Here is a 40,453-nt window from a genome sequence, read left to right as displayed (position 1 = left end):
GCGCCGCTCGACCGGCGGGCCGAAGCCCGGGATCGACGCGCGCCACCGATCGACGCGGTTCAGCGCCTGCGACACCGCCTCGGGCGCGCGCTGCCACCACTGCGCGGCCGGTTCCGCCAGCAGCGCCACGCTCAGCACGCTGCAGCCCACCACGGTCGTCACCAGCATCGCGGCGCTCACCGATTCCGGCATGCCGTGATGCCGCATCGTCCGCACCGCCGGCGCCAGGACGAAGGTCAGGATCAGGGCCACCAGCACCGGCAGGACGATGGCGCTCGCCTCCTTCAGCAGGAAGACCAGCGCGATCAACAGGAGTCCGCGCGTCGCCCAGCGGCGCATCGTGGTCGGGGGCAGGGTGGCGGCTCGCAAGATGTAAGGATGACGGAGGAACGGGGCTGTCGGACGCTCGAAGCAAGCCCCGGGCCAACTGCCGGGATTCACGCCCCGTGGGACGCGCGGTCGCGTGGGGCGCGGGCACGGTACGGGTGGTTACCCGTCCAAGTCCCGGGCGTCTTCTTCGACGAGCGGGTGCGCGCCCTCCGGCCATCGGTAAACGGTGCCGAAAGCCTTGCTCGATCGGGGCGGTGGAAGGGGCCCCGCGGCTGCGCCAGCAGCGGCGGCCCGGCTCGCGACCGGCGAATCCGCCGTCGCCCTCGCGTCCGGCCAATTCGCCGGCAGGCCCCGTGCCCAGTGGGTTTGCGGCTTTCTGGCAGGCACGCCGGATGACACCGGCTCCGCGATGTGAAACCGCCGCGCCGAGGTGGCATGGTCCTTGCGCTGAGGGACCATCAGGCCGGTTCGCCGGCACTGCGTGCAACCTGTTCCCGTCCTGCGCGGCGGGGACCTCCGGAACCGGTTGCGGGCAGTTTCATCCTCTACCGGACAGGAGTCTCACAAGTGGGAGCAATGGAACTCAGGCACGAGCACAAGCAGTCGCAGACACTGTCGCCTCGCCTCCAGCATGCCGTGCGGCTGCTGCAGATGTCCTCGTTGGATTTCTCCACCATGGTCACCGACATGCTGGGGCGCAATCCCTTCCTCGAAGTCACCGAGGGCTCGGATGAAGCCCTGCCGCTGGACGCCGACGTGCCGGTCGCGCCGTCGCCGGTGATGGCCGAAACGCCGGAGCCGCTGCCCGACGATCGCGAGATCTGGCGCGCGGAGAGCTCCGGCTCGATGCGCCGGGCCGAAGACGGCGAGCTCAGCGCGCTCGAGATGACCGCCGCGCAGACCTGCCTGCGCGAGCACCTGCGCAGCCAGCTCAATGTGCTGCGCCTGTCGCCGCGCGATCTGGTGCTGGCCACCATCGTGGCCGAATCGGTCGACGACGACGGCTATCTGCGCAGCTCGCTGGAGGAACTGGCGGCGGTCGCCCAGATGCAGCCGCCGGTGGCGCTGGAAGAGATGCAGATCGCGCTCAAGCGGGTGCAGGCGCTGGACCCGCTGGGCGTGGGTGCCCGCAGCGTCGCGGAATGCCTGCTGCTGCAGCTGCCCAAGATCGAGGACGCTCGCAGCCGCCGGCTGGCCGAGCGCATCATCACCCAGCACCTGAACCTGCTGGCCTCGCGCGACGTGCCGGCGCTGGCGCAGCTGCTGGACGTCAGCGTTGCCGAGGCGGAGGCCGTCTGCCTGAAGCTGCGCCGCTTCGATCCGCGGCCGGGCTGGCGCTACGAGACGACGCAGGCGGCCTACATCGTGCCGGACGTGCTGACGACCAAGGTGCGCGGCCAGTGGCGCGTGCAACTCAATCCGGCGGTCATCCCGAAGGTGCGGATGAACCAGGTCTATGCGGAGCTGTTCCAGCGCCATCGCCAGCAGGGTCATGCCGAGATGGCCAATCACCTGCAGGAGGCGCGCTGGACGATGCGCAACATCGAGCAGCGCTTCTCGACCATCCTGGACGTGGCCAGCGCGATCGTGCGCCGGCAGCGCCACTTCCTCGAATTCGGCGCGATGGCGATGAAGCCGCTGGGGCTGAAGGAGATCGCCGACGAGGTCGGCATCCATGAATCGACCGTCTCGCGGGTGACCAACAACAAGTACCTCGCGACGCCGACCGGCGTGTACGAGCTCAAGTACTTCTTCTCCCGCGCGATCGTCAGCAGCAACGGCAGCGCGTGCTCCGGCACCGCGATCCGCGGGCTGATCAAGGACATCATCGAGGCCGAGCGGCCCGAGAACCCGCTGTCCGACGCCGAGATCACGCGCCAGCTGGCCCGTCAGGGCCTGGTCGTCGCGCGGCGCACGGTGACCAAGTACCGCCAGATGCTGCGCATCGATGCGGTGGAACGGCGCCGCCAGCACAGCTGACGATCGACGATCATTCGCGAGGCGTGACGGAGACAAGGACAGGGCCCGACTGAGGCCCTGTTTTCATTGGAGCGCTGTCAGGCGGCTCGGCCTCGGCTAACCGCCGCCGCCGCGGCGGGTCGGACCGGCGGGCGGCGCACCGGGGACCATGCGGTCGCGCCGTTCGGCATCGAGGCCGGGCGTGGCGCGCAGGTCGGTGTCGACCTGCCCCTGCTTCAGATCGTCCCCAGCCTGTCCGATGACCTCGCGCTGGCGCTCGCCGGCGGCGCCGGTACCGTGGCTGCCGGTCGAGTCGCCTCGCACGCTCTGGTCGCGCTCGTGAGGCAGCTGCAGGTCCTCCTGGTGTCGCGGCTGCGCGTCGGGCGCCTGCGTGCCCGGCGCGACCGGAGCCTGGTCCAGCAGGCGCCGCGGCTGATCCGCGTCGCCGGGTGACGGTCGGGTCTTGTTGTCGGCCATGTCGGTCTCCTGATCGTGGAATCACCCCCCGTCCGGCAAGCGGCCGGCCCGGCGCCGGAACGGGACTTGCCGGTCCCGGCCGCATGCAAGCCTGGAAGACTCGATTCAACCTCCTCGATGGCGACCTGCTGCTGTGGGGTCAGTTGTTGCTCGGCGCCCTGGCGGTGGTGGCGGGTGCGCTCCTGCTGCACGCGATCCTGCGCCCGATCGCGCTGCGGCTGACCCGCTTCTCGCCGCTGCTGACCGCGGTGGTGAAACGCTGCGACAACCCGGCGCGCTGGGCACTGCCGCTGATCGGCCTGCTGATCGCCGCGCAGGGCGTGCCCGATACCGTCGCCGGCATCGGCGGCGTGCAGCATCTGTTGGGCGTGCTGACCATCCTGTCGCTCGCGGCCGTGGGTGCCGGCGCGATCACCGGCGTCGCGCAGGGCGTGGCGCTGATGCATCCCGCCGATGTCGAGGACAACCTCGCGGCCCGTCGCATCCAGACGCAGACCAAGGTGCTCGCACGGGTGGCCAAAGGCGCGGTGATGCTCACCGCGCTCGCCTTCGTGCTGATGACCTTCCCGCGCGCGAAGCAGGTCGGCGCCAGCCTGCTGGCCTCGGCCGGCATCGCCGGGCTGGTCTTCGGCCTGGCCGCACGCTCCGTGTTCGGGAACCTGCTCGCCGGCCTGCAGATCGCGATGGCCCAGCCGATCCGCCTCGACGACGTGCTCATCATCGAAGGCGAATGGGGCCGGGTCGAGGAGATCACCTCGACCTACGTCGTGCTCAAGGTCTGGGACGAACGCCGGCTGATCATCCCGCTGCAGTGGTTCATCGAACACCCGTTCCAGAACTGGACCCGCACCAGCGCCAGCATCCTCGGCACCGTCATGCTCTGGGTCGACTTCACCCTGCCCGTGCAGGACCTCCGGGAGAAGGCGACGGCGATGTGCAAGGCATCGGCGCACTGGGACGGCCGCGTGTGCGGGGTGCAAGTCGTGGAGACGACCGAGCGCACCATGCAGATCCGGGTGCTGGTCAGTGCGAAGGACTCCGGCAAGGCCTTTGACCTGCGCTGCGAATTGCGGGAGGGTCTCATCGCCTGGCTGCAGAAGACCTATCCGCAGTCGCTGCCGCGAGTTCGGGCGCTGGTGGAGGATGTGCCGGCGCCAGCGGCGCCGGTCATCAAGCCGTCGTTGCCGCCGTCGCCGGCGCCTTGAAGCGCCTCGCGGTATGACCTGCGGGGACCGAGCGCGGCTCAGACCGACCGGGTCCCCTTTTCTCCATGCCTGGGGCCAGAGGCCCCAGGCCTTCGCTAGGCACAAACAGTCCTCAGGACTGTTTGTGTCCGAGCGAAGTCCCTCCGCCGGCGTAGCCGGCAATCCCTCCTTAAGTTCCGAAAAGGGGACCCGGTCGGTCTGATCCCGAGACACCGTGGCTTGCGTGAGTCCGGGGCGCGGCTGCGATCGGGGCCAGACGTGGAGCGTCAGGGGACCGTGCGTGGGGCGTCTAGGTGCGAGAGCATCAGGCGCAGGACGTCGTCGATCTCGGATTGCTCCCGGAGGTAGTAGCGGGCGTGGCTATCGTCCAGACGGGGGCCGACGCGGACCGTCACCCAGTCATCGCCAGCGCGCTCGAAGGCGGGCTCGTCGTTGGTGTCGTCGCCGATGTAGAAGCCGCACTCCGCCCCATAGCGGTGGGCCAGGCGCTGCATCGCGTGGCCCTTGTCCGGCGCGTTCTCGACCAGGATGTTGACCACGCGCTTGCCTTGCTCCGCCTCGATGCCGGGCGGCAACTCGCGCAGCAAGGTGGCGATCGCCTCGCGGGCCAGCACCGGGTCAGGCGCGAGCCGGTAATGGATCGCCATCGAGGCGCCCTTGTCCTCGATCGTCGCGCCAGCCTCGGCCAGCATCGGGGCCAGGCGCCGCGCCTGTTGGCGGAAGGCCTCGAGCGTGGTGACGAGACGCGGCTCAGGACCGTCGAACTCGTCCTCCGCGCCGTGGTTGCCGACGATGTGCGTCGGCTTGAACCCCAGCCGGTGCCGCACGTCCAGCACCTGGCGGCCGCTGACGACCGCGATCGGCACCCGCTCCGCGAGCCGCGCCAGCAGGGCGGCGGTGCGCGCCGGGATGCGCGCCTCGTCCGGATGCATGACGATGGGCGCGAGGGTGCCGTCGAAGTCGAAACCGAGCAGCGGTCGGCGGGTCATCAGGCGGGCGAGGGCGGCGCGGCCCTCCGCGTCGAGCAGGTAGCGCACCGGCCTCATGGCGTGAGAGCCTCCTCGCCGGACTCGCGCGCGCGGCGCTGGACCCGCCGCGTGATGCGCTCGCGCAGGCGCCACTGGCCGGCATCGGTCAGCATGCGGCCGGCCCAGCGGTAGACGTTGAACTCGCGCACCGTCATGCGCAGGCTCGCCATGCGCTCGCGCTGTTCCTGCGGCGGCATGGTGGCGGCACGGTGCAGGGCATCGGTGGTCTCCTCGACGTGATACGGATTGATGACCAGCGCCTCCGGCAGCTCGCGCGCGGCGCCCGCGAAGCGGCTGAGGATCAGCACGCCCTGGTCGTCGTCGCGCGCGGCGATGAACTCCTTGCAGACGAGGTTCATGCCGTCGTGCAGGCTGGTGACGACGCACATGTGGGCCGCGCGGTAGAGCTCCATCAGCGCCGAGTGGTCATGGTGCTCGGCCAGCAGCAGCACCGGCTTGTAGCCCGCGCCGCCGAAGCGCAGGTTGATGCGCTCGGTGACGCGGTGGATGCGGTCCTGGAACTCGCGGTACTCCTCGAGCGCGCTGCGCGTGGGCGCGGCGACCTGCACGAGCACGAAGCGGCCTTGCCACTGCGGGTACTTCTCGAGCAGCCGCTCGACCGCATGCAGCCGCTCCAGGATGCCCTTGGTGTAGTCGAAGCGATCGACGCCGACCGCCATCACCGTGTCGGGCCCGAGCTGCAGGCGCTCGAAGACCGCCGCGCGCGCGTCCGCCGGAGAGGGCCAACCGGCCCGCTCCTCGTCGGTCGGCCAGGCGATGGAGATCGGGTAGCTCTGCACCAGCGTCGGCTCGCCCTGGTAGCTGATGGTCGAGTGCTCGTGCTCGATGCGGGCCTCGAGGTAGCGGTCCACCGTCTCGGTGAAGTTCTTGCAGTGGAAGCGGGTGTGGAAGCCCAGGATGGTGCTGCCGAGCATGCCCTGCAGCAGTTCGCGCCGCCATGGGCAGATGCCGAAGGACTCCGGGTTGGGCCAGGGGATGTGCCAGAAGGTGATGATCGTCGCCTTGGGCAGCTTCTCCCGCACCATGGCCGGCAGCAGCGCGAAGTGGTAGTCCTGCACGAGGACCACCGGGTCGTCGCCGCGCGCCTCGGCGACGACCGCATCGGCGAAGCGCTGGTTGACCGCGCGGTACTGCGCCCAGTCGGATTCGCGGAAGACCGGTCGCACATGCGCGACGTGGCACAGCGGCCACAGGCCCTCGTTGGCAAAGCCCTGGTAGTAGCCGCGCTCCTCGTCGTCGCTGAGCCAGATGCGGCGCAGCACGTACTCCTGGGTGTCGGGCGGCACGGCGACGCGGTCGTTGGCATCGACGACCTCCTGGTCCGCGCTGCCGCTGCCGTGCGCGATCCAGGTGCCGGAGCAGGCCCGCATGACGGGTTCCACCGCGGTGACCAGGCCGCTGGCCGGACGGCTGACCGAGATGCCGTTCGGGCCGCGCTGGTGGATGTAGGGCTCGCGGTTGGAAACGACGATGACCTGGTCGCCGCGCAACTGCGTGCGCAGCAGGCCGCGCAGGCGGTCCGGGTCCCAGGGGGTGAGCGGGCCGTGCTCGCGGTAGAGGTTGTCCTCCAGCTCGCGGATGTGCTGCCGGATCTCGACCTCCAGCGGCTGCAGCTCGGGCGGCGCGGTTTCGGGGCCGCCGCGCAGGCCGGTGGTGTTGAGCAGCGGCCGCACCAGGCCCTCGCCGCGCAGGATCGCGCGCATGCCCGAGACCCAGCCGCGCCAGCTGAGCTGCGCCACGATCATCGTGATGACGGCCACGGCCAGGCCCAGGACCATGATGAAGATGATCATGTAGCGCCGCGTGTCCAGGCTGCGGCGGTCGGGCAGGCTGAGGTCGTGCAGCAGCACCAGCCGCTCGCCGTCCGCCTGCTGCGGATTCACCGGGAAGACGCCGACGTGCACCGCGCCGCTGGACAGCTCCAGCCGCGGGTCCTTCTGCGTGGCTGTGAGCTCGGCCTCCTTGCAGCCCAGGGTGTCGGGGAAGCCCTTGGTGCTCATCACCTGCGTGCCGTCGGGGCCGCACAGGGCGATGCCGACGAGGCGCTCGTCCAGCACGCCGCGCTCGAGCAGGTTGCGCAGGCGGTCGCGCTTGGCGCCCGGCTCGATGTCCGCGATCGCCACCGAGAGGGTCTTGGCCACCATCGCGCCGCGGGCGCTGAGGTCGCGCGAGAACCAGCGCAGGGTCATGCGGTCCAGCAGAGGCAGCGCCAGCAGCGCCGCGACGGTGAGGGTGATCAGCAGCGGGACCAGGAAACGCAGCTGGAGGTGCAGCGACTTCATGCCCGGCCGCCCGCGCGTCGGGGCGCGAGGTCTGCCAGGAAGCCGTGGTCGGCGTCGTCGTCATCCTCGTCGACGTCGAACCCCTCGGTGCGCGGGTCGCGGCGCAGCGCGTGCAAGCCGCCCAGCGCCAGCCCGGCGGCGAAGCCGCCGTAGATCATCAACAGGCTCGCCATCGACGGCGGCCGGGTGCCGGCGGCCGTGGCGCGCTTGTCGGCGCCCGGGGTCAGCACGCTCGGGGTGACGACGCGGTCGATGCCGACGGCGACCGCCGTCAGCAGCAGCGCGTCACCGACCGCATTGGCCCGGGTCGGCCGGGGACGCAACGCGCGGATGCGGTCATAGAGCGCGCCCCACACCAGCCCGGTGGCGGTGTGCAGCGCCAGGTTGGCAGCGGCGGATTGCAAGGGCGGGCGGCCGACGCGGTACTCGGAACGGCCGACCAGATGGGCATGGTCGGACCGGCTGCCGCGCAACAGCGCCAGTCCCGAGAACAGGCTGGCCAACACGCCGTCGGCGCATGCCCGGCGCAGCGCCGGGAGCAGCAATGCATTCAAAGGCGACTCCTGTGACAGAGGGAAACAAGCCCCTGACAACGGCAATCGCCGTGCCGCCCGATCCTGGTGCGGCCTCTCTCCGAACGCGGCGCACGAGGTTCGCCCTCGCCCTGCCTGCGAGGGCCCGCGAGCGGCCCGCGACGCCCCGTCGACCGGCCTCAGTTGATGGCCGTCGGCGGTGGCATGTACGGGGGCTCTCGCACCGGGACCGGGTTCTCGCCCGGAATCGGCGGGTCGATGACATCGGGCGGCTGGTCGTCCGGCTCGGGCGCGGGACCATGCGGCGGCGGTGGCACGAAGGGAACTTCGTTCGGATGGGGCGGGCTGGGCGGCACCGTGTGGGCGTAGAGCGGCGGGGCGAATGGCGTCATGGGCGGTCCTTGTGTCGCCCGACTGTCTGCAAGCGGCGCGCCCGGCATGAGCCGCTCTCGCGCGTGCGGAAGGCGTGCGCGAGAACGAGGCGAGCGCCCATGGCCGCGGATGCGCGGCCCGGTCTGGCGCTTGCCGATTCCCGGCATCGATCACCGTTCCGAAGGAGTACCCCATGACGACGAAGACCGTGAAGGACACCGTGGAGAAGCAGCAGCACGTCCAGCATCAGCAGGACGTCAAGGACCAGGAGAAGCAGGCCCAGGAGGCCGGCAAGAAGTCCTCGAAGGACCAGCCGGTGCAGGCCGGCGCGCGCGAGCAGCCCAGCCGCTTCCCCGCGCAACACCTGGACAAGCCGGGCGAGGAGCGCGACCTGGGCCTCGCGCCCCGCTTCCTGGCGCCGGACTACCGCGGCAGCGGCAAGCTCGACGGCATGACGGCGATCGTCACCGGCGGAGATTCCGGCATCGGACGCGCGGTGGCGGTGCTGTTCGCCCGCGAGGGCGCGGACGTGGCGATCGTCTACCTCGAGGAGGACGAGGATGCGCGCAAGACCCAGCACCATGTCGAGGCCGAAGGCCGCCGCTGCGAGCTGATCCGCGGCGACGTGCAGGACCGGGAGTTCTGTCGGCAAGCGGTGCAGAAGGTCGTGCAGCGCTTCGGGCGGCTGGACGTGCTGGTCAACAACGCGGCGTTCCAGGAGCACGCGGCGACGCTCGAGGACCTGACCGAGGAGCGGCTGGAACTCACCTTCAGGACCAACATCTTCGGCTACTTCCACATGGCGCAGGCGGCGTTGCCCCACCTGAAGCAGGGCGCGAGCATCATCAACACCGGTTCGGTGGTCGGGCTGCGCGGCAGCGCGACGCTGCTGGACTACGCCTCGACCAAGGGGGCGATCCACGCCTTCACCAAGTCGCTCGCGCAGAACCTGCTGCCCAAGGGCATCCGCGTCAACGCGGTCGCGCCGGGGCCGGTCTGGACGCCGCTGAATCCGGCCGACTCGCCCGCCGACAAGGTGCCCGAGTTCGGCGCCACCAGCGACATGAAGCGCGCCGCGCAGCCCGAGGAGCTGTCGCCGGCCTACGTCTACCTGGCGTCGCCGGTGTGCTCGGGCTACGTGACCGGCATCGTGCTGCCGGTGACCGGCAGCGTCGGGGCCATCTGAGGATCGCTCCCGGGGCGTGTCCGAAGGGGGCGGTCCCGAGGGCGCCCCAGGGGCGTTCAAAGGAGCGAATGCGCGGTCGCTGTCCCCGGATCGGGGACGGCACCGCGATTGCCCGGAGCCTCTCGATGGCGGTCCCCCGCCCGCATCCACCGCCCTCCGGAAGTCCAAGGAGACCCGCCTCATGAACGACAAGGCCTTCGAGACGCCCTGGCACCTGGTCTGGTGCGCCGACGTCGCGAGTCAACGGCTGCTGCACGTCAGCGCCTCGGTGGAAGGGCTGCTCGGCCTGACGCCGCAAGCGCTGCTCGACGACCCGATCCAGTGGAACCACGCGGTGCTGCCGGCCGATGCCGGCGAGCTGCCGCGACCGTTCTGCGCCGACGATCTGCCGCATGGCGACGGGCATGTGCGGGAGTACCGGATCATCGGCGCCGACCTGCACCTCTACCGCGTGCGTGACCGGCGCTTCCGCCGCCGCGATCCGCTCAGCGGCGCGCTGCGGACCTTGGGCGTCATCGAGGCGCTCGGCGAGGCGCCGCTCGATGCCCAGGCGCTGGGAGAGTCGTCCTGGCAGCAGCTGTGGGACGGGCCGGAAGGCCGTGACGACGGCGACGACCTCCAGGCCGTGATGCCTGCGGCGCACCGCATCGCGGCAGGCCCCGCGCCCGACGCGCCGAAGCGCTCCGGCGAGGCGCCGCCGGCCGAGCCGCCTGCGCCCGGTCCCGATCAGGCACCGCACGAGCATCCGGACGATCCGGGCGTCCACCCCGACGGCCCGAGGCGCTACCACGACGACCACGCCACGCCGGCGCGCCAACGCCTCGAGCACCATCAGGCGGAGTGCCTCGAGCAGGGAGAACCGGCATGAGAGCCCATGTCCTGCCCAGGAGCGATTTCCGCGCCGACCTGATGGCGCGTGACGAGGTCGTGGCCCTGCTGATCGACGACCACCAGCGCGCGCAGCATGCCTTCCACCAGTTCGACCGTCTCTGGGCGCTGGGGGACCACGAGTCGTGCGAGGCGCTGGTGCGCCGCACCTGCGCGCTGCTGACGGTGCATGCGACCCTGGAGGAAGAGCTGTTCTACCCGGCGGTCCGCAGGTGCCCCGAGATCGGCGCCGTGGAGCGGCGGCTGATCAACGAGGCCGAGATCGAGCATCTGGTCGTGCGGATCCTGATGTCGCAGCTGCGCCGGATGCGCGCCGACGACGCGCAGTTCGCGCCCCTGGTCGGTGTGCTGGGCCGTTACGTCGGCCACCACGCCAAGGACGTGGAGCAGGGCATCCTGCCGCGGCTGACGCATGCCTCGTCGGTGGACTGGCCCTCGCTGTCGAGCGCGCTGCGTCGTCGCCGCGACGAGCTGGAACGCCAGTGGCGCGACGAGCTGATGGTGGAGAGCGCGGAATACGAGCGGCAGCAGGACGCCTGAGCGTCCGCCGGTTTCACCGCGCCGCCGCCTCGCCGTCGGATCGTCCGGTCGCGCGCGCCGCCCGCCGGGCCAGCGAGGCCACCAGCTCGTGTGCCTGGAAATGCGCCAGCAGCCGCTGCTTCTGCTGCGCGGTCAGCGACGAGGCCTCGATCATCTCGGGCCAGTGCGTGAAGGCCGCCTTGACGCAGCGCGAGATCGCCTGCTCCGCCGGCTTGACCGGGATGCGCAGCCGGTCGCAGAAGGCCTGCAGCAGCGCCGGCGAGATCGACTGCGGCGCTGTCGCCGCGTCCCCGGCGGTCCGCGCGCGGCGCGGCAGGTACTCGGGCGGCAGGATCAGCAGCGCGTGGCCGCGCAGGCGGTGATAGACGGCGTAGGCGACCAGGTCGTAAGCCGGCGAGAGCGTCGGCGTGAGCCCGTCGAGGTAGCGCACGCCGATGTTCTTCAAATGCATGTCGGCATTGCCGACCATCTCGTTGACCACCAGCCGGCGCAGCAGCTCGTGCACCGCCGGCTGCCCCATCGAGGGCTCGGCCATCAGCACCGCGGCGATGTCCAGGTAGGTCACCGGCCGCCCGTCCGGACCACCGCCGTACTTGTCCTCCGGCATGCGGCCCAGGATCTGGGCGAAGTCCTCGACATGGAGGCGACCCGCCGGCGAGCGGTCGAAGCGCGTGACCGCGAGGAAGCGGGTCTGCCCGGTCGCGTCGCCGAGGTCGTAGCCATGGGGCAGTCCGAGGCGCTCCAGCGGCTCGAGCGTCGCCTCGCAGGTGTCCACGCCGGCCGCGCGCGCCAGGCGCAGGGTCAGGTCTTCCACCTCCGGCAGCAGCGGCTGTCCGACGACCGGCAGCTTGGCGATGATGTGGGTGTCGTGGTCCTTGGTGCGGCCGACGTAGCGGTCGCCGTCGCGGATGACACCCAGCTTGGGCTGCACGCCCGACAGCGAGACGCCTTCCTCGAGCGGATCCGCGGTGACCGACATCTCCAGCGCGTCCTGGCCCTGGGTGACGTAGCGGGCAAGCTCGTCCCGCGACAGCTCCACCGGCAGCGCGTGGACATTGCCGGGCAGGTCCTTGCCGCAGGCAGCCAGCATCTCGAAGTGGTCGTTGGGGGCGCAGTGGCGCAGCGCGGCGACATGGTCGCGGAACACGCCCTCGGGCAGCAGGTTCTGGAAGAAGGCGGGCAGCAGCCAGCCGTTCTTCGCCGAGTGGCGACCGTTGAAGCTGGCGGACCGGATGTCCCGCCAGACCGCCGCCTGGGCCTGCGGCGTGGCCGCGCGCATCGACAGCGAGAGCGTGGGCATGGCCGCGCCGGCGCGCGCGACCAGGTCCTCGTCGGCGACGAACCGGTTGGTCACCGACGCGCCGGGCAGCGCGTACTGGAACAGCACGCCGAGGCGGAGCTCGCCCAGGTGGATCGCCAGCGCCTTGACGTTCATCGCGAGGCCTTCGAAGCGGTGGCATCAGCCGACGCATGCAGGGCGTCGAGCGCCTCGGTCACGACCGACCGGACCGGCGGACCGAGTTCCTCGCCGGCGCCGAGCGCCCGCGCCGCGCCCTTGGGCACCAGCAGCAGCTCCAGCCCCAATCGGTCGGCCAGCGCCATCAGCGTGGTGAGACGGAAGTCCTCCTCGCCGCTGAGCACGTGGGTCAGCGTCCGCGGCGACACGCCGGACGATTCGGCCAGGCGGGCTTGCGTCCAGCCATTGCGCTTGGCGGCGTCCCGCAGGGTGTCGGCGATTTCCGGGAGGGTGAGCATGGTAATGAATTGCTGATCGACGTGAAAACAGTACTTTATTGCGCTGTCACCGTCAAGAAGATCAGCAATATAGTGCGTAAAAAAATAAAAATGGCACCAAGGTGCCATTCTTCGTCGAGATCTCTCGCCGGGCCAGAAGGCGGCACGGCGGCGCGCGGCGCAGACCCCGGGTCCGCTCGAGCCGCGCCTCAGCGCGAGGCGGGCGTGCTGGCCGCGCCGGCCGCGGCCGGGAAGGCCGCGCGCGGCCCGGCGGCGCCAGCCGCGGTCACCCGCCAGATCGCGTTGCCCACATCGTCCGCCACCAGCAGCGCCCCCTGGCGATCGATCGCGACGCCCACCGGCCGGCCCATCGCCTGGCCCTTGGCATCGAGGAAGCCGGTCAGCACGTCGATCGGCATGCCGCTGGGCTTGGCGCCGACGAAGGGGACGAAGACCACCTTGTAGCCGGCCGGCACCTTGCGATTCCAGGAGCCGTGCTGGCCGATGAACATGCCGTGCGCATAGTCCTGCGTCAGCTGGTTGCCATCCGCCGAGGCCAGCCCCAGCGAGGCGGTGTGCGCGCCGACGGCGTAGTCCGGCACCAGCGCCTGCTCGACCAGCTCCGGCCGCTGCGGCTTGACCCGCTCGTCGACATGTCGGCCGTACCAGCTGTAGGGCCAGCCGTAGAAGCCGCCGTCCCGCACCGAGGTGATGTAGTCGGGCACCAGGTCGTCGCCGAGCTCGTCACGCTCGTTCACCGCGACCCACAGCGCCTTGCTGGTGGGCTCCCAGGCCAGGCCCACCGGGTTGCGCAGCCCCGAGGCGAAGACGCGCGAGGCGCCGCTCTGCAGGTCGATCTCGAGGATCGCGGCGCGACGCTGCTCGTTCTCCAGGCCGTTCTCCGCGATGTTGCTGTTGGAGCCGATGCCCGCGTAGAGCTTGGTGCCCTCGGCATTGGCGATCAGGCTCTTGGTCCAGTGGTGGTTGATCGTGCCGCCCGGCAGGTCCGCCACCTTGACCGGCGCGCCGGCGAGCCGGGTCTGCCCGGTCGCGTAGGGGAAACGGACCACCGCGTCGGTGTTGGCCACGTAGAAGTTGTTGCCGATCAGCGCCATGCCGAAGGGCGAGTTCAGGCCCTCGGCGAAGGCGAAGCGCTGGTCCGCCACCCCGTCGCCGTCGGTATCGCGCAGCAGCGTGATGCGGTTGGCGCTCTTGGGCGTCGCGCCGGCCTTCTTCTGGAACTGCTTGGTGATCCAGGCCTTGGGACCCTTGCCGTCGTCGGGGCGCACCGGCGCATTGGTCTCGGCGATGAGCACGTCGCCATTGGGCAGCACATGCAGCCAGCGCGGATGGTCGAGCTTGTCGGCGAAGCGCGTGACCGCCAGCCCGGGCGCGGCCTGCGGCTTGGCACCCGCGGGCCAGCCGACCGCCTTGGCCACCTTGACCGTCGGCACCAGCGTCTTTTGCGGCTCGGGCAGCGTCGGGTTGGGGCCATAGCCCGGTGGCGTGGTGGTCTGCGCCTCGAGCGCGAGCACGGCCTGGTGGCCGAGCGCCGCGACGGCGGCGAGGGCCGCCAGCGCGAGGCCGGCGGCGGCGGGGCGCGCGAAGCGCCGGGCAGTGTTGTCGTTCATTCGGACTCCAGGCGGGATGGGATCCGGGCGCGGACCCGGGACGCCGCGTCCGGGCGCGGCACCTCGTCCCGGCCAGCAAGCGAGGTGCCCGGGCCCGCGCGCGATCCGCGCCGCTGGCATCCCGATTGCTCCCAGGGGCGCCGGGCCGCGTATCGTCGCGGTCCGTCATTCACCGGGGACTTCATGCGATCGACGAGGGAATGGATCGGCGCCGCGGCGCTGTGGGGATGGGGCCTGGCCGCCGCGCAGGGCCAACCGGCGGCGTTGCCGGCGGTGGTGGTCACCGGCAGCACCTCCGAGCGCGCGCTGCAGGACGCGCCGTATGCGGCATCGGTGGTCGACGCCGACACGCTGCGTGGCGCCGGTCCGGGTATTCATCTGTCCGAGGCCCTGAGTCGCGTGCCGGGACTCACCGCCAACAACCGGCAGAACTATGCGCAGGACCTGCAGCTCTCGTCGCGCGGCTTCGGTGCCCGGGCACCGTTCGGCGTGCGCGGGCTGCGCCTGTACACCGACGGCATCCCCGCCACGATGCCCGACGGCCAGGGCCAGGTGACGCACTTCGACCTGGCCTCCGCCGCGCGGGTGGAGGTGCTGCGCGGGCCGTTCACCGCGCTGTACGGCAACAGCTCGGGCGGGGTGATCGCGCTGGTGAGCGCGCCGGTGCGGGAGCGCTTCGCGGAACTGGACCTGGATGCCGGCAGCGCCGGGCTGCGCCAGACGAGGATCCAGGCCGGCACGCCCTTCCGCGATGGTTGGGAGGCCCGGCTGGGCGCCTCCCACCTGGAGATCGACGGCAGCCGGCCGCACAGCGCGGCGCGGCGGACCCTGGCGAACGGGCGGCTCGCATGGACCGGCGCGCGTGACCAGGTGCTGCTCCTGCTGAGCGACATCGACCAGCGCGCGCAAGATCCGCTGGGGCTGACCGCGGCGCAGCTCGCGGCCGATCCGGACCAGACCGCGGCGCCGGCGACGCAGTTCGACACCCGCAAGAACGCGCGGCAGACGCAACTCGGCATGCGATGGCGCCATCAGTTCGATGCGGCAGGCCCGCTGGCCGAGGGCGTGCTGACCGCCTATGCCGGCCGGCGCGCGGTGACGCAGTGGCAGTCCATTCCGGTCGCCGCGCAGACGCCGCCGGGCAGCGGTGGCGGTGTGGTCGACTTCAGCCGCGACTACGACGGCATCGACGCCCGCGCGCTGTGGCGCATCGGCGCGGCGACGCTGGTCACCGGCGTGAACACGGAGCGCCAGGAGGACGATCGCCAGGGCTACGAGAACTTCGTCGGCACCGGCGCGGCCCAGCGCCTCGGCGTGACCGGCGCGCTGCGGCGCGACGAAGGCAACGAGGCGATCACGCGCGAGGCGTATGCGCAGCTGGAACTGCCGCTGACGGCCACGCTGAACGCCAGCGCTGGCCTGAGAGCCGGTCGGGTGCGCCTGGCCGCCCGCGACCGCTTCCTGACCAACGGCGACGACTCCGGCGCGATGCGCTACCGCTATGCGACGCCGGCCGTCGGGCTCGGATGGCGACTGACGCCGGCGCTGCTGGTGCATGCCGCCATCGGCCGCGGCTTCGAATCGCCGACGCTCAACGAGCTCGCCTACCGGGCGGACGGGCAGGGCGGCTTCAATGCGGGCCTGCGGCCGCAGAAGAGCACCCAGCAGGAGCTGGGCGCCAAGTGGCGCGCGGGGGAGGTCTCGCTCGATGCCACGGTGTTCCATGTCGCGACCCGTGACGAGATCGGCGTGCTGTCCAACAGCGGCGGGCGGTCGAGCTTCCAGAATGTCGGCCGCACGCGGCGCAGCGGCGTGGAACTGGCCGGCAGCTGGGATGCGACGCCGCGCTGGCGGGCGCAGTGGGCGCTCGGCACGCTGAAGGCGCGTTACCGCGATGGCTTCCTGACCTGCGTCGGCACGCCTTGCCCGTCCGCCAACGTGCCGGTGTCGTCCGGCAACCGCATCGCCGGCACGAACGGCGGCAGCGCCTACGCCGAGCTGGCATGGCGGCCGTTCGAGACGGCGCGCGACGGTGAACTGGCCGTCGAGTGGCGCGGCGTCAAGCGCACCGCGGTCAACGACCTCAACAGCGAATGGGCGGCCGGCTACGGCGTGCTCAACCTGCGGGCGCGCCATGGCTGGACCCTCGGTGCACTGCGGGCCGAGCTGGTCGCGCGCATCGACAACCTGGCCGACCGCCGCTACGCCGGCAGCGTGATCGTCAATGACGGCAACGGTCGCTTCTACGAGCCGGCGCCCGGCCGGGCCTTCTGGCTGGGCCTGTCGCTGCGCGCCGCCTCGCCGGGCGGCGGCTGATCCGGTCTCAGCCCACGGCCGCGCCGGTGATCTGGGCCACCAGGCGCATCAGCAGCGGCGGCTTGAGCGGCTTGGCCAGATGGGCGTCGAAGCCGGCCTGTAGCGCCTGCTGCCGGTCCACGTCGCGCGAGAAGGCGGTCAGCGCGATCGCCGGCAGCCGCTCGCCGGGCTGCTCCAGCCCGCGGATGTCGCGCAACAGGTCGTAGCCGTCGCGGCCCGGCATGCCGATGTCGCTGATCAGCAGGTCGAAGGCGTTGCCGGCCAGGGCCAGCAGCGCTTCGTCCGCGCCGTGCACCACGGTCACCTGCGCGCCGCGCTCGCTGAGGATCAGCTTCAGCATCGCGCCGGCGTCCACGTCATCGTCCACGACCAGCACGCGCAGGCCCGGCAGCACGATCGCCGGGCCATCGCCGGTGCCGGTGCCGGTGTCGCCGAGCGCGCCGAAGACGCTCAGGGCGCCAGGGCCGGTATCGACGTCGGGCGGCGCGTTGTCGGCGCCAGGCAGCCAGAAGCGGATGGCCGCGCCGCGCCCCCGGCCTTCGCTGCGGACGTCCACCCAGCCGCCATGGGCCTCCACGAGGCTCTTGACGATCGCCAGGCCCAGGCCCAGCCCGCCGTGCTGGCGGCTGCTGGCCGCGTCGCTCTGGCTGAAGCGGTCGAAGACATGCGGCAGGAACTCCGGCGCGATGCCCTGACCCTCGTCGCGCACCTCGACGCACACGCCGCCATCGGCGGCCCGCAGCGTCAGGGTGATCGTGCTGCCGCGCGGCGAGAACTTGGCTGCGTTGCCCAGCAGGTTCCAGATCACCTGCTGCAGCCGGCCGCCGTCGGCCAGCAGCAGCGTCGCCTCGTCCCGCAGGTCGAGTGCCAGCCGATGGCCGCTCTCGTCCAGGGTGTGCTGGACCACCGCGACCGCCTCGCGCAGCACCGCGCCGGCCTCGATGCGTTCCCGCATCAGCGGCAGCTTGCCGATGTTGAGCCGGGACATGTCCAGGATGTCGGTGATCATCCGCGCCTGGATCGACACATTGCGGTCGATCGCCGCCAGCCCCTTGACGAGCAGCTCCGGCGGGCTGTGCCGTTGCAGCACATGCGTCCAGCCCATGATCGCGTTCAGCGGCGTGCGCAGCTCGTGCGACAGCACCGCGATCAGGTCGTCCTTCATGCGGGAGAGCCGCTCGGCCTCGCCACGGGCAGCGCGCTCGCGGTCGAGCAGCTCCTGGCGCTGCCGCGCGAGCAACTGCCGCTGCGAGATGTCCGAGGCCATCGCCATGCAGATGCCGGGCTCGATCGGCGGCGAGGCGGTCCATTCGACCGGCACCACGCCGCCGGCGTTCGAGCGCAGCGGGAACTCCGCGCGCGCGCCCTCGCTGCCGAGCATCGAGATGAAGGCCCGCGCGGCAGCCAGGTCCTCGTCCGGAACGAAGTCCGTCAGCAGGCGTCCCACGACCGCCTCACCGTCCTCCACACCGGGCGCCAGGAGCGCCAGCATCGCGGGATTGGCCTCCAGCAGCGTGCCGTCCCCGGCCTTCATCAGGCAGATGCCGATCGGCGCCTGCGCATAGACGGCGCGGAACTTGGCCTCGCTGCGCCGCATCGCCTCCTCGGCTTCGCGGGTGCGCACCAGAGCCTGGATCGTCGACACCAGCACCGCCGGCTCGACCGGGTGGGTCAGGTAGGCATCGGCGCCGGCGTCCAGGCCGCGGACCTTGTCCTCGTCGGTGAGGTAGGCGGCGGTCAGGTGGATGACCGGCAGCCGGAAGGTGCTGGCCTGGGCGCGCAGCCGCCGGCACAGCTCGAAGCCGTCGATGTCGGGCAGGTGGATGTCCAGCACGACAGCGGACGGGCGCTGCTCGGCGGCGCGCAGCGCCTCGGCGCCGCTGGCCGCCTCCAGCGTCGGGAAGCCCGCCGCATTGAGCAGGCGCACCGTGGTGTAGCGACCCACCGGATCGTCGTTGACGACGAGCAGCCGGTGCTGCGAGCGGTCGATGACGTGCGGCTCGGTCATGCGTCGGGCACTTCCCTGACGGCGTCGGTCTCCGTGCCGGTTGCCGCATCGGTCGCGCCGGGCAGCCGCAGCGGCAGCGTCACCGAGAACACCGACCCCACGCCCGGCTCGCTGCTCAGGCTGACGCGGCCGCCGAGCAGTTCCGCCAGCCGCTTGCTGAGGGACAGGCCCAGGCCGGTGCCGCGCAGGCGCTTCTGGATCGGCGAGTCGATCTGGGCGAAGTCCTGGAAGATCGCGCCGTGGAATTCCGGCGCGATGCCGATGCCGGTGTCACGGACGGAGAAGCTGATCTCGTCCGCGCCGTCCGGACCGGCGTCGACCACGGCGCTGACGCGCACCTCGCCCTGCGCGGTGAACTTCAGCGCGTTGGAGATGAAATTGCGCAGGATCTGGGAGAGCTTGGCGTTGTCGGTGAAGAGCTGCGAGACGCCGTGCGGCTCCTCGAAGACCAGCTGCACCTCCGGATTGACCAGCACCGGCTTGAACATGCCGCGCAGCGCCGCGAACAGGTCGACCAGCTCGAACCAGGCCGGCGAGATGTCGATGCGGCCGGCCTCGACCTTGGCCAGGTCGAGCAGGTCGTTGACCATGTCGGCGAACTCCTCCGACGTGGTGCGGATGAAGTTGATCTGCCGTTCCTGCTCCAGCGTCAGCGGACCGTCGACGCGGTCAAGCAGCAGCCGCGTCAGGCTGCGGATCGACGAGATCGGCGTGCGGAACTCATGGCTCATGTAGGCGAGGAAGCGGCTCTTGAGCTCGGTCGCCTGGCGCAGCTGCTGGGCCTGGGTGTCGAGCTCCGCGTACAGCGCGAGCACGCCGCGGTTGGTCTCGTCGAGCTCGGTCTGCAGGGCCTCGACCTGGGCGCGCGCCTCGGCCAGCGCGGCCTGCAGCGCGGCGGCATCCGGGGCGGTGGCCGGGGTGTCGTTCATGGGCGTCATGCGCGTTCCAACTGTCCCAACTGTCCTTCATGGCGCCGCGCCACGACGACGGTCGCATCGTCGCGGCCGCGCAGGTGGTCCCGGGCGATCCATCCGGCGATCACCGCCGGGTCGGCCTGCAGCAGGCCAGGCGTCTCCGCCAGCGACCAGCGGCTGACGATGCCATCGGAGTGCAGCACCAGCACCGCGTGGGGCGGCCAATCGTAGACCACATCCTGCAGGCGACGGACCTGCATCCCGAGCGTGCCGTGCTGCGACATCAGCGAGCGGTCAGCCACGCCGGAGATCAAACGCCCGGTGATGTTGCCGGCGCCGCCGAACCGCAGCGGCGCCCCGCCTTCGCCGAGCGAGACCATCGCGGCGGCGCAGCCGCGCGTGCTGCGCAGCGGCTCGTGCGCGCTGTCCAGGAAGCCGGCCGGCGAGGCGAGCAGGCCCGGCGTCGCCTCGTCCAGCAGCGCCATCAGCCGGTCCGCCGCCAGGGCCGCCTCGGGGCCATGGCCGAGGCCATCGGCCAGCGCCAGCGACCACTGCGCGCCGTCGCGGCGCAAGGCCCAGGCGTCGCCGCTCACCGATTCGCCAGGCGCCGCGAGCGACAGCCCGGCGATGTCGAACGCCGGGGGGCGCGGGGGAACGGTGCTGCGCTCGCCCCGCACCGCGAAGCGGGTCGCGATGACCGTGCCGCGGCCGGGCGCGGAAAACGCGCCGAAGCGGTCGGCCTGGCGCCGGATCGCGCCCAGGCCGGTGCCGGACGAGCCGCCGGTGCTGTAGCCGTCGCGCAGGCAGCGCTCGAGGTCCATGCCATCGCCCCGGTCCAGGGCCAGCACCTGGAGGGCGGGCGCCGGGTCGGGACCGCGCACGGCATCGGGGCCGATCAACAGTTCGGCTTGGCGGCCGGGGCCGACATGCCGGACCAGGTTGGTGCCGAGCTCGGTCACCGCCAGGGCCAGGCGGCCGGCGGCCTCCTCGTCGAAGCCCAGTTCGGCGGCGAGCGCCTGCGCGGCCCGCCGGGCCTCGCCCACCTGACTGACATCGTCGATGGGGAAGCGGCGATGCGGGCGCATGGCTACTTCCAGCGCGTGATCGTCACGCGCGTGCCGCGTCCGGGCGCGGAGTCGATCTCGAAGTCGTTCACCAGTCGCTTGCTGCCGGACAGGCCCATGCCCAGCCCGTTGCCCGAGGTCCACCCATCCTTCATCGCCAGCTCCAGATCCGGAATGCCCGGCCCCTGGTCGATGAAGGCAAGTTGCAGGCCCGTGCGCACGCCGGCCTGGACGAACTGCCAGGTCATCTCGCCACCGCCGCCGTAGATCAGCGTGTTGCGCGACAGCTCGCTGGCCGCGGTGATCATCTTGGTCTGGTCGACCAGCGAGAACCGGAGCTCCTGCGTCAGCCGTCGCACCAGCTGGCGTGCCAGGACGATGTCGGATTCGCCGCGGATCGGCAGCGCGCCGGCGGATTCAGCGGCCGGCACCGGGCGGCTCCTCGATGTCGTCGTCGGTCGGCGCGGCCGCGTCGTCGTCGAGCGCGGCCTGCGCCTGCTCGTCGGCGCGGCGCAGCAGCGCCATGCCGCGCTCGACGTCCAGCGCGGTGCTCACGCCCTGCAGCGACAGACCCAGTTCCACCAACGTGATCGCCACCGCCGGCTGCATGCCCACGACGACCGAGTTGGCGCCCAGCACCCGGGCGATGCCCGAGATGCCGGCCAGCATGCGGCCGATGAAGGAGTCGACGATCTCCAGCGCGGAGATGTCGATCAGCACGCCGGTCGCGCCGGTCTCCTGGATGCGGTTGGCCAGGTCGTCCTGCAGCGCCAGTGCGGTCTGGTCCTGCAGGTCGACCTGGATGGTGACCAGCAGCGTCCTGCCCATGCGCAGGATGGGGATGCGGGTCGTCATGCGGCGCCGCCCGCGGCGGCCTTGGCCTTGGTGACGACGAAGCCGGCGCGCCGCATCGCCAGTGCCAGCGCGTCGGCCAGCGTCGCCTTGGTCGTGATGCCTTCCAGGTCGATGCCCAGGTGCACGATGGTCTGGGCGATCTGCGGCCGGATGCCGCTGATGATCGCGTCCGCGCCCATCAGCCGGATGGCGGTGACGGTCTTGAGCAGATGCTGGGCGACCAGCGTATCGACGGTCGGTACGCCGGTGATGTCGATGATCGCCAGCGCGGAGCCGGTCTCGACGATGCGCTGCAGCAGCGTTTCCATGACCAGCTGGGTGCGGCCGCTGTCGAGCGTGCCGATCATCGGCACCGCCAGCACGCCGTCCCAGAGCTTGACCACGGGGGTGGAGAGCTCCAGCAGTTCCTGCTGCTGCCGGGCGATGATGTCCTCGCGGCTGCGCTGGTAGATGCTGACGGTGTGCTGTGCCATGTGGTCCACCAGGGAGGACACCTCCCAGGTCGCGTCCACCAGCACCGCCGGCTGGTCGCCGAAGCGGCGTTGCAGGCCGGCGAACAGCGGCTTCTTGAGCGCCAGCACGAAGCGGCTGGTGTCGGCGGCCGTCGAGCCTTGGGCAGCGCGCGAGCGCGACAGCCCCGCCAGCACCTCGCGCACCGGCGTCCAGGCGGCGTCGTCGAAGTTCTCGGTATTGCCGCTGGCGCGCACGCCGGACAGGAGGGCGTCCAGCAGTTCGCCGGTCTCGCGGCCCTCGCTGGGCAGCGCGCGACCGCCGGTGCCCAGTTCGGCCTGCCATTCGGCGAGCACCCGGTCGCGCTGGGTGGACAGGAGATCTTCGACGGCGGCGCTGTTCTGTTTCATCGGGTCCTCTGGGGCGCGGTTGACGCCGGGATGGGCAAAAAAAGTGCGCGGCATGGCGCGGCGGGCGCGATCCTACTCTGGCGCTTCACACGTCCCGATGTCGTCGGGCGAGGATCGGGGGCGGGAATGTCCCGAGACGGCGTGGGCATGCCGGTTGCCCGGTGCCCCTGTCAGAGACATTCGAATGAACGATTGGGAGAACGACGTGGCCGATGAGATCAGCGTGCTGGTGGTGGACGACAAGCCGCAGAACCTGCTCGCGATGAAGGCGTTGCTGGCCGACTCGGGGCTGCGCGTGCTGACGGCGGAATCCGGTCCCGCCGCGCTTGAACTGCTGCTGGTGCACGACGTGATGCTGGCGCTGCTGGACGTGCAGATGCCGGGCATGGATGGCTTCGCGCTGGCCGAGCTGATGCGCGGCGCGGAGCGTACACGGCACGTTCCGATCATCTTCCTGACCGCCGGCTCGCAAGAGTCGCAGCGCAGCTTCAAGGGCTACGAGGCCGGGGCCGTCGACTTCATCTACAAGCCGGTGGACGCGCATGTGCTGCGCAGCAAGGTCGCCGTCTTCGCCGACCTGCACCGCCAACGCCTGCTGCTGGCCGAGCGCATCGTCGAGCAGGAGCGCCTGGCGCGGGTCAATGCGCTGATGCTGGGCGCGCTGAGCCACGACATCCGCAGCCCGCTGTCGGTCATGATGCTCAACGCGGAGCTGCTGATCCGCCAGACCGAGTCGCCCTCGCTGCAGAAGGCGGGCCAACGGGTCAAGGCGGCGGCGATGCTGCTGGGCCGCCAGGTCGATCACCTGGGCAGCCTGGCGCGGCGACCCTGCGAGCTGCTGCAGGTCCAGCCGGTGCGCGGCGACCTGGCCTCGCTGGCGGCACAGCGGCTGGACGTCGAGAGCAACCAGGCCGTGATGTGGGTGCCGCCGGCCTTCGAGCGCCTGGGCGACACCACCGGCGACTTCGATCCGGAACTGATGGCCCAGGCCATCGACCGGCTGATCATCCAGGGCGCCACCCATGCGGGCGACTGCGCGATCCAGATCCAGGTCGACGGCTCGGCCCACCGATCGCTGACGCTGCGGATCAGTTTCGATCGGGTGCTGGAACCGGAAGCCGCGATCCACCTGTTCGGCGGCACCGAACCGGTGTCGGGCATGTCCTCGGCCCAGGTCGGGCCCGGGTTGGAAGAGCCGGAGCGGGTGGCGCGGGCCCATGGCGGCTCACTGATCGGCGCGTCGCGGGCACGGCAGGGCACGATGTTCGAGCTGCTCCTGCCGCGGCTGCAGTCGGAGCGTTGAGAGGCCGTGATGGGGCAGCGGTCCAGCCGTGTCGCGCGGAGTCGCGGAGGCGCGTCCGCGCGCGGCATTGCGTCCTACAACCTGGAACAGCGCGGCCCGACAGACCGCGGCGCGACGCTGGACCACAGTGGAAGCATCGCATCCACATGATGGGGACCGTCATGAAGCCTTGCTCCACCCGCATGATGAAGGCGGCCGTCGCGGCCGCCGCCTGCGTCCTGGCCGGCCAGGCGATGGCCGACATCACGTTCTACGAGGACGAGCAGTTCCGCGGCCGCACCGGCGGCATCGACTCGCAAGTCCGCTTCCTCAAGGAGATCGGCTTCAACGACCGCGCATCCTCGATCGAGGTCCGCGGCGAGCGCTGGGAGGTCTGCGAGGACCCGGACTATCGCGGTCGCTGCCGGGTGCTGCAGCCGGGCAGCTATCCGTCGCTGCGGTCCATGGGTCTGGACAATCGGATCAGCTCGGCGCGCCGGGTGGACGAGCGCGCCGAGGTCGGCCGCGACCGCTACGGACCCGACCCGCAGCCCACCTACTACCGCCGTGGCGAAGAGACGCTGTACCAGGCGCAGGTGGTCTCGGTGCGCGCCGTGATGGGCAATGAGCAGCAGCGCTGCTGGATCGAGCAGAAGGAAGTGCGGGACCGACCCAACGTCGGCGGCGCGGTGATCGGCGGCGTGCTGGGCGGCATCCTGGGCCATCAGTTCGGCGGCGGCGGCGGGCAGGCGGTGACGACCGCGGCCGGCGCGATCGGCGGCGCGGTGGTCGGCAGCAATGTGAACCGCAACGACGTGCGCAATGTGCAGCGCTGCGGAGCGGCGCCCAGTGGCGGCAACCCGCAGTTCTGGGACGTGACCTATCGCTTCAACGGACAGGAGCACTACATGCAGACCCGGCAGCCGCCGGGAGCGACCGTGACCGTCAACGCGCGCGGCGAGCCGCGCGAGTGATCGGCCAGGGTCATCGACAGCCCCCCGAGAGGATCCCTGGGGCCGGCCGGGACGAGGGCGCGCTAGCATGCGCCCCCGCCCCGGCCGCCCCGTTTGCGCATTCATGAACACCACGACGACTTCCGGCCCCTTGACCGGCGCCCACAGCGCCAACAGCGCCAACAACGCCCACTTGGGCGGCGCGCTCGCCCGTCGCCACGAATGGCTGCCGCTGCCCACGCTGCTGGGCTTCGCGCTGGCGGTGCTCACCATCCTGGTCACCGCCACCTTCTCATGGCGCACCCAGCGGGCACAGTCCGACGCCGCCGACGCGATGGCCCGCACCCTGGCCGTGCAGGAGCAGATCCAGGCGCTGGGCTCGGCGATCAAGGATGCCGAGACCGGCCAGCGCGGCTTCCTGATCACCGGCCTGGACAGCTACCTGGTGCCGTTCAACACCGCGCAGGTGACGCTGCCGGCCGCGACCGAACGCCTGCGCGCGAGCTTCCAGAACTACCGTCCGCAGCTGGCCCGGCTGGAGATGGTCGAGCAGCTCGTCAAGGCCAAGATGACCGAGATGGAGGAGTCCATCGCGATGCGCCGCAAGGGCGACGGCGTCGGCGCGGTGACCGTGGTCCAGGGCGACCGGGGGCGCATCCTGATGGAGCGCATCCGCGCGCTGCTGGGCGAGATGGAGCGCGAGGAGCGGGATCGCGCCGCCGAGCGTCGCGCGCTCTGGGACACGGCGGTCCAGCAGACCGCCGGGGTGATGTGGGGCGGCTCGGCGCTGCTGCTGGTGCTGACCGCCGTCGCCGCGGCCCTGAGCGCACGCGCGCATCGCGCTGCCCGGACCGAGGAATGGCTCAAGGCCGGCCTGGCCGGCCTGGGCGTGGAGCTGCAGGGCGACCCGCAGGTGGAACGGCTCGCCGACGTGGCGACCAGCTTCCTTGCGCGCTGGACCGACGCCCGCGTGGGCGCCTTCTACGTCACCCAGGACGACGGCAGCTTCCTGCGGGTGGGCGGCTATGCGCTGCCGGTCGCGGTCGAAGGCGAGGCGGCGCCGGTGGTGCGCGGCGGGGACACGCTGCTGGGACAGGCCGCCCGCGATCGCCGGCCGGTGCATGTCACCCACTTGCCGGCCGACTACCTGCCGATCACCTCCGCGCTGGGACGGGCGGCATCGACCGAACTGCTGATCGCGCCGGTCGGCGTGGACCGGCGCCTGCAGGGCATGGTCGAGCTCGGTTTCCTGCATCACATCGGCGAGGCCGAGCGCGAGCTGCTGGTCCGGGTGGCGGAACCGCTGGCGATGGCGCTGCGCGCCGCCAAGGACCGCAGCCGGCTCGAGTCGCTGCTCGAGGAGAGCCGCCGCCAGGCCGAGGAACTGCAGATGCAGCAGGAGGAACTGCGGGCCAGCAACGAGGAACTGGAGGAGCAGGGCAATGCGCTGCGCGACTCCCAGTTGCGGCTCGAGAAGCAGCAGACCGAGCTCGAGGAGAGCAATACCCAGCTCGAGGAACAGGCGCGCCAGCTCGAGTTGCAGCGGTCGGACCTGACGCAGGCGCAGGCGCTGCTCACCGAGCGCGCCGAGGCGCTGGAGCGCTCCAACCAGTACAAGAGCGAGTTCCTGGCCAACATGAGCCACGAGCTGCGCACGCCGCTGAACTCGACCCTGATCCTGGCCAAGCTGCTGGCGGACAACAAGGACGGCAACCTGACCGACGAGCAGGTCCGCTTCGCGCAGACCATCAGCTCGGCCGGCAACGACCTGCTGGCGCTGATCAACGACATCCTGGACCTGTCCAAGATCGAGGCCGGCAAGGTCGACATGCAGATCGACCGCGTGTCGCTGCCGCGCCTGCTGCAGCAGTTGACGCAGGTCTTCGCCCCGATCGCGGCGCAGCGCAACCTGGCCTTCGGCCTGCAGCTCGCGCCCGGCGCGCCCGAGTGGATCGAGACCGACGAGACGCGCCTGGGCCAGATCCTCAAGAACCTGCTGTCCAACGCGCTGAAGTTCACCGAGCGGGGCTCGGTGCGCATGGAGGTGGGCGCCACCGCCGACGGGCGCATCGCCTTCGCGGTGACCGACACCGGCATCGGCATCCCGGCGCACCAGCAGGCGCCGATCTTCGAGGCGTTCCGGCAGGCCGACGGCAGCACCCACCGCAAGTACGGTGGCACCGGGCTGGGCCTGTCGATCTCGCGCGACCTGGCGCGGCTGCTCGGCGGCGACATCCACCTGCGCAGCGCGCCCGGCGAGGGCTCGACCTTCAGCCTGGTGCTGCCGCCGACCCACGAGCTGCCCGCCGACGGCCAGGTGCAGCGTCCGCTGTCGCCGGCGCAGGCGCCGATCACCGCGCCGCCGGCCATCGCCGCGTTCGAGGCGGCGCTGCCGTCGGACGGCGAGGCGGAGGAGGGCGCCGACGGCCTGGCGGTGTCGCTGCTGCGCGAGCCGGCGCCGGCCGCGCCGGAGCCTCGGCTGCCGCAGCTCGACGACGACCGGCTCTCCTGGGTGCCGGGCGACCGCGCCATCCTGGTCATCGAGGACGACCAGCGCTTCGCGCTCATCCTGCGCGACCTGATCCGCGAGATGGGTTTCGTCTGCCTGATGGCGCACACGGCCGAGAACGGCCTGTCGGTGGCCCAGCGCTATGCGCCCAGCGCGATCCTGCTGGACATGAACCTGCCCGACCACTCCGGGCTGGGCGTGCTGGACCGCCTCAAGCGCGAGCCGCTGACGCGGCACATCCCGGTGCATGTGATCTCGGTGGCCGACTACACCCACGAGGCGCTCGAGCGGGGCGCGGTCGGCTACGCGCTCAAGCCGGTCAAGCGCGACGAACTGGAGGTCGCGCTGCAGCGGCTGGAGGCCAAGTTCTCGCAGCGCCTGCGCACGGTGCTGGTGGTCGAGGACGACGCCCGCCAGCTCGACAGCATCCGCCACCTGCTGGCCGCCGACGAGGTCCGCATCCAGGGCGTGTCCACCGCGGCCGAGGCGCTGGAGGCGCTGCGCCAGTCGACCTTCGACTGCATGGTCATGGACCTGAACCTGCCCGACATGAGCGGCTACGACCTGCTGGACCAGATGGCGCGGCAGGACGATGTCGCCTTCCCGCCTGTGATCGTCTACACCGGGCACACGCTGTCGCCGCAGCAGGAGCAGCAGCTGCGGCGCTACTCGCGCTCGATCATCATCAAGGGCGCCCGCTCGCCCGAGCGGCTACTCGACGAGGTGACGCTGTTCCTGCACCAGGTGGAAGCCCAGCTGCCGCCCGAGCGCCAGCGCATGCTCAAGGAGGTGAGGGCGCGCGACAACATGCTGGAAGGGCGGCGGGTGCTGATCGTCGAGGACGACGTGCGCAACATCTTCGCCCTGTCGGCGGTGCTGGAGCCCAAGGGGGTGAAGGTGGACATCGCGCGCAACGGCCGCGAGGCGCTGCAGCGGCTCGCCGCGCCGCTGCAGGGGCCGGGCGCGATGGCGCCGGTGGACCTGGTGCTGATGGACATCATGATGCCGGAGATGGACGGCTACACCGCGATGCGCGAGATCCGCGCGCGGCCCGAGCTGAAGCGGTTGCCGATCATCGCGCTCACCGCCAAGGCGATGAAGGACGACCAGGAGAAGTGCATGGCCGCCGGTGCCAACGACTACATCGCCAAGCCGCTGGACATCGAGAAGCTGCTCTCGCTGGTGCGGGTCTGGATGCCGCGCTGAGGACGACCGGCCGATGGCGCACGGAGCCCCCGAGCTGGACATCGAGGTCCGGTTGATCCTGGAAGCGATCTACGAGCGCTACCACTACGACTTCCGCGACTACGCCGGCACCTCGCTGCGCCGCCGCCTGAAGGCGGCGATGCAGCGCTTCCACTGCGCCAACCTGTCGCAGCTGCAGGGCCGGCTGCTGCGCGAAGCCGAGGTCTTCCGCTCGGTGCTGGCCGACCTGACGGTGCAGGTCAGCGAGATGTTCCGCGACCCCGAGTACTTCCGCGCGCTGCGCGAGCAGGTCGTGCCGGTGCTGCGCACCTTTCCGTCGCTGCGGATCTGGGTGGCGGGCTGCAGCGGCGGCGAGGAGGCCTACTCGATGGCGATCCTCATGAAGGAGGAAGGGCTGCTGGAGCGCACGCTGATCTACGCGACCGACATCAGCCACGAGGCGCTCGCCCAGGCGCAGGCCGGGGTGTACCGGATGGACCAGGTGCCGCTGTTCTCGGAGAACCACCGCGCCTCGGGCGGACGGGGTTCGCTGTCGGAGTACTACACCGCGGCCTACGACCATGTGCTGATGGACAAGTCGCTCAAGGAGCGCATCGTCTTCAGCGATCACAGCCTGTCCACCGACAGCGTCTTCGCCGAGGTGCAGCTGGTGTCCTGCCGCAACGTGCTGATCTACTTCAACCGCGCGCTGCAGGACCGGGCACTGGGCCTGTTCAGCGAGGCGCTGTGCCGCAATGGTTTCCTCGGCCTGGGCGCGCGCGAGACGCTGCGCTTCTCCGCGCACGCCGGCGATTTCGTCGAGATCGCCGCCAGGGAACGCCTCTACCAGAAGCGCCCCGGCTGATCGCCGCCGGCGCTGCCCGCGCCGATGCCCGCGGTGGCACTCCTCTCCGCCGCCTCCCGCCTGCCGGGCCCCGCCCTTGCCGAATTCCTGCATCGACCACACCGGTCTTGCAAGGAGAACCCCATGGCCACCAGCAGCATCCTTGGCGGCGAGACCGCCCCGACGCAGTCCAAGGGACGCGGCACCGATTCGCTCGGCCCGAGCGACAGCTCCGACAGCGGCAGCGACGTGCTGGGCGAACGTCCGCTGAGCACGCGACCGGACGACCCGGACGAACTCGGCGCGACCCCCGCCGATCCCGCCAGCGACACCGACCGCTTCGGCACCGGCGAGCGCGGCTCGGCGACGCCGGGCGGCGCGACCGACGCCGCGGACATCCTGCCGGACCGGGTGAGCCACTCGCCGGCCCCCGAGGATGTCGACGCCTCGATCGACGTCGAGGACCTTGCCAGCGGCGACGATCCGTCGGCGGGGCCGGATCCTGAGCACGAGGACGACACCACGACCTGAAGCGTGGGTCCGCGATGCCCGGCGTGACCGGCGCACTGGCGCACTGGCGCACTCGTGGTGTCGGATGTCGTGAAGAGAAGCCGCCGGCAGCGCGCGCGCGCCGCCGGCGCCGCTCAGCCGCGGCCGTTGCGGAATCGGTGCGGCGAGGCCCGCCGTGCGTCGCGCCCAGGCGTCGTCGACGGCGCGCGTTTGCGGGACGCGGCGTCGGCGGCAGAGGTGCGGGCGTGGCGATCAGTGGGCATCGCGGCTCGAGGGCAAGGGTGGTGCCCGCCTGCCGGGCCCGCGGAACGCGCTCAGAGCGCGCCGATGAAGAGCATCGAGGCCAGCACGCCACCCGCCAGCGCGATGAGCCACAGGCGCAGCGGCGCGGGCTCCTGGCGCGGGCGTCGTTGCTGGTGACGATGCGTCAGGAAGCAGGCCACCGCGGCGCCACCGGCCAGCAGGAAGACCAGCGCGAACCCCAGTCCCTCCACCGAGCGGTTGTGGTGCAGCGCGAGCGCCAGCACGATCTGTCCCAGCATCAGCCCCGCGATGCCGGAGGCGGCGGTGGAGGTGAGGGCGGCGGAAGCGGCGGAGCGGACGGGCTGGGACATGGCAGGCGGCAAGGCGTGTCGGAGGCGATGCGCGATTGTCCGGTGCGGCGGCGCCGAGGCGGACGCCGAAAAGCGCCCGACGAGCGCAGTAATTCGCGCTGACACGTCGCGGAGAAGCCGGGCCCGGCCCCGATGGCATCGGGGATGTCGCCCGCCGCGCACATGCGGCATCCCGCGAACGCGGGGGCGTTCCAGGCACGCCGGGGCCTGTTCGTCGCACCTTCCGGGTACAGCGCCGGGCCGTGGCCGTTTTTATGTGGGTGGACGTACAGACGCTCTCTGGAGGGGTGGTGACACTGCGCCGTCCGCGATTGGCGGACATCTTTCTATCGGAGCAACCACCATGACCCTGCCTTTGCTCTCCCGCAAGCCTGTGGCGTTCCAGCGCACCCTGCTGGCCCTCGCCCTGGCCGCCGTCAGCGCCAGCGCTTCCGCGCTGCCGCAATTCACCTGGGACCCGGCCACCGCCGGCTTGAACGGCTCGGCGTTCACCGCCGACAACCTGCTGGTGTCGAACTACTCGACCATCACCTTCGGGGCCGGCAACACGTTCACCGAATCGGGCTACCTGTCCGTCAGCGCCGCCCAGCTGGGCGGCATCACGCTGCCGTCCAACGGCCTGAACTCGGACTACGGCTTCTACATCCAGTTCAGCGGCAACGGCACGCTGACGCAGGCCGGTGACCCGGGCTCGGTGTCCACGGTGGGCACGCTGACCTCGCTGACCTACACCCTGTACGGTTACAACGGCACCTCGTCGTTCGGCTTCTCGGGCAACACCCCGACCGAAACCGCGACCGGCGAAGTCGCCCTGGCCAGCGGCTCGCTGCTGCTGGGCACGGTGGCGACCACGCCGCTGGGCGACGGCACCTTCAACCCGTCGGCCAATGCCAAGCTGACGCTGAACTGGCTGGTGCCGGGCTTCCAGACCTCGCTGCCGCTGTACGACATGGCGCTGACCTCGTTCTCCAACACGACGTCGCAGGTCGAGCCCTTCGCCGGCGGATTCCGCATCCGCCAGGGCGGCGGCTCGATCAACTTCGCCGCCGCGGTGGTGCCGGAGCCTTCGACCTACGCGATGCTGCTCGCCGGTCTGGGCGCCATCGGCTTCGTGGCGCGCCGTCGCGGCCGCACGGAGAAGTGATCGTGCGACCGGTCCCTTCCGGGGCTGGTCCAGGTCCAGGGTCCGGAACACGAGGGCATGCGGGTGCCCGGAGGTTCCGGACCGACCCGCGCGACACGGTGACGGTGCGGGCCGGCACCGTGGCGCGCGACACGGAGCGTTCAACCAACGCTCGACGGCGTCCCGTCCCCGACGGGACGTCCACTGCGATGCTTTGAAGCGATGCGAAGAAGCCCTCAGGCCTGCACGGCGATGGGCGCGAAGGTGGCAGAGGTGGCCGCGTTCACGCCGTCGGGGTCCTGGGGCAGCAAGCGCTTGAAGTCCTGCTTGAGCAGGGCGTAGCACTCGCAGGCCCGGGCTTCCAGCCCCGGTCGGTCCAGCACCGCGATATGTCCGCGGGAGTAACGGATCAGGCCGGCGGCCTGGAGGCGCTGGGCGCTTTCGGTGACGCCTTCCCGGCGCACGCCCAGCAGATTGGCGATGAGCTCCTGGGTGACCGACAGCTCGCAATGCCCATGTTGACGGTCCAGGCACAGCAGCAGCCAGCGGCACAGCTGCCGCTCCAGCGAGTGATGGCGATTGCAGACCGCGGTGTGCGCGATCTGCGAGATCAGCGACTGCAGGTAGCGCAGCAGCAGCTGCGTCGACGCACCGGGGCGCATCAACTCCTCGCGCACCAGCGGCACCCGCATGCGGAAGGCCAGGCCGGCGCGCTGCACGACGGCGCGGCAGGCGGGCGATTCGCCGCCCATCGCGGCCGCCAGGCCGGCGGCGCCTTCCGAGCCGATCATCGCGACCTGCGCCGAATCACCGGAATGCGTGGTGTGGATCAGCGACACGATCGCGGTGATCGGGAAATACACATGGGTGGCGGGAGCCCCGGCCTCGAACAGCACGCGCCCCTTGAGCAGCTCGACGGTCTCGAGCTGTCCGGACCAGCGGGCCTGATCCTCCTCGGGCATCTGCACGAGCAGGAGATTGGCGCGGGGCTGGGGCGCGGAAGGAGTTGCGGCAACGGGCAGGGACATCAACAGGCTCCAGGAACTGGACATCGTTCCAACCGAACACGATGGCAATCACCGTGCCCGCCTGACGTAAACCGGGGTGTCTTTTGGTGCCAAGGCGTGCGTCGCCCCCCGGCTTGAAGGGGGCTTCTGATGGCGCGCGGCATCGACCGCCGGCCTGCCGACGCCCGCACGACGCCGCATGCGCCATCTCCGTGCGCTGGCGCACCGATTTCCAGATGCCAGCCGCACAGCGATCTAGGGAGAGGCCCTCCCGGACAGCGTCCCGCTTCCTATAACCGGGAGGCGCCGGCCTCGATGCCGGCGCGCTTCAACGACTCCACACCGAGGACGACATCCATGAATCGATTCTTCTGCCCGCTCGCGGGCGTCGTGCTGGCGCTGTCCGCCGGGGCGGCGCGGGCCGAGAGCATCCTGTTCGTCGGCAACAGCTTCACCTACGCGCAGGGCTCGGCGGTGATGCAGTTCAACCCGGGCTCGGTCACCGACCTGAACGGCACCGGCATCGGCGGCATTCCAGCCCTGTTCAAGGCCTTCACCGTGCAGGCGGGGCTGGATTACGACGTGAGCCTGGAGACCGTCGGGGGCAGCGGCCTGGACCTGCACTACAACACCAAGATGGCGTTGATCGACAAGCCGTGGGACCGCGTGGTGCTGCAGAGCTACAGCACGCTGGACGCGGCCGATCCCGGCAATCCGGCCAAGCTGATCCAGTACTCGGGCCTGCTGGCTGATGCGCTGCATGCGCGCAATGCGGACGTGAAGATCAACCTGATGGCGACCTGGTCGCGCGCCGACCAGACCTATCTGCCCAGCGGCGCCTGGTACGGCGAGTCCATCTACCAGATGGCGCGGGACGTCGACGCGGGCTACCGGCAGGCGGACCTCGCGTCCGATCACATCGACGGCGTGATCCCGGTCGGCCTGGCCTGGAACCGGGCGATGGCGCAGGGCTTCGCGGACACGAATCCCTATGACGGCATCGACCCGGGCACGGTCAAGCTCTGGGCCAACGACAACTACCACGCGAGCCGCTTCGGCAGCTACCTGGAGGCGCTGACGATCTTCGGCCGCATCACCGGCGTGGATCCGCGCAGCCTCGGCGCGGCGGAGACGGCCGCGGCGCAGCTCGGCATCTCGCAGGCGCAGGCGACGGCGATGCAGCAGCTGGCCTTCGAGCAGCTGGCGGCGCCGGTGCCCGAGCCGTCGAGCTGGGCGATGCTGGCCGGCGGCCTGGGCGTGCTGGCCTGGTGGCGTCGGCGGGCTCAGGCCTCGCGCGTCTCCAGCACGTAGCCCATCCCGCGCACCGTGTGCAGCAGCGGCGCGTCGAAGGGCCGGTCCAGCTTGGTCCTCAGCCGCCGCACCGCGACCTCGACGACATTGGTGCCGCTGTCGAAGTTCATGTCCCAGACCTGCTCGGCGAGCTCGGTCCGGGACAAGACCTGGCCCTGGCGTCGCAGCAGCAGCGTCAGCAGGCTGAACTCCTTGGGCGTCAGGTCCAGCCGCTGGCCGGCCCGGTGCGCCTTGCGGCGCAGCAGGTCGACCTCCAGGTCCGCCAGCTTCAGCACGGTGGCCTCGGCCACCGGCGTGGCGCTGGCCCGCCGCAGCAGCGCCTGGATGCGGGCCACCAGTTCGGAGAAGGCGAAGGGCTTGACCAGGTAGTCGTCGGCGCCGGCCTGCAGGCCGCGGACCCGGTCCTCGACCTCGGCCCGGGCCGTCAGCATCAGCACCGGCAGCGTGCGGGTGTGGTCCTGCTGGCGCAGCGCGGCCAGCACGGCCAGGCCGTCGATGCCCGGCAGCACGCCGTCCAGCAGCACCAGGTCGTAGGCGCCCTCGCTGGCCTGGTGCAGACCGTCGACGCCGTCGCGCACCAGGTCGACGACGAAGCCCTCCTGCGTGAGGCCGCCGCGCAGGTATTCGCCGAGCTTGTCCTCGTCCTCGATGACGAGCAGTTTCATTGCCGCCCTCCCTGGCAGGTCGTGGGTCGCGCGGCCCCGGATCGGGGGTGTGAGGACACCGTCAAGTACGCGAGCCCGCGCCTAGAATCGCGCACCATGCCCGACCGGACACCGACCCTCACCGCGCCGCGCGCCGGGTCCGTCAGCGGCAAGTTGCGCGCCATGGTCTGGCTGATCGTGCTGCCGACGCTGCTGCTCTCGGTCATCGCGGGCATGGCGGTGTTCCACACCGAGCGTCGCGCGGCGGTCGCGGCCGCGACCGAGACCGCCGAGGCGCTGAGCCTGGTCACCGACCGCGAGCTGGCGGTGCGGACCGCGCTGCTGCAGGCCCTGAGCGTGTCGCCGAGCCTGGCCGAGGGCCGGCTGGCGCAGTTCCACAAGGAGGCCGCGCGGCTCGTGGCCGGCTCGCCCAGCACCATCGTGCTGACCACGCAGGACGGCCGGCAACTGCTCAACACCCGGGTCGCCTGGGGGCAGCCGCTGCCGCCGGCCGAGGCCTTCCCGGGCCGCGTCGACACGCGCCGCCGGCTGATGGTTTCCAACCTCCATGTCAGCCCGGTCGACCGGCGGCCCAGCTTCGCGGTGCGCGTGCCGGTGAGCGTCGCCGGCGAGGCGATGTTCCTCGGCCTGGGCAGTCCCGTCGGCGAGATGCAGCAGATCTTCCGCCAGCAGCCGCTGCCCGAGGGCTGGCTGGGGGTGGTGCTGGACGGCCAGGGCATCGTCGTCGCCCGTACCCGCGAGCCGGAACGCCGTGTCGGGCAGCGTGCCAGCCCGGACATGCTGGACGCGCTGGCCCGCGCCGACCGGGGCGTCGTGGACCTGCGCACGCTCGACGGCGAACCGGTCTTCACCGCCTTCAGCCGGGCGCCGGACTCCGGCTGGGTGGTGCTGATCGGCCTGAGCCAGGCGGAGCTGGCCAAAAGCGCCTGGGCCGCGTTCGCGATGATGCTGGCGCTGTCGCTGGTCTTCATCGTGCTGGCGCTGGTGCTGGCGCGGCGCATGAGCCGCGCGATCGCCGAGCCGCTGCGTCGCCTGCGCAAGGACGCCATCCGCCTGGGCGGTGGCGGCACGCTCGAGGAGGTCCGCAGCGGCATCGACGAGATCGACATCGTTCAGCGCGCCCTGGCCGTGGCCAGCCGCGAGCGGGCGAGCAGCGAGCAGCGCCTGCGCGAAGAGGTCGACGCCGCCGTCGCCCAGACCCGCAATGCGCAGCAGACGGTGCTGCGCAGCCAGAAGCTGGAGGCGCTGGGCCGGTTGACCGGCGGCATCGCGCATGACTTCAACAATCTGCTGCAGACGATGACCACCGGGCTGCAGCTGGCCCGCCGGCTGAGCAGCGATCCGCGCGCCGACAGCGCGCTGGAGGCCTGCCAGCGCGCCACCTCCCGGGCCGCGCAGCTGACGCGGCAGCTGCTGGCCTTCGGTCGTCAGCAGGTGGGTCATGAGACCGTCATCGACCTGCGCCGCCAATTGCCCGAGCTGATGGCGCTGGCCAGCGGCGCGGTGGGCAGCGCGGTCGAGGTCGCGCTGGCGATCGACGAGACGCTCTGGCCGGTGCGCACCGATCCGGTCCAGCTCGAGCTGGCGGTGCTGAATCTCGCGCTGAACGCGCGCGACGCGATGCAGGGGCGCGGCACGCTGACGGTGTCGGCCCGCAACCGGGTGCTGGCGGAAGGCGATCCGGTCGGCCTGGCGCCGGAGCTGCAGCCGGGCGAGTACGTCGCGATCGCGGTCCGCGACACCGGCGACGGCATGACGCAGGAGCAGATGGAGCGCGCCTTCGAGCCCTTCTTCACGACCAAGCCGGTGGGGCAGGGGACCGGCCTGGGGCTGGCCCAGGTGTATGCGCTGGCGCGGTCGGCGGGCGGCACCGCCGGCATCGTCAGCAAGATCGGGCTGGGCACCGAAGTGACGCTGTGGCTGCCGCGCTCCCACGGGCGGATGGAAGAGGCGGCATCGCCGGTCCCTGCCGACCGGGCCGCGGAGCGGCGCCATGCGGGCACGGTGCTGCTGGTCGAGGACGAGCCCTCGGTGCGGGAGCTCACCGCGCAGGCGCTGGAGGAGCGCGGCTTCACCGTCAAGACCGCGCCGACGGCCGACCATGCGCTGGACCAGCTGCGTGCCGGCCTGGCCGCCGATGTGGTGCTGACCGACATCGTCATGCCCGGCGCGCGCAGCGGCGTCGACCTGGTGCGGACCTTGAAGGTGCTCAAGCCGACGCTGCCGGTGGTGCTGGCCAGCGGTCACCCGGTGCGCATCGAGGAGGCGCCCAATGTGCCGCTGGTGCCCAAGCCCTATGACATCGACGGCCTGGCGGCCGTGCTCGCCGAGGCGATGAACCCGACCCGCTCGCCGGCGGACCTGACGCCGGGCGAGCGCTGACCGCTGAGCGATGACTGCTGATCGCCGACGGACCCGCGGGCGCCCGGCGGCGCGGCGTCAGGCCGGCTTCGGCAGGTCCTTGAGCAGCTTGTCCAGCGTGATCGGATAGTCGCGGATCCGGACGCCGGTGGCGTTGTGGATGGCATTGGCCACCGCCGCCGCGACACCGCAGATGCCCAGCTCTCCGACGCCCTTGGCCTTGAGCGGCGACGAGAGCGGGTCGGTCTCGTCGAGGAAGATCACTTCCTGGTGAGGGATGTCCGCATGCGCCGGCACCTCATAGCCGGCCAGGTCATGGTTGACGAAGAAGCCGCGGCGCTCGTCGACATGCAGCGCCTCCATCAGCGCCGCGCCCACGCCCATGGTCATCGCGCCGATCACCTGGCTGCGCGCCGTCTTCGGATTGAGAATGCGCCCGGCGGCGCAGACCGCCAGCATCCGGCGCACGCGCACCTCGCCGGTGTAGGCGTCGACGGCGACCTCGCAGAAGTGGCCGCCGAAAGTGGACTGCTGGTACTTCTTGTCGAGGTCGCCGAACTCGATCCGGTCCTCGGCCGCGAGGCCTTCGGCGCCGGCGACCTCGCCCAGCGACAGGCTGCGTCCGCCGCCGCGCACCTGGCCGTCAGCGAAGACCGCATCCTTGACGTCGATGCCGGCTTTCCGGGCGACGGCCTCGCGCAGCGCGACGCAGGCGGCGTAGACGCCGGAGGCCGAGCTGTTGCCGCCCCACTGGCCGCCCGAGCCGGCCGACACCGGCAGCGCCGAGTCGCCCAGGCGCACCACCACCTGGTCCAGCCCGACGCCCATCATCTCGGCCGCGGTCTGCGCCAGGATGGTGTAGCTGCCGGTGCCGATGTCGGTCATGTCGGTCTCGACGGTGACGACACCGCGGCGGTCCAGGCGCACGCGCGCGGCCGACTTCATCACGAGGTTGTTGCGGAAGGCCGCCGCCACGCCCATCCCGATCAGCCAGCGACCGCCGGGGCCCTCGCGCCGCTGGCCCGGCGGGGTGCGCCGGTTCCAGCCGAAGCGCTCGGCCCCGGTGCGCAGGCATTCGCCCAGCCGGCGCTGGGAGAACGGCCGGTCCGGCTTCTCCGGATCGACCTGCGTGTCGTTGAGCAGCCGGAACTGGATCGGGTCCATGCGCAGTTGCTCGGCCATCTCGTCGATCGCGATCTCCAGCGCCATCAGGCCGGGTGCCTCGCCCGGCGCGCGCATCGCGTTGCCTTCGGGCAGGTCCAGCACCGCCAGCTTCATCGCGGTCATGCGGTGTTCGCCCGCGTAGAGCAGGCGCGTCTGGGCGACCGCCGTTTCGGGCGAGCCGCCGGGCAGGTCGCCCGACCAGCTCTCATGGCCGATCGCGGTGATGCGGCCGTCCCGGCCGGCGCCGATGCGGATCCGTTGCAGCGTCGCCGGCCGGTGCGTGGTGTTGTTCATCATCAGCGGCCGCTGCAGCGCCACCTTGACCGGCCGACCGGCCGCCTTCGCGCCGAGCGCGGCCATCAGCACGTCGGCGCGCAGGAAAAGCTTGCCGCCGAAACCGCCGCCGATGAAGGGCGAGATCAGCCGCACCTTGTCGCGGGGCAGGCCCAGGGTTCGCGCCAGGTCGCCGCGGCCCCAGTCGATCATCTGGTTGGAGGTCCAGACGGTGAGGCGATCGCCTTCCCAGACCGCCAGCGTCGCATGCGGCTCCATCATCGCGTGCGACTGGTCGGGGGTCGTGTAGGTCTGGTCGAGGCGCACCGCCGCGCGGGCGAAGGCGCCGTCGAAATCGCCGACCCGCGTCTCCGGCGGCATGCCGCCGGGGCCGTCGTCCGCCTTGGGCGGCTGGGCCTGGTCCTTGGCCTTCGCCAGGCTGAAGGCGCCTGCCTCGGGCGCGTACTCGACGCGGATCAGGGCGGCCGCCGCGCGGGCCTGCTCGAAGCGCTCCGCGACGACGACCGCGATGGCCTGGTGGTAATGCGCGATCTCCGGTCCGCCCAGCAGCGCGGCGGTGTTCATCCGTCCCTTGCCGAGCTTGCCGGCGTTCTGCGCGGTCACGACGGCGAGCACGCCGGGCGCGGCTTCCGCCGCCTGGACATCGATCCGCGCGATGCGGCCCTTGGCGATGCCCGCGCCGACGACGACGCCGTAGGCGGCGTCCTTGGCCACATCGTGGCGCTCATAGGCATAGGGCGCGGTGCCGGTGGTCTTGCGCGGCCCGTCGATGCGGTCGCTCGGCTGGCCGACGATCCGCAGCTGGTCGACCGGGTTGGTGGTGGCGGGGGTGTCGAACTTCATGCGGTCCTCCCGGTGTGCCGGGCTTGTGCCAGGACGGCGGTGAGCGTGCGCTCGACCAGCGGCAGCTTGAACGCGTTCTCCGCGGTCGGCGTCGCGCCGGCCAGCAGGGCCTGCGCGGCGGCCGGCACGCCCTGGCGCAGCGCCGTCTCGGCGCGCTCCACGCGCCAGGGCTTGGGCGCGATGCCGCCGACGGCGAAGCGGGTGGCGCCGCCGTCGCGCGGGATCACCGCGGCGACCGAGACCAGCGCGAAGGCATAGGAGGCGCGGTCCCGCACCTTGTGATACAGCTGCGTGCCGCCGAGGGGCCGCGGCAAGGTGACCGCGGTGATCAGCTCATTGGCCTCGAGCGTCGTCTCGATGTGCGGGGTGTTGCCCGGCAGGCGATGGAAGTCGGCGATCGGGATGCGCCGCGCCTGCCCGTCGGGACGCAGGGTTTCGACGGTCGCATCGAGCACCCGCATCGCCACCGCCATGTCGCTCGGATGCGAGGCGATGCAGGCGTCGCTGACGCCGATCACCGCCAGCGGCCGGCTCATGCCGGCGATCGCCGGGCAGCCGCTGCCCGGCTGGCGCTTGTTGCAGGGCTGATCCGGGTCATAGAAATAGGGGCAGCGGGTGCGCTGCAACAGGTTGCCGGCGGTCGTCGCGCGGTTGCGCAACTGGCCGGAGGCACCGGCCAGCAAGGCGCGCGACAGCACGCCGTAGTCGCGCCGCACCCGGGCATCCGCCGCCAGGTCGGTGTTGCGCACCAGCGCGCCGATGCGCAGGCCGCCTTCGGGCGTCGGCTCGATCCGGTCCAGGCCCAGGCCGTTGACGTCGACCAGATGGACGGGCGCCTCGATCTGCAGCTTCATCAGGTCGAGCAGGTTGGTGCCGCCGGCGATGAAGCGCGTGCCGGGCCGCGCGGCCGCGGCGGCGACCGCGGCGGCGGGCGAGGTGGCGCGCTCGTAGGTGAACGGCTTCATGCGGGCCTCCGGTCGCCGGCGCCCGGCACGGGGACGCCGGCCACCTCGGCCATCGCGTCGATGATGTTGGAGTAGGCGCCGCAGCGGCACAGGTTGCCGCTCATGCGCTCGCGCAGTTCGTCGATGGACAGCAGCGGGCGAGCCTGGAGGTCGGGCGTGACGTGGCTGGGCAGGCCGGCCTTGATCTCGTCGAGCACCGCGACCGCGGAGCAGATCTGGCCCGGCGTGCAGTAGCCGCACTGGTAGCCGTCATGCCGCACGAAGGCCGCCTGCATCGGATGCAGCCGCTCCGGCGTGCCCAGGCCCTCGATGGTGACGACCCGGGCGCCCTGGTGCATGACCGCCAACGTCAGGCAGGCGTTGACGCGCCGGCCGTCGAGATGGACGGTGCAGGCGCCGCACTGGCCGTGGTCGCAGCCCTTCTTGGTGCCGGTGAGCCGCAGATGCTCGCGCAGCAGGTCCAGCAGCGAGGTGCGGTTGTCGACGTCCAGCGTGTGGGACTGGCCGTTGACGTCGAGCGTCACGCGGGTGGTGGCCACGAGGTTCTCCTGAGGGCGCGCGCCGGGGCGCGACGGGGTCTGCGCGGCCGCTTCCAGCGGCGCCCCGGCGGCGACCGCGGC

General features: G+C 71.5%; 34 protein-coding genes and 1 pseudogene. 14 read left to right on the top strand and 21 right to left on the bottom strand.

Features of this window, described 5'->3' with window-relative positions; genetic code table 11:
- On the bottom strand, positions 1-369 hold a 369-nt coding region (locus tag CS062_RS18180), incomplete at its 3' end, for an AI-2E family transporter (protein ID WP_143742407.1).
- 537 nt (positions 370-906) lie between these two features.
- Here CS062_RS18180 and rpoN point away from each other — a divergent pair.
- The gene (rpoN, locus tag CS062_RS18175) at positions 907-2,310 is read left to right on the top strand and encodes an RNA polymerase factor sigma-54 (protein WP_233218126.1); all 1,404 of its coding nucleotides are present in this window, start codon (positions 907-909) and stop codon (positions 2,308-2,310) included.
- Between the two features lie 96 nt (positions 2,311-2,406).
- Here the strand turns inward: rpoN and CS062_RS18170 are convergent, their stop codons facing one another.
- Positions 2,407-2,766, bottom strand: coding sequence for a hypothetical protein (locus tag CS062_RS18170; protein WP_099862995.1), 360 nt, complete (start codon positions 2,764-2,766; stop codon positions 2,407-2,409).
- A gap of 83 nt (positions 2,767-2,849) precedes the next feature.
- On the opposite strand from CS062_RS18170, the gene CS062_RS18165 reads away from it, so the two are divergent.
- Entirely contained in the window at positions 2,850-3,971 is a 1,122-nt protein-coding gene (locus tag CS062_RS18165; RefSeq protein WP_099862994.1) for a mechanosensitive ion channel family protein, read from the top strand.
- Between the two features lie 266 nt (positions 3,972-4,237).
- Here CS062_RS18165 and otsB read toward each other — a convergent pair whose 3' ends face one another.
- The 4 genes from otsB to CS062_RS18145 all read right to left on the bottom strand — a co-directional run bounded on the left by otsB (position 4,238) and on the right by CS062_RS18145 (position 8,227).
- On the bottom strand, positions 4,238-5,017 hold the full coding sequence (gene otsB, locus CS062_RS18160) for a trehalose-phosphatase (protein WP_099862993.1): 780 nt from the start codon (positions 5,015-5,017) through the stop codon (positions 4,238-4,240).
- Positions 5,014-7,302: an alpha,alpha-trehalose-phosphate synthase (UDP-forming) gene (locus CS062_RS18155; protein WP_099862992.1), complete on the bottom strand. Its 2,289-nt coding sequence runs from the start codon at positions 7,300-7,302 to the stop codon at positions 5,014-5,016. Before CS062_RS18155 ends, otsB begins: the two co-directional genes overlap by 4 nt.
- Positions 7,299-7,856 (bottom strand): hypothetical protein, encoded by a 558-nt coding sequence (locus tag CS062_RS18150; RefSeq protein WP_099862991.1) that lies wholly within the window; start codon positions 7,854-7,856, stop codon positions 7,299-7,301. Before CS062_RS18150 ends, CS062_RS18155 begins: the two co-directional genes overlap by 4 nt.
- A gap of 158 nt (positions 7,857-8,014) precedes the next feature.
- Complete coding sequence (locus CS062_RS18145) at positions 8,015-8,227, bottom strand: hypothetical protein (protein WP_099862990.1); 213 nt, start codon at positions 8,225-8,227, stop codon at positions 8,015-8,017.
- A gap of 173 nt (positions 8,228-8,400) precedes the next feature.
- Here CS062_RS18145 and CS062_RS18140 point away from each other — a divergent pair, with 173 nt between their 5' ends.
- From CS062_RS18140 to CS062_RS18130, 3 genes are all read left to right on the top strand, one after another.
- A complete protein-coding gene (locus CS062_RS18140) occupies positions 8,401-9,393 on the top strand; it encodes an SDR family oxidoreductase (RefSeq protein WP_099862989.1) in 993 nt (330 codons plus the stop codon).
- A gap of 181 nt (positions 9,394-9,574) precedes the next feature.
- Positions 9,575-10,261, top strand: a complete 687-nt coding sequence (locus CS062_RS18135; RefSeq protein WP_099862988.1) for a PAS domain-containing protein — start codon at positions 9,575-9,577, stop codon at positions 10,259-10,261.
- Positions 10,258-10,821 (top strand): hemerythrin domain-containing protein, encoded by a 564-nt coding sequence (locus CS062_RS18130; RefSeq protein WP_099862987.1) that lies wholly within the window; start codon positions 10,258-10,260, stop codon positions 10,819-10,821. The genes CS062_RS18135 and CS062_RS18130 overlap by 4 nt, the downstream gene beginning before the upstream one ends.
- 13 nt (positions 10,822-10,834) lie before the next feature.
- Here the strand turns inward: CS062_RS18130 and CS062_RS18125 are convergent, their stop codons facing one another.
- From CS062_RS18125 to CS062_RS18115, 3 genes are all read right to left on the bottom strand, one after another.
- Positions 10,835-12,256, bottom strand: a complete 1,422-nt coding sequence (locus CS062_RS18125) for a type II toxin-antitoxin system HipA family toxin (RefSeq protein WP_099862986.1) — start codon at positions 12,254-12,256, stop codon at positions 10,835-10,837.
- A complete protein-coding gene (locus CS062_RS18120; RefSeq protein ID WP_158238832.1) occupies positions 12,253-12,576 on the bottom strand; it encodes a helix-turn-helix transcriptional regulator in 324 nt (107 codons plus the stop codon). The genes CS062_RS18125 and CS062_RS18120 overlap by 4 nt, the downstream gene beginning before the upstream one ends.
- 188 nt (positions 12,577-12,764) lie before the next feature.
- Entirely contained in the window at positions 12,765-14,186 is a 1,422-nt protein-coding gene (locus CS062_RS18115) for a PQQ-dependent sugar dehydrogenase (protein ID WP_099862984.1), read from the bottom strand.
- A 183-nt stretch (positions 14,187-14,369) separates the two neighbouring features.
- Between CS062_RS18115 and CS062_RS18110 the strand changes: the two genes are divergently transcribed.
- Complete coding sequence (locus CS062_RS18110) at positions 14,370-16,502, top strand: TonB-dependent receptor family protein (RefSeq protein WP_099862983.1); 2,133 nt, start codon at positions 14,370-14,372, stop codon at positions 16,500-16,502.
- A 7-nt stretch (positions 16,503-16,509) separates the two neighbouring features.
- Here the strand turns inward: CS062_RS18110 and CS062_RS18105 are convergent, their stop codons facing one another.
- From CS062_RS18105 to CS062_RS18080, 6 genes and pseudogenes are all read right to left on the bottom strand, one after another.
- Entirely contained in the window at positions 16,510-18,510 is a 2,001-nt protein-coding gene (locus tag CS062_RS18105) for a hybrid sensor histidine kinase/response regulator (RefSeq protein ID WP_099862982.1), read from the bottom strand.
- Entirely contained in the window at positions 18,507-19,439 is a 933-nt protein-coding gene (locus CS062_RS18100; RefSeq protein WP_438270487.1) for a sensor histidine kinase, read from the bottom strand. Before CS062_RS18100 ends, CS062_RS18105 begins: the two co-directional genes overlap by 4 nt.
- A gap of 5 nt (positions 19,440-19,444) precedes the next feature.
- Positions 19,445-20,509: an ATP-binding protein gene (locus CS062_RS18095; protein WP_099862980.1), complete on the bottom strand. Its 1,065-nt coding sequence runs from the start codon at positions 20,507-20,509 to the stop codon at positions 19,445-19,447.
- A gap of 2 nt (positions 20,510-20,511) precedes the next feature.
- A complete protein-coding gene (locus tag CS062_RS18090) occupies positions 20,512-20,919 on the bottom strand; it encodes an anti-sigma regulatory factor (RefSeq protein WP_099862979.1) in 408 nt (135 codons plus the stop codon).
- 61 nt (positions 20,920-20,980) lie between these two features.
- Positions 20,981-21,343, bottom strand: a pseudogene (locus CS062_RS18085) (STAS domain-containing protein); the annotation flags it as partial.
- Positions 21,340-22,203: an STAS domain-containing protein gene (locus tag CS062_RS18080; protein ID WP_099862977.1), complete on the bottom strand. Its 864-nt coding sequence runs from the start codon at positions 22,201-22,203 to the stop codon at positions 21,340-21,342. The pseudogene CS062_RS18085 and the gene CS062_RS18080, both read right to left, overlap by 4 nt.
- Positions 22,204-22,387: 184 nt before the next feature.
- Between CS062_RS18080 and CS062_RS18075 the strand changes: the two genes are divergently transcribed.
- The 5 genes from CS062_RS18075 (at position 22,388) to CS062_RS18055 (ending at position 29,507) form a co-directional block, all read left to right on the top strand.
- Complete coding sequence (locus CS062_RS18075; protein ID WP_158238831.1) at positions 22,388-23,506, top strand: ATP-binding response regulator; 1,119 nt, start codon at positions 22,388-22,390, stop codon at positions 23,504-23,506.
- A gap of 161 nt (positions 23,507-23,667) precedes the next feature.
- Positions 23,668-24,459: a beta/gamma crystallin-related protein gene (locus CS062_RS18070; RefSeq protein ID WP_233218125.1), complete on the top strand. Its 792-nt coding sequence runs from the start codon at positions 23,668-23,670 to the stop codon at positions 24,457-24,459.
- Between the two features lie 103 nt (positions 24,460-24,562).
- Positions 24,563-28,153, top strand: a complete 3,591-nt coding sequence (locus CS062_RS18065; protein ID WP_099862975.1) for a response regulator — start codon at positions 24,563-24,565, stop codon at positions 28,151-28,153.
- A 13-nt stretch (positions 28,154-28,166) separates the two neighbouring features.
- A complete protein-coding gene (locus CS062_RS18060; RefSeq protein WP_099862974.1) occupies positions 28,167-28,997 on the top strand; it encodes a CheR family methyltransferase in 831 nt (276 codons plus the stop codon).
- 123 nt (positions 28,998-29,120) lie between these two features.
- On the top strand, positions 29,121-29,507 hold the full coding sequence (locus CS062_RS18055; RefSeq protein WP_099862973.1) for a hypothetical protein: 387 nt from the start codon (positions 29,121-29,123) through the stop codon (positions 29,505-29,507).
- Positions 29,508-29,800: 293 nt separating this feature from the next.
- Here the strand turns inward: CS062_RS18055 and CS062_RS18050 are convergent, their stop codons facing one another.
- A complete protein-coding gene (locus CS062_RS18050) occupies positions 29,801-30,100 on the bottom strand; it encodes a hypothetical protein (protein ID WP_158238830.1) in 300 nt (99 codons plus the stop codon).
- Between the two features lie 343 nt (positions 30,101-30,443).
- On the opposite strand from CS062_RS18050, the gene pepA reads away from it, so the two are divergent.
- Positions 30,444-31,244, top strand: a complete 801-nt coding sequence (pepA, locus tag CS062_RS18045; RefSeq protein ID WP_158238829.1) for a flocculation-associated PEP-CTERM protein PepA — start codon at positions 30,444-30,446, stop codon at positions 31,242-31,244.
- Between the two features lie 215 nt (positions 31,245-31,459).
- On the opposite strand, the gene CS062_RS18040 is transcribed toward pepA, so the two are convergent.
- The gene (locus CS062_RS18040) at positions 31,460-32,251 is read right to left on the bottom strand and encodes a Crp/Fnr family transcriptional regulator (protein ID WP_099862970.1); all 792 of its coding nucleotides are present in this window, start codon (positions 32,249-32,251) and stop codon (positions 31,460-31,462) included.
- Between the two features lie 336 nt (positions 32,252-32,587).
- Here CS062_RS18040 and CS062_RS18035 point away from each other — a divergent pair, with 336 nt between their 5' ends.
- Positions 32,588-33,541, top strand: a complete 954-nt coding sequence (locus tag CS062_RS18035) for a PEP-CTERM sorting domain-containing protein (protein ID WP_099862969.1) — start codon at positions 32,588-32,590, stop codon at positions 33,539-33,541.
- On the opposite strand, the gene CS062_RS18030 is transcribed toward CS062_RS18035, so the two are convergent.
- A complete protein-coding gene (locus tag CS062_RS18030) occupies positions 33,514-34,206 on the bottom strand; it encodes a heavy metal response regulator transcription factor (RefSeq protein ID WP_099862968.1) in 693 nt (230 codons plus the stop codon). The two genes, CS062_RS18035 and CS062_RS18030, sit on opposite strands and share 28 nt — an antisense overlap.
- Before the next feature lie 96 nt (positions 34,207-34,302).
- Between CS062_RS18030 and CS062_RS18025 the strand changes: the two genes are divergently transcribed.
- On the top strand, positions 34,303-36,588 hold the full coding sequence (locus CS062_RS18025; protein ID WP_099862967.1) for an ATP-binding protein: 2,286 nt from the start codon (positions 34,303-34,305) through the stop codon (positions 36,586-36,588).
- A 57-nt stretch (positions 36,589-36,645) separates the two neighbouring features.
- Here CS062_RS18025 and paoC read toward each other — a convergent pair whose 3' ends face one another.
- The 3 genes from paoC to paoA all read right to left on the bottom strand — a co-directional run.
- Positions 36,646-38,868 carry an aldehyde oxidoreductase molybdenum-binding subunit PaoC gene (paoC, locus tag CS062_RS18020; RefSeq protein ID WP_099862966.1) on the bottom strand — a complete coding sequence of 741 codons (2,223 nt, stop codon included), beginning with the start codon at positions 38,866-38,868 and terminating at the stop codon, positions 36,646-36,648.
- Positions 38,865-39,833: an FAD binding domain-containing protein gene (locus CS062_RS18015; protein ID WP_099862965.1), complete on the bottom strand. Its 969-nt coding sequence runs from the start codon at positions 39,831-39,833 to the stop codon at positions 38,865-38,867. Before CS062_RS18015 ends, paoC begins: the two co-directional genes overlap by 4 nt.
- On the bottom strand, positions 39,830-40,453 hold a 624-nt coding region (gene paoA / locus CS062_RS18010; protein ID WP_099862964.1), incomplete at its 5' end, for an aldehyde dehydrogenase iron-sulfur subunit PaoA. The genes CS062_RS18015 and paoA, both read right to left, overlap by 4 nt.

The sequence above is a fragment of the Roseateles chitinivorans genome, from assembly GCF_002761755.1.
Lineage (GTDB): Bacteria > Pseudomonadota > Gammaproteobacteria > Burkholderiales > Burkholderiaceae_C > Roseateles > Roseateles chitinivorans.
Note: the sequence above shows the minus strand (reverse complement) of the source record. Positions and strands in the feature narration are given on the sequence as shown.

Excerpts from the sequence above, each read along its gene's own strand:
- rpoN (WP_233218126.1), top strand. The coding sequence starts at position 907 with ATGGAACTCAGGCACGAGCACAAGCAGTCGCAGACACTGTCGCCTCGC.
- CS062_RS18170 (WP_099862995.1), bottom strand. The coding sequence starts at position 2,766 with ATGGCCGACAACAAGACCCGACCGTCACCCGGCGACGCGGATCAGCCG.
- CS062_RS18165 (WP_099862994.1), top strand. The coding sequence starts at position 2,850 with ATGCAAGCCTGGAAGACTCGATTCAACCTCCTCGATGGCGACCTGCTG.
- otsB (WP_099862993.1), bottom strand. The coding sequence starts at position 5,017 with ATGAGGCCGGTGCGCTACCTGCTCGACGCGGAGGGCCGCGCCGCCCTC.
- CS062_RS18155 (WP_099862992.1), bottom strand. The coding sequence starts at position 7,302 with ATGAAGTCGCTGCACCTCCAGCTGCGTTTCCTGGTCCCGCTGCTGATC.
- CS062_RS18145 (WP_099862990.1), bottom strand. The coding sequence starts at position 8,227 with ATGACGCCATTCGCCCCGCCGCTCTACGCCCACACGGTGCCGCCCAGC.
- CS062_RS18140 (WP_099862989.1), top strand. The coding sequence starts at position 8,401 with ATGACGACGAAGACCGTGAAGGACACCGTGGAGAAGCAGCAGCACGTC.
- CS062_RS18135 (WP_099862988.1), top strand. The coding sequence starts at position 9,575 with ATGAACGACAAGGCCTTCGAGACGCCCTGGCACCTGGTCTGGTGCGCC.
- CS062_RS18130 (WP_099862987.1), top strand. The coding sequence starts at position 10,258 with ATGAGAGCCCATGTCCTGCCCAGGAGCGATTTCCGCGCCGACCTGATG.
- CS062_RS18125 (WP_099862986.1), bottom strand. The coding sequence starts at position 12,256 with ATGAACGTCAAGGCGCTGGCGATCCACCTGGGCGAGCTCCGCCTCGGC.
- CS062_RS18120 (WP_158238832.1), bottom strand. The coding sequence starts at position 12,576 with ATGCTCACCCTCCCGGAAATCGCCGACACCCTGCGGGACGCCGCCAAG.
- CS062_RS18115 (WP_099862984.1), bottom strand. The coding sequence starts at position 14,186 with ATGAACGACAACACTGCCCGGCGCTTCGCGCGCCCCGCCGCCGCCGGC.
- CS062_RS18110 (WP_099862983.1), top strand. The coding sequence starts at position 14,370 with ATGCGATCGACGAGGGAATGGATCGGCGCCGCGGCGCTGTGGGGATGG.
- CS062_RS18105 (WP_099862982.1), bottom strand. The coding sequence starts at position 18,510 with ATGACCGAGCCGCACGTCATCGACCGCTCGCAGCACCGGCTGCTCGTC.
- CS062_RS18100 (WP_438270487.1), bottom strand. The coding sequence starts at position 19,439 with ATGAACGACACCCCGGCCACCGCCCCGGATGCCGCCGCGCTGCAGGCC.
- CS062_RS18095 (WP_099862980.1), bottom strand. The coding sequence starts at position 20,509 with ATGCGCCCGCATCGCCGCTTCCCCATCGACGATGTCAGTCAGGTGGGC.
- CS062_RS18080 (WP_099862977.1), bottom strand. The coding sequence starts at position 22,203 with ATGAAACAGAACAGCGCCGCCGTCGAAGATCTCCTGTCCACCCAGCGC.
- CS062_RS18075 (WP_158238831.1), top strand. The coding sequence starts at position 22,388 with ATGAACGATTGGGAGAACGACGTGGCCGATGAGATCAGCGTGCTGGTG.
- CS062_RS18070 (WP_233218125.1), top strand. The coding sequence starts at position 23,668 with ATGAAGCCTTGCTCCACCCGCATGATGAAGGCGGCCGTCGCGGCCGCC.
- CS062_RS18065 (WP_099862975.1), top strand. The coding sequence starts at position 24,563 with ATGAACACCACGACGACTTCCGGCCCCTTGACCGGCGCCCACAGCGCC.
- CS062_RS18060 (WP_099862974.1), top strand. The coding sequence starts at position 28,167 with ATGGCGCACGGAGCCCCCGAGCTGGACATCGAGGTCCGGTTGATCCTG.
- CS062_RS18055 (WP_099862973.1), top strand. The coding sequence starts at position 29,121 with ATGGCCACCAGCAGCATCCTTGGCGGCGAGACCGCCCCGACGCAGTCC.
- CS062_RS18050 (WP_158238830.1), bottom strand. The coding sequence starts at position 30,100 with ATGTCCCAGCCCGTCCGCTCCGCCGCTTCCGCCGCCCTCACCTCCACC.
- pepA (WP_158238829.1), top strand. The coding sequence starts at position 30,444 with ATGACCCTGCCTTTGCTCTCCCGCAAGCCTGTGGCGTTCCAGCGCACC.
- CS062_RS18040 (WP_099862970.1), bottom strand. The coding sequence starts at position 32,251 with ATGTCCCTGCCCGTTGCCGCAACTCCTTCCGCGCCCCAGCCCCGCGCC.
- CS062_RS18035 (WP_099862969.1), top strand. The coding sequence starts at position 32,588 with ATGAATCGATTCTTCTGCCCGCTCGCGGGCGTCGTGCTGGCGCTGTCC.
- CS062_RS18030 (WP_099862968.1), bottom strand. The coding sequence starts at position 34,206 with ATGAAACTGCTCGTCATCGAGGACGAGGACAAGCTCGGCGAATACCTG.
- CS062_RS18025 (WP_099862967.1), top strand. The coding sequence starts at position 34,303 with ATGCCCGACCGGACACCGACCCTCACCGCGCCGCGCGCCGGGTCCGTC.
- paoC (WP_099862966.1), bottom strand. The coding sequence starts at position 38,868 with ATGAAGTTCGACACCCCCGCCACCACCAACCCGGTCGACCAGCTGCGG.
- CS062_RS18015 (WP_099862965.1), bottom strand. The coding sequence starts at position 39,833 with ATGAAGCCGTTCACCTACGAGCGCGCCACCTCGCCCGCCGCCGCGGTC.